The organism is Sulfurovum aggregans, from assembly GCF_055385215.1.
Window position 1 is genome coordinate 1,150,006 of the sequence record NZ_AP042387.1, and the last position, 55,739, is coordinate 1,205,744.

A 55,739-nucleotide genomic window follows, 5' to 3' on the forward strand; every position below is an offset into this window, starting at 1 on the left:
AACCCAATTGAAGGTTAAGTACTTTACCGTTTACAGCTGCTCTGTAACCAACACCGTTGATCTCTAAAGATTTACTAAAACCTTTATCAAGTCCGATGATAATGTTATTGAAAAGTGCTCTGTATGTTCCCCAGAACGCTGCATCCTGCTTTTCATCACCTTTTCTTAAAAAAGTAACTTCGTTTCCATCAATAGTAACATCCACTCTTCCGTGAGTTTCAAGTCTTTTTTCAAGATTGCCTTTTTTAGCCACGAGAGTCGTACCGTCGAGTGATACATCAATACCACTTGCCACAGTTACTGGTCTTTTTCCTATTCTTGACATCTTTATTCCTTACCAAATACTACAGATTACTTCACCGCCGATTCCACGTTTAAACGCTTCGTCATTAGCAAGAACACCCTGGCTAGTTGAAACTACCAAAGTACCGTAACCGTTTTTAAATGTTCTGATCTCATCTTTACCTTTGTGAACACGTCTGCCAGGCTTAGAGATCTTTTTAAGTTCATTGATCACGCTTTTTTCATTATCGTCATACTTAAGAACCACTTTAATCGTTTTTTTATTTCCGTCTTCTTTGATCTTGAAACTCTCAAGGTAACCTTTATCTACCAAAATAGATACAGTCGCTTCAATCGTTTTAGAGTGAAGAAGTGTCGTAACGTCTAGTTTTCTTTGCGCAGCATTTCTTATACGAGTAAGAGAGTCTGCAATTATATCTGTCATCATCTTTTTCTTCTCCTTACCAGCTTGCTTTACGCATACCAGGGATGAGGCCTTCATTGGCCATTTTTCTTAAACACACACGACAAAGACCAAAATCTCTGTATACTGAGTGAGGTCTACCACAAATGTTACATCTTGTATATGCTTGCGTAGAGAATTTTGCTTTTCTCTTCTGCTTAGCTATCATTGATTTCTTAGCCATTAGTTTCTCCCTTTAGCAAAAGGCATACCAAGCTTTTCTAAAAGCGTGAATGCTTGTTTGTCATCTTCAGTGCTTGTCACAATAGTAATATTCATACCATGTGTTTTGATCACTTTATCAAACTCAACCTCTGGGAACATCAATTGCTCTTGAAGACCGAAGTTATAGTTACCTCTACCGTCAAAACCTTTTCTTGGTGTACCTCTAAAGTCTTTTACTCTTGGAAGTGCAATAGATACGAGTTTATCAAAGAAGTTATACATGTTGTCACCTCTAAGTGTTACTCTGATACCACTTGGTGCACCTTCTCTAGCCTTAAAACCTGCAACAGATTTCTTAGCCATAACTACCACTGCTTTTTGTCCAGCGATAAGAGAAATAGTATCTGTCATGTTTGCGATAAGTTTAGAGTCTTTACCCTCTTCACCGGCACCAACAGAAATAACTATTTTTTCAAGCTTAGGTGTCTGCATCGGATTAGCAACCCCACACTCTTCTCTGAGTGCAGGAACGATGTCATTGTACTTTTGCTTCATTCTACTCATAGGATTAGCCCTCTACTTTTTTTACGTTTGAGATATGGATTGGCATCTCTTTGTTGTCAAATCCACCCTCTTTGTTCTGCTCGCTTGGTTTTACAGCTTTTTTAGCCATTTTACAACCTGCAACGATTACTGCATCTTTCTTTGTTAAAACCTGAAGAACCTCTCCCGTTTTACCTTTGTCATCACCAGCGATAACCAATACCTGGTCACCCTTTTTGATCTTGAACTTCTTCGCCATTACCATACCTCCGGTGCAAGTGATACAATTTTCATGAATCCTGCATATCTTGTTTCACGACTTACAGGGCCGAAGATACGTGTACCGATCGGCTCTCTTTTGTCATCGATGATTACTGCGGCATTGTCGTCAAATCTGATAAGTGAACCGTTTTCTCTCTGGATCTCTTTTTTTGTTCTAACAACAACAGCCTTGACAACCTTACCTTTTTTTACTTTTCCTGTTGGAAGTGCTTTCTTTACAGAAGCAACGATAACATCGCCTACAGATGCATATCTTCTTTTAGATCCGCCGAGAACCTTGATACACATGATCTCTTTGGCACCAGAGTTATCTGCTACATTTAATCTAGTAAAACCTTGGATCATTACACTTCTCCTCTCTTCACGATTTCAAGAAGTCTGAAACTTTTTGTTTTGGAAAGTGGTCTACATTCAATTGCAGTCACTGTATCTCCAACATTTATGTCGTTCTTCTCATCATGAATAAGATATTTTTTAAATCTTTTTACTGTTTTGTGATATCTTGGGTGAAGTACTCTTCTCTCAACCAATACAGTTGCAGTTTTGTCTCCAGCCTTTTTAATCACAGTACCTGTTATTTGTCTTTTTGGCATAAATGACCCCTTACTTCGATCTAGCAGCAGTTAATGCTGTCTGGATTCTTGCGATATCTTTTTTCGCTACTCTTAACTCAGCAGTGTTCGTTAACTGCATAGTCTTCTGCTTTGCATTCAATGTGAACAATTCAAGCTTTTTCTCTTTAAGCATCGCTACAAGGTCTGCTTCACTTTTGTCTTTCAAATCAATATAATTCATTACTATCCTTTGCAGTGATAATTTTACACTTAAATGGCATTTTATGAATTGCTAATGTTAATGCTTCTCTTGCAAGAGTCTCTTCAACACCTGCCATTTCAAAGATAATTCTACCTGGCTTGATATTCATAACCCATTTATCAACACCACCTTTACCTTTACCCATTCTTGTTTCAAGCGGCTTTGCTGTAAGTGGTTTATCCGGGAATACTCTGATCCAGGTCTTACCGGTTCTGCTGATTTTTCTTGTCATAGTAATACGCGCAGCTTCGATCTGTCTGGAATCAATTCTACCAGCCTCAGTTGCTTTGATCGCGATATCACCGAACTCAATCTTGTTACCTCTGAAAGACTTACCGCGATTACGGCCTTTTTGTTGCTTTCTCCATTTGGTTCTTTTAGGCATTAACATGATTATTCACCTCTTTTTCTAGATGGTCTTCTACCACCTTTTTTCTCTTCTTTTGGTTCCGCTTGGATACCTTTTGCAAGTACTTCACCTTTGAAGATCCATACTTTAATACCAATGATTCCATAAGTAGTATGTGCTTCTGCAAAACCATAATCGATCTTCGCTCTAAGTGTATGAAGAGGAACTCTACCTTCTAAGTACCACTCAGTTCTTGCCATCTCAGCACCGCCAAGACGTCCGGATACAGAAATTTTGATCCCTTTAGCACCTGATTTAAGGGCTCCCTGGATCACTTTTTTCATTGCTCTTCTGAAAGCAACTCTTCTTTCAAGTTGTGTTGCAACGTTTTCTGCTGCCAATTGACCTGAAGCTTGAGGACGTTTCTCTTCTTTGATGTTGATCGCTACATCTTTACCAAGCATTTTGATAAGTGTTGCTTTCAATTTTTCGATATCCGCACCTTTTTTCCCGATGATGATACCAGGACGCGCTGTAACAATGTTGATTCTCAACTTCTTTACTGTTCTTTCGATGATGATGTTGGAAACACCTGCATAGAAAAGTTCTTTTTTAAGGAATTTTCTGATCTTGTAATCTTCTGCGATAAAATCAGCTGTTCTTCCTTTTGCCGGGAACCATCTTGATTCCCAGTTTCTGTTGATTCCAAGTCTAAGACCTATTGGATTGACTTTTTGACCCATATTATGCGTCCTCCCCAGTTTTTTCAGCTACACCAACTTCAACCAAGATGTGTGCTGTTGGTTTAATAATTCTAGATGCTGTACCTCTAGCTCTTGGTCTCCATCTTTTCATAACCGCTGCTTTATCCACTCTGCAAGAAGTAATTGTTACTTCTTCAGGTTCAAAGTCACCGTTGGCAACTGCTGATGCAATCACTTTAGAGATGATTCCGGCTGCTTTGTTAGGCATAAATTCAAGGGAAGCCAAAGCTAACTCTGCATTCATACCCTGTATTTCTCTAGCGATCAGTCTAGCTTTTGTAGGAGAAACTCTTACGAATTTTAATAATGCTCTACTCATAATTAACCTACCTTCTTCTGAACAGAACCTTTATGGCCCTTAAATGTTCTTGTTGGTGCAAATTCACCAAGTTTATAACCTACATGGTTCTCAGTGATGAACACAGGTACGAATTGTCTACCGTTGTGTACATTGATCGTTAAACCGATAAACTCAGGGAAGATCACAGATCTTCTTGACCAAGTTTTAATAGGTTTATTAGAACCTTCTTCTTTTGCTTTAAGCACTTTTTTCATTAGGTGACCATCGATGAATGGACCTTTTTTTGTCGATCTTGCCATATCTCAGCCCCTTACTTTTTTCTCTTAGAGATAATTAACTTATCACTAGCTTTTTTCTTACGAGTCTTGTAACCCTTAGTTGGCATACCCCAAGGAGATACCGGGTGACGACCTGAATTCGTTTTACCTTCACCACCACCATGTGGGTGATCGATAGGGTTCATTGCAGAACCACGTGTTTGTGGTCTGATACCAAGGTGTCTGCTTCTACCAGCTTTACCGATAACGATGTTAGAAAAGTCTTCGTTTCCAACAGCACCGATAGTCGCCAAACATTCACCAAGAACGTATCTCATCTCACCTGACGGAAGTCTGAGAGAAACGTATTTACCGTCTCTACCCATGATCTGCGCATAACCGCCTGCTGAACGTGCGATCTGACCGCCGTGACCAGGGCTTAACTCAATGTTGTGCACCAATGTACCTACAGGGATGTTCATCAGTTTCATTGCATTACCGGTCTTGATATCAAGTCCTGACTCTGCTGACATGATTTTGTCACCTACATTCAGGCCTTTTGGCTGAAGTACATATCTTCTGTCACCGTCAACATATTTGACAAGACAGATTCTACAGTTTCTGTACGGATCGTACTCAACAGTTGCTACTGTACCTTCGATACCGAATTTGTTTCTTTTAAAATCAATGATTCTATAAAGTTTTTTAGCACCTGCTTCTCTGTGACGAGAAGTGATTCTACCGTTACTGTTTCTACCTGCAGATCTTGGAAGATTTTTAAGTAGTGCTCTAACACTTGCTTTAGCAGTGATATCACCACTGTCAAGGTTTGTCATGTAACGACGTGAAGGTGTGGTTGGTTTATATGTTTTAATTGCCATCTACTATCCTTATACCGCTAAGCTTTCGATTTTTGCATCTTCAGGAAGCTTGACATAGAACTTTTTAAGATCTGGTCTTTTCCCTTCAATACCTTTAAATCTTTTCACTTTACCGTTTACTCTCATTGAGTTCACTCTAAGTGGATTGATCCCGAAGAACTCTTTAAATACTTCTTTAAGACCGTTTTTAGTCATTCTTGGAGTTGTCTGAACTACGATGACACCATCTTCCTGAAGAGCCAAACTCTTCTCTGTATACATAATTGATTTAATATCTGTAATATCTGCCATCTTAAGCCTCTTTAGTCAATTTTTCAAATACAGCTTTTTCGATCACGATAGAGTGATATGCCGCTGCAAGATATGCATTAAGCTCATTTGGTTCAATAAGGTATGCGTTCTGGAGATTTCTGAATGCAAGGAAAGTCTTGTCATCGATCATCTCTTTTACTACAAGTACATCTCTCTGCTCAAGGCTGTTCACAAATGCCAATGCATCTTTTGTTTTACCAGACTCAATTGCGATGTTATCCACAACAAAAAGTTTTTCGTTCGCTGCCATCTCTGCGATTGCATGATAGAGAGCAAGCTTCTTTTGCTTTTTGTTTACTTTTTGATCATAGTTCTTGTTCGTGCTTGGTCCGAATGCAACACCACCGCCAACGAAGATCGGTGATCTCAATGAACCTGCTCTTGCACGTCCGCCACCTTTTTGCGCCCATGGTTTCTTACCACCACCGCTCACTGCTGATCTGTTCTTGGTTTGAGCAGTATTTGCTCTAAGTCCAGCCGCATACGCTTTACAGTAAAGGTAAAGGTTGTGTGGGTGAACTTCCAGGAATGATGCCGGAAGGTCTGTTGTTTTGATTACTGTTGTTTTCATTATTTAACTATCCTTACCAATCCTCTGGCACCGTTATGACCAGGAATTGAACCTTTTAATACTAGGATGCCGTTCTCAGCATCAAATGACACAACGTCATTTTTTACAGTTACTTTAGTGTTACCGTATTGTCCAGGCATTTTCTTACCTTTCTGAACACGTCCAGGCCACTCGGCATTACCGATAGAACCGATACGTCTACCGAATCTGTGTCCGTGTGAACCAGGTCCGCCGCCGAATCCGTGACGCTTCATACCACCTTGGAAACCTCTACCCTTAGTGTTAAGGGAAGTTTTCACTACAGCCGCTTCAGCCAGTGCTGCCGGGTTAAGATCACCCGCTTCAGTACCTTCAGCTACTTCAATCGTCATAAATTTGTTGAACTCTTTGGATACACCGAATTTAGTCTGCTGACCTTCAATGCTCTTATTGAGTTTTTTGCTTGAGTTATATGCAACAAGTGCTTTTCCGTCTTCTCTCACTTCACAAACTTTCGCTTCAACGACTTTAAGAAGTGTAACTGGAACACTTGGTACATCAACAGTTCTGCTCATACCAATTTTTTCTACAATAAATTCCATTCTCTACTCCTACTTGTCCATTGATCTGATCTCAACTTCGATCTCAGGCGCAAGATCCAGCTTCATAAGTGAATCGATTGTGTCTGAAGTAGCCGAAACGATGTCGATCATTCTTCCGTGAATTCTGATCTCAAACTGCTCACGTGAATCTTTGTTTACGTGCGGTGATTTAAGAACAGTGTAACGCTTCAATTTAGTTGGCATTGGAATTGGCCCTCTAATCTCTGCACCTGTACGTTTAACTGCGTCTACGATAGCAGCAACTGATCTGTCTAGTACTCTGTGATCATAAGCTTTAAGCTTTAATCTAATTTTTTCCATATTTACCCTTTAAAGAACTCGTTAGCAAGGCAAAGCCTGGGTGCCTAAACACAGGGGTTCAACCCTCTAACATAAATTTAGGAACGCGAATTATACCCAAAGTTTTTGAAAGGTGCAATACAATTCAGGCTAAAAACGCTACAATATGAAAAAATATTTCCTTTTAAAAAGGAAGGATATGCATGAATTTACTTGAATATTATCAAAATCAGCATCCGGTCAGTGACAATTATGTCACCAGAAAATGTCACCTTCCGTCCAAAGGCGACATCAACCTCTACGGGGTACGTGGAGCAGGTAAGACCAGTATGGTACTCGATCTGCTCTCAGAAGAAGATGATGAGACTTCACTCTATATAGATATGGAAGATCCCAACCTAATCTTCAACCCTCTTTCATCCCTTACCCTGCAACAGTTCATTGACCGTACAGGTATCACACTGCTTATTCTGGACCACTATGAGGAAGAGGTGCTTCCCTCTTTCCCGAGCGTGGAGAGGCTCATTGTTCTCTCACGTATCAGACTCTGGGACAGTACACTGACTCCTGTTGAACTCTTCCCCCTGGACTATGAGGAGTTCCTTGCTTTTGAGACCGGCTCGGCACAGAGCAGAGGCTTCAACCACTTTTTGCGTTCCGGTACACTGCCCGGTCTTGCACGTACCCAAAAGACATACACCCAGGCTATGAAAACCTTTTTTCAGAGCTCTTTTGACACGAATGAACAGAAACTGCTCCTTATTCTGGCGCAGCACCATACCAAGCATCTCACCATCCATCAGATCTATACCTTTGCCAAGGAGAAGTTCAAGGTCTCCAAAGACTGGCTCTACAGAACGATGAAGCTTTTTACTCAAGAGAAACTGGTATTCTTTATAGATGACCGCTACCAGAAGTCAGGAAAGAAGATGCTGCTCTTTGACTTTGCCTTTGCAAAATATCTCACTGTAGGACAGCCTTTCATCATGCAGTTCGACACCATGATAGCCCTTGCCCTCATGAAACACCATATTGATGTACAGACACTGGGCATCCACGGGTATGTCACCAAAGAGAATGAGCTGATCATCCCTGCACCCTTTGAGAGCGAGGAGAGTCTCTGGGTAAAGTCACAGAACAAGTTCTCACTCTACAAGAAATACGGCATTAAAAAAGTCACCATCGTAACAGTGGCCAACTCTTACGAATACGATATAGAAAAACTGCATTTTGAAGCACTGCCATTCAATGAGTGGAGTATTCTGAATGACGAAGAGGATTAAAAGTGTTAAGTGTAGTTTGCGGGTTTTACTCTTGCATAATTCTTAAAATACTATTTATATTCCGCATCCACATCGTAACGCGTAATACATAGCACGTAACACGCCTTCTTCAAACTCCTATAAGCTATCTTTCGCTAAAATTCGCTTGCCTCTTTTCAGACCTGTGCAATGGTACTGAGGGACAACGGGTCAGGATGGGAACATAGCAGCCCACCTCTCTTTACTGTGTGCCGCAGTAATCTGGGAAGGGGTACTTCACAACTTTAAGCGAAACATCCACTCATGTTTTTAAAGTATGTATCATAGAGAGGTGGCCGAGTGGTCGAAGGCGCACGACTGGAACTCGTGTATGGGGCAACTCATCGAGGGTTCGAATCCCTTCCTCTCTGCCAGTTAATTACTCCCACAACAATTATCCACTACTTTTACATTTATATTCCTCCTATAAAGATCTTCCAATAAACTTTTAATAAGAGAATTCACTATTAAACGATATGGGCTTAACCTTTAATAAGGACTTGTTTCAGTCAGCAGATGAAGTTGGTTTATTTTTCAGTACCAGACTCTATATTTTTTATGTTGCTATCTGCCGAACAGACGTATTAGAAGCGAGACAATGATGGAGATCAGTATCATGGAGGTGAGCGGAAAGAAAAAAGAGGTATGTTCACCCTGATAGCTGAAATCCCCCGGTAAATGACCGAACCACCCTAAAAGACCAAGCTTGTACACTATACCAGCCACCACAAGCCCAACCCCGATCATGATCAGAATATCTCCCATTGTTGTTCCTTTTTGCTGCTTCATTTTATGATTATAGCATAGCCGGTGTGTTTGGGATGAAGTTTATTTTTAGATGAAAAGCAGCCTGTCCCCCTTTTTTCGTCCCCCTTTTTTTATCTTCTGTCTTTCCCCTCTCATTGTGTTTTCTCTGTCTTGAAATAAGTAAAAGACATTTAAAAGTATTATAGATATTCTTGTTTAGTATTTTAAAATTTACATCAATATAATATTTATTTTAGATTATACTATTAAAAATAATTTACAAAGGGGAGAAGAATATGAAAATATTAATATCTATATTATTTAGTTTCATTTTAATAGGATGTGGGGCAAGTGGTCCGCTTTATGCAGTTAAGCCACCTAAAACAGGAAAGGCACGTTTAGTTATTTGTAGAGCACCAGGTGCAGGTAGTGCTATCGATATATCACATGTTTTGGTTGACAAAAAAATGGTAGGAGGATTATGGAGAAAATCTTATATTGAAATAGATGTTAAGCCGGGAAGGCATAGTGTCATAGTCTATTTTCATCAAAACCAAAAACCACCAATTAATATTCCACAACCTGTTCGTATTGATGTTACACTAAAAGCAAATGAAACAAAATATATCAAATACAATGTTTATGTTGCTCATGCATATAGTATGTATACATTTAAGATGGTTGCAGACCTTGAAACTATCAAAAAAGAAAAAGCGATAAAAGAGTTATCACAAGGATATAAAGAAAGTGAGTATTTTGACGAAAATATAAACTTACCAAATAATAAATGGCTTGATGATTATATCTCAAAACTTTAATATAAAATAGAAAAAAAGGGAAAGCTAAATGATATCTAAAAATAAGAATATAAAATGGATGATGTTATCTGTCATTTTTTTATTTACAGGATGTATGGGTTTTTATAATCAACCTAAGGTATCAGAAGCACATGCATATATAGAATGTATAGCAGATAAAGAACATACTGCCACTATTTTTGGTGACTCATCTATCTCAATGCTTCAAATAAATGGTTTACCAATGGATAATGGTATGATAAGCAGAATACACCCTGGTAAAACAACTCTTGTAGTTAGTGAATGGTATGATTCTATTTTTGGACTTTTTAAATTTAATGCTAAAGCAGGTGAAAAATATTTGATTACATCCAAAATCAAACGAATTAATAACAAAATAGTTGGTGGAGAATTCATACTGATGAATAGAGGAAAAGTAATTCGTAGATTTACAGGTGTACAATATATTAAAAATGTGGAAGAAGAAAAGTTCATACCTATGCCAGCCATCAAAGAAGTAAACAAGATTTAATCTGATTAATATTTACTGTTAACTATTTAAAAATGGGTGTATAAAATCAAAAAAGAGGGGGCAAACTACCTTTTCCCTATTCCCCCCTCTCAACCATATCCCTCCTCATAGCTTGAGACAATCCATATTTCCTTTACCGGATTTGTCTTATGTGCTATAATTTTGTATAGACAATCCAGTATAAAGGATATAAGATGAATGACAAGCCTTCAAATGGAACTGAAACAGATGAATACATTTGGACATACGGGAAATCAGCATCACATCTTCCTGCCTCAGAGAAAAGTATGAGTCATGAGCGAAAAGAGATCATTCGGAAGGCACTTGAATTTGATATTATAGATATCCGGACCTATACAGGGTACAAAGGGGATCTGCTGATCGAGATCACTACAATGGACCCCCATGTGATCCGATCGATTAAAAACATTGCAGAGACTCTGGGGCTGAAGACGGTTACCAAAAAGGATATTTTGGAAATCAACAAGATATATTGTATCTCTGCCTCTTACGATGCATATGAATTAAAGGAAGATTTTTAACCTGTTGCAGCACAGAACAGTATTGCAGGAGATGTTTCGTTTTCAATATTGTTCTTCCCGGTCTTTTGCTGCTTTCCGATCATTGAAAGGCAACACTCATTTTTCCAAATACCATCGCAACAGGGAGAATCCCGATCACTCCGTCATCTATGCTATACTAACCTATAAAACACAAAAGGCACCCTCATGAGAAATAGCCACCCCCTCATACTCTGCACACTAGGCTTCCTTATTTTCACTGCCTGCGAAGAGACTCCGAAAGAAGGCTGTCCCGAAACAGTGAAGAATCCGGCAGATACTTATCTTGACAGTCGTGTTGATGCCATCGATATGGCTAAAAAGTCTCTCAGAGAGAGTAACAAACGGGTAGAAGAACAAAATAAGGCCATGGAAGCTTTTAACAAATAAGAGTTTCAGATACATAAAGCTCTGCCAAATCCCTGTCAAGCATTACCTGCAAGCCTCTTAGACTATATATTCTGCCTGTAAAGGCAAACTATAAAATATGTCAGATTTTTAATATTTGACCTTTGGAATCAAATATCAACCGGCTACATTTCATTCACTAGAGTTGTACTCTCAACAAAACTACCCATGAGGCAATAACGATTTTGCAAGGTCACGCTATTTTCAATAGTGATAGTTTCCAGATCTATTTTGTACAGTGTACTGGTTTGATCGGTATTGAACATAAAATAGAGCTTTTGATCTACTATATGCGAAGTATGTGACTGCATCGTGATGCCAGAATAGATTTGATCAGAGAATGTCAACTCTTTGATGAGCTTGTGCGATGTTGGATCAGTTGCATCATAAAATGATTTAAAACTATCATAATGGTTGGTTGTGATCAGCATAGTATCATAAAAGCTAAAATGCCCTACCCCTTTTCCCGATCTGAATGTATCTGCCAACTCCAATTGCAGAAGATCCAATACAAATACATTGCCCTCAGCTGAACCGATATAGATATAACCCGCGGTAGGATGCAGCACCCCATGATGGGCTCCCCAGGAAGCACTGTTGAAATCATCCGGAAGGTTACTGAATGAACTGAGTAACCGCTCTGTTTCTAGTGTGATTTTTCCCTCTGCCACAGAGAATTTAACTACCCCCGGAGAGCTTGCATTCTGTTCTCCCTCGCAGATACCATAATAGTATCCATCTCTATACATCACATGATGTACACTGCTTTGTGTTGTTATTTTAGAGACAGGCGTATATCCGTCTTTAAGATAAAGCTCTATACTGTTTTCTGTTCTGTCCAAGAGTAAAAAATAGTCATTATCCACCCAGATCGGATGTCCTGTCGCATTCTCTCCTCCATAAGAGATGGGTGTTACATAAGGGGAGTCAGAGTAAGAGGGGGAGGCTACATTTGATGTAATGACCGCAGCGGCCGGCTCATTGGTACTTGTTAACAAAATATCACTGCCCTGAATACTGATCGAACGCGGATAAAAACTTAAATCTATTTCATAGCCAATGGTATTGGTGCTGCTGTCCAAGATACCTATGGTATAGTCAGCTCTATTGAGAACATAAAGCTCTTCATCAAGCGCCTGGGCTATTTCATAAGGATACATTCCGTTACTGCTGATCGTCTCTTTAAGTTGCATTTCTGCCGTATCGAGAGCGACAACATCATTGTTCGTTATATCACCATAATAGAGTATGGTGCTTGTCGTTGTTACCTCTGTAGCGGCATCATCCATGTGCTTGCCGCAACCAAGAAACAAAAAAGTAGAGATCATTAAAAGACAGTAACGCATGATAATTCCTTTTGTTTGGAGTCAATATGATAAGAGAACCCTCTCAATGCTTAGGGTTACACCGAGGGTTTGAGTAGTAAAGTATAGAAGTTCCACCTCTGCACTGTAGGGACCATTCTACCGTCGCAATATGAATGCAATATGAATACAAAGTCCCTTAACTTTAAGCAGATCATGGCTGTATTGCTTTGATAATTCAACTGGTGTGTATAGTTGACATTCGGGAGGGATCAAGAGCATGGTGCAGTGAGCAGATTTGACTCCGGAACAGGTCAGGATCTTCTACATCTGTGAAGAAGAGAGAAAATAGCATATGCATTGAGCATATCTATATAGATATTTGTTTCATCACTGTGGATCTTAATTAAAAATGATTCACTGTAGTCTTTTTGATCTTCTTTTAGATCGAAACTTTTTATTGCAAGTAATCCACCCATCTTCCATTTCATTAGGCTAAGGATTTTTGTTCTTACCCCACAGATACTCCGCCCATTTGCGTATCTCTATCATGCCGAATACCCACAGTGTCATCAGACCGATCATCGTAAGTGACTCTGCATTCAGCGGAAGGGTATGAAAAACGTCTGAAAGTACATAGATGGCAAACAGCTGAAATATCAGACCGATACCAATACCGTAAAAGATATATGGATTGATATGCAATGATTTTTTTATGTTCTTCAAAAAGGGTTCATGCTCTTTGAGTGACTGCAGACCGTTGACCCATGTAGCAATGACAAAGGCTGTAAAGAGTGTGGATATCGCACTCTCTTGGCTATAATGATCCAGCATCCAGATATATAAAAAGAGTGCCCCCATACTGATCACCAGAGCGGCATAAAGTACCCGCAAAAGCTGTGTTTTATCTAAAAATTGTTCATGCAGTCTGGTTGGTGCTCTGCGCATGACATCCTCTTCATCTTTTAAAAATGGAAAGGTTTTATCCAGTGCACTGTCTGCAACGAGATTGATCCATAAGATCTGTACCGGATAGAGCGGCAGCGGCAGTGCCATGAAGATCGCACCGGTGATAAGTATCACTTCATCCAAACTTGTAGAGACGAGAAAATAGATCGCTTTTCGTATATTTCTGGCAATAGTCCGCCCCTGCCTGATCGCATCGACGATGACAGAGAGGTTGTTGTCGGCAAGCACCATGTTCGCAGCAGATTTTGCCGCATCGGTGCCGCCTCCCATACCGATCCCCAGATCTGCAGCTTTGAGCGCCGGTACATCATTGGCCCCGTCACCCGTCACGGCAACGATCTCTCCTTGTTTTTGCAATGCTTTAACGATACGGTATTTGTGTTCAGGAAGCACTCTTGCCCAAACAGTGACTTTGGGTAAAATCTCTTCGAGTGCTTCATCATCCATATCGTTAAGTTCTTTTCCACCGACAACCAGGTCCCCCTCTTTGTAGATATCTACCGACTTTGCAACTGCAGCAGCAGTAAGGGGGTTGTCCCCTGTGATCATCATCACTTTCACACCTGCTTTTTGTGCCGTCTTTACTGCCTCTAAAACCCCCTCTTTGGGAGGGTCCAAAAAGCCTACCAATCCCACTATCTCGATCTGCCATCTGTCGATATCATCTGTCGTGTACTCTCCTGTACCCAATGCAATGACCCTTAACCCGTTGGAAGCCAGTTTGTCATGCTCTTTTTCAAGGGTCTCAAAATCTTTCTTGTTCGTGGCAAATCCTTTGAGTGATTCAAAAGCACCTTTGACAAAGATCCTATGCTCTTTTTGAACCATATTGGAACTTGCCATCAGTCTGTATTTGGTATCGAAAGGGTAAAGGTTGACACGGGGGTATTTTTGTCTGATGCTCTCATACTCTTTGCCGACCCAAAATGCAAGGGCAGTATCTACCGGATCTCCTTTCCCTTCTATCGATTCATTGGCAAGGGCTGAAACGGTATACGAGAAGCTCTCTTGAAGAGAAAAGACCTCTTCTACCTTGAGTTTTCCCTGAGTGATGGTACCGGTCTTATCTGAAGCGATAACCGTAGCGCTTCCCAGGGTTTCAACAGAAGGCAGATGACGGATGTAGATCTTTTGGACACTGAGCGTCATCGCACCGATCGTGAGTACCAGTGTCACGACGATCGGCAGGCCTTCCGGTACGGCAGAAACCAGTTCAGCAATGACCAGATAGATGACCTCTATCATCTCTCTGCCTTGCCAAAGGGCAAGGATAGCAGTAAAGGCGATGATCACAAGCAGGATAAACATATGTTTTTTGATAAAGACTTCCAGTGCTTTGGTCAGAGGGGTCACAGGAGACTCCTCTTTTGCTTTACCGGCGATAGACGCAAGATACGTCTGTTCTGCTGTAAATACCACAAACCCTTCCGCATTACCTTTGGTTACGGTAGTCCCGGAGAGTGCCATATTGTCCAGTTCATAGGGAAGGGTTTCCCTCGGCAAGGTAAGCTCTGCCTCTTTTTGTACCGGTACAGACTCTCCTGTAAGAATCGATTCATCGATCACCAGTCCCTCTGTATCAAAAAGGCGTATATCGGCAGGTACAATATCTCCTTCATTTAAGATGATGACATCTCCGGGTACAAGCTCTGCAGAAGGGATGGCAAATACCTGGTTTTCACGTTTGACTTCGGTTTTGCTTTCAGTCAGTTTTCTAAGTGCTTTGATAGAGGAGAATGCTTTGACCTCCTGCCAAAATCCGATAAATGCATTGATAAGGATGATAAGCACTATCAGCAAACCTTCATGCATCTTTCCCAAAAAGAAAGAAAGCGTGGCAGCTATTACCAGCACATAGACCAAAGGACTTTTAAACTGTGCAAAAAAGAGTCTGTAAAGATTGTGTTTTTTCTCCCGGATCTCATTTGGACCGTAGATAGAGAAGTTTTTTTCTGCAGCGGCATGACTTAATCCCTCTTTTGAGGTCTCTAACTGTTCTGCCAACGATTCAACCGTTTCGACATGAGGATGTTTTGGAATAGTCATGGTTTGCCCCTCTTACGCAGAAAACTTCTGCATATCATTAGACTTCTTACAAAACTTATAAAATGAAAGATGATGTGCTATAAGCTGTTTACCTTTTTATTCAATTTTGCAAGAAGTCTATTAGTCTGGAGGTCAAAAAAGATGATGATCAGAGATCTGCTATTCAGGTCTCTCTTCTTTGATCTCTGCCCATTGGCCTAGATTTGTCGGAAAGTTTTCACATTCGTTCTTAAATCTGTCCCATTCGACATAGTCGGTGTTGAAGTTTGCAACATCCTGTGCTGCACGCTCAGCACTGTCATAAGAGCCGAGCATCTCCTCATTTATCCAAAGTTCGTATCTTTTATGTCCGATCATTCTTATTTCAAATCTTCCGACATCTGAATTATAAACATACATTTTCATTTACATCTCCTTCTTTGACTTCAGAGTTGACCTTCACTGCCATTCAGCTAAGGTTTTTGTTCTGGAAGGTGATACTTTAGCTTCACCTGAACAGCCACCGAAGCTAAAGTATCGGTTCCAAAAATATTCATATAGTCTCTTAGCTTAATGGTAGCGTACTCTTTATAACTATCTTATCATATTACAGATAAAAGCATCCAACCAGTACTATAATTGAAACCTCTTAATATACAAATGGAGGATGGTATGGGGTGCAGTGTTCGGATACATAGAGGCTGCAGAGCCGGATCGCGGCTTTTATCATACTGTTTGGTATATGGGATTTCTTCTACTACATCTTTTTGAAACTGCTTCCGGACTGGCCGGAAAGCCTGGTTACATGGGACAGACATCTTCTTTCTCCTCCCTCTGCCGTAGTACCTGTTCCTCATAGGATTCTTCACAGGGATAGGCATTTTTCTTTACCATGTTTACCGTTCTGAGAATATCAAATAAGAATTATTGTAAAATATGTATTGACTCCCACATATATAAATCAGATCTCTTCATACTCCAGATCATAGTGATACTCCGAAAAATTTCTCTCAAGCATCTTCTCTATCTTCTCACGGTACTGCGCAGCTCCAAGGGGGTTTGGAGAGAGAAAAACAAAAGCAATGTCAGCTTCTTTGGCGTATTCGCCACTGACATCAAGCACAGAGAGGTTAAAGGCTTTGAGCTTCTCTTTCATGCTGTTGGTGACACTCCTGCGTCCTTTGAGTGATTGGACATACGGTAGGTCTATGTGAAGTATGCAGTTACAGATAATCATGGGTATATTGTATCTGATTTTTGTTTTATGGGGAAATGAGGGTCTGTCATTGAATCCGGCAAAGGGCAAAGCAATTTTCTCTGATCGATCTTCAGTAATATTCAGGTGAGGAAAGTAAACCTTGGCCCATCCCAAAAATAGGCTATACTATTACATTACAAAAACCGCTATAATAAAAACCATAGAGGTACAAAATGTTAAAAAGAAAAATGAGACTCTTCAAACTGCTTGGTTTTACCGTATCGATCGATGCGAGTTGGGGGATCATCCTTTTTTTGGTGGTCTGGTCGCTTGCTGAGGGACTTTTCCCCAATTATTTCCCGGATCTTAACATACGAACCTATTGGCTGATGGGACTGTTCGGGGCGATAGGGCTCTTTGTCTCCATCATCATCCATGAGTTCTCCCACTCACTCATAGCCCGCAAGTACGGACTTCAAATAAAAGGTATCACACTCTTTATCTTCGGCGGTGTAGCCGAAATGAAAGATGAACCTGACAGCCCAAAAACCGAATTTCTCATGGCCATCGCAGGCCCCATAGCCAGCTTCATACTTTCCCTTCTCTTCGCTGCCTTATATCAAGTCACTACCATCATCGAAGCACCCGTACCACTCATAGGGATACTAGGGTATCTCAGTGCCATTAATATGCTGCTTGCAATATTCAACATGATACCGGCATTTCCTACGGACGGCGGACGGATACTACGTTCCGCTCTATGGTGGATAAAAGGCGACATCCGCTGGGCGACGAGGATGGCTTCACGTATCAGTCTGATATTTGCCATAGCCATCATCTTCGTAGGATTTATGAATCTGATCGGAGGTAATTTCATAGGGGGATTGTGGTGGATACTCATCGGGTCTTTTCTCTTTAATGCTGCCAACGCTTCATATCAAAATCTGCTGGTAAAACAATCCTTTGAAGGAAAGACCGTACGTGATTTCATGACCCCGGACCCCGTGACTGTGCCTTCAAAAACAACACTGCAGGAATTTCTTGATGCCTATCTCTACCGCTACCATTACAAGATGTTTCCTGTCACTGAGGGAAATGACATTTCTGGGATTATCACACTCCAGGCACTCAAAGCAGTTCCGCGCGAAGAGTGGCAGCACCTTCCGGTCAGCAGCGCGATGCAGCCGATCGGTCCGGAGAATTCCATATCCCCAGACACCCCTATCAAAGATGCACTCACCCAAATGAACGAAACCGGACTCAGCCGTCTGCTGGTCAGGGAACATGAAAAGATGACAGGGATCGTTACCCTTAAGGACCTGCTCGAATTTCTGACACTGAAGATGGAGCTGGAAGAGTAGAACAATCCCTCGCCGAACTCCTTGTTCTTAGCTTTGTGGACTATCGGTCCTGGTCTACTTCCAGTCTCGGAACAGCCATACCAGAAGCAGTACTCCTATCCCGAGGTTGACCCAGCTTCCACCTTCTTCAAAAAGCTTTTCAAGTACCCAGTAGAGCTGTCTTTCCGTCTCTGTCGGTTCGGTCAGAGTATGGACATGCGCCCAGGCAGTGATCTCCTCTCCCCAGATGAACCCTGCGATCTCCGGCACGATAAAGAAAAGTACTACACCCAATACCCCCCAGATACTCTGGCTCGGCTTCAGCGACCGGGCACTTTTTTGCAATACAGGATTTTTTGCAGCACGCTCTGCTGCGGACTTGATACGTTTTTTCATGTTGGCTCTTATACTGTCTTTCTATAAAAGTTCGGCAAAGATGGGTTCTCCCTCTGCTTCCGAAATATTTGTACAGCATTGTATGCCTTCCCATCTTAATACTCTATTAAATGGCAGACCGGCATATGCTGTGTCCGGTCATCATGCTATAATAGGCCAAAGAGGAATAAGGAAATGGAGGAAGATCATGAACAAGCATCTGTTCCGGCTGATGGTATGGGGGATCCTGTTCGGCTACATGGAAGCGGCGGTCGTCGTCTATCTGAGAGAGATCTATTATCCTGAAGGATTCACCCTTTCTCTTGTCATTATGGAAAAGCATATTATGCTGACTGAAGTGATGCGTGAAGCAGTGACACTGCTCATCCTATGGGCAACCGTATGCCTGGCCTATAGGAGACTGCAAAGCAGAATGGCAGCTTTTATCGTACTGTTCGGGATATGGGACATCTTCTACTATGTTTTTCTGAAACTGCTTCTCGGCTGGCCGGCAAGCCTGGAGACATGGGATATACTTTTTCTGATCCCTGTACCGTGGGTCGGGCCGGTCTGGGCACCTCTCCTTGTCTCCATCGGACTTGTATCTGTCGGTACCACCATACTGGTATATAACCATCAGAACCGTTTTTTGCATTTTGGCAGGAAGATGATACTGCTTGAACTTCTTGCAACACTTCTTATCATCATTTCATTCATCATCCCCGGTCCCTCCGTAACGGAACAGGGACTCCCTGCCCCCTTCCCGTATGGTCTGTTCCTGACAGGCTTTCTTCTGGGGACAGGCGCTTTTCTTTATATCTTTTATTCAGAGTATATCAAAGGGAAGAATCTTTAAACCATTTTCTCTCTTCCGCCTGATTCATCCTCCTTCAACAGACAGGAGGTTCAACAGGGCATTGACATCTTCAAGGATATAGTCAGGCTCTATCCCTCTGTGAAGATCACTCTCCCGGAACTTTCCGGTTTTGACAAGTACCGCTTTAAGCCCGGCATTCTGCGCGCCCAGGATATCTGATTCTATATCATCTCCTATCATAAGAACTTCATGAGGTTGGAGTCCCATCGATTCTACGGCAAGATGAAAAAAGGTTTGACTGGGTTTACCTATGATCCTGGCTTCTTTGTCTGATGCGAACTCCAATGCGGAGATGAAACCGCCGGCATCCATGGACAGTACCCCGTCATCATCTTTAAAATATCTGTTTTTTGCTGCTGCAATAAGTGAAGCACCATTTGTAAGTGCTCTGAATGCCCTGTTCATATGTGCATAATCAAAATTGGTATAGGCATCCCCTACTACTACAAAATCCGGATGGTCTGATTTGAGGGAGTCAAAATACCGGTCGGCCTCATCTGTCAGCACGGTCTGTACAGTAGCATGATTTGATAAAACATAATTTTTTGTAGCATCCAGTGCCGTAAAAAGTTCTTCTTTGTTGATATTGAACCCGAAATTCGAGAGTTTTTCAATGATGGTTGAAGGTACACGTCTGGTTGTATTGGTTACAAAACGAAGGGGATAATGCTGCTGCAGACAGGAAATAGTATCGGCAGCACCGCTGATCACACGGTTTCCCACATACAGTACTCCGCCAATATCAAAGACCAGACCTTTTATCTTTTTCATGAATGACTCCTTTCTGAACGGTTTCTCGATACATTATTATACTATATCATTATTTTTGACTATAATAACAGAAGCACTGTAGTTATCTACTTCATAAAGAGGAGGCAGGGTCATGCATCATCCGATACAGCTGAAACTCATACGTATGTATTTTGCCGTTGTCAGCCGCCTGTTCCCTTCTCTGGCCGTAGTTTCGGCATACAGACTTTTTCATCACCCGGTCAACAGCAAAAGAAAGAACCGTTATGAAAAGGGCCTGCCCGAAGCAGTGAAATTTTCTGTCCCGCTTTACGGAAAAGCAACACTGCAGGGATACCGCTGGGGAAGAGAGGAACATCCGGCTGTACTCCTGGTACACGGCTGGTCAACCACTTCAAGAAGTATGAGCCATTTTACGGAAATACTACTCAGGAACAACTACCGGGTCATCTCTTATGATGCATTGCACCACGGAGAGAGTAAAGGTGCATTCTCGGACCTGGCGAACTGGGCGGACAGTGTACGGGCGGTGTTGAAGCATACTGGGGCGGTAGAATGTATCATTGCCCACTCTTTCGGAGGCGCAGCTGTGACCGTCGCTTCGAAACTGGGTTTAGCCACCGAAAAACTGGTCCTTGTCGCACCGATCCATGATGTGATCTCTGTCTCTGATAATTTTGCAAAACACCTGGGTATCCCTCCTGATATCACAGAAAAAATGCGTGATTATACATGGAAACACAATCAAAAGGGATTTCAGAAGTACGGAAAGGACTGGGAGGAGCTCTTCGACTCCGGATTTCATGTTCCCACACTGATATTCCACGACAAAGGGGACAGGGAGATCGGCATAGAACACTCTCAGGCTTTATGCCGGAAATGGCCATGGGCAGTACTTGAAGAGACCCGGGGACTGGGACACAGAAGCATCCTGGATGATGAAACTGTGGTCAAAAAAACTTTGGCATTTATTCAAAACATAACATGATGGAAGCATCAGCAAGAGATCCGATATGAAGAGTGCCGGACCGTTTTGAAAGACAAAGTAATTTATAGTATACTAATGTCCATACTATAAACAAAATATGAAGGTACATCTATGAAAAAAACATCTTTATTTCTTCTTCTCTTCTCTTTTCTTTTCTTTACTGCCTGTGAGGGGCCCGGTCTGGGAGGAAAGGTTAAAAAAGAGTATTTCACGGGAGGAAAGCTCCGTTCCGAATTTTTCATGACCGACTCGACCGGACAGAATGGTCTGCTGAAAAAATACGGCTATGACGGGAAACTGACCTCCACTGTCAACATCAGAAACGGGGTGAAGAACGGTACCGAGACATGGTTCGATTCAAAAGGCCGCAGGATCAGGACCGTACCCTACGTGAACGGGGAGAAACATGGCGTTGAAAAAGCCTACTATCCGAATGGCGATGTGATGATCTCCATCACTTACGTCAATAATGTAAAAGAGGGTAAAGCAGCGACCTACAACCAGGACGGTACCATCAATAAGCAGGTCATATTCAAAAACGGAAGAATTATAAACTGATCCCTGATGTTGGCCCTTCTACCGCAATACACACATATCGTCAATCCTAAATTAAAACATACCTATCTTTCTTTTGACGACGGGGGGAACCTCGTCATCAAGTCTCCGGAAGTCTCCCCTCACTACATCGAACAGCTTCTGCTGAAAAAAGCCGGGTGGATCAGCCACTCCAGAGAAAAACTTTTGCAGAAGAAAGGAAGGCTTTCGGATTTTTCCGAAAAGACAACACTCTATTATCAAGGCCGTGCCTACCCGCTTCAGCTGCGGGAACATGCAAAAAAAAGAACCCGGCTTATCTTTGACCGGGAAGTATTTTTACTCTATTACCACACTTACAATGAAAAGGTCTTTCAAAAACATATCGATGACTTTTACAGGAAAGAGGCAGAGCTGTGCGTCCCTCCTCTTGTCGAAAAATGGTCCCGCCACATGTCTCTTATACCGGAAAGTGTACGTTTTCGAAAAACAAAACGGCAATGGGGCAGCTGCTCAGGGAAGAATGTGCTGAGTTTCAACACCATGCTTATGAAGCTTCCGTTATCTGTGATACAATACATCATCGTTCATGAACTGGCCCATATCAGGCACAAACACCATCAAAAGAGTTTTTGGCATTGCATTGAAGAGCATTTGCCTGATTACAGGGAACGCATTGCCGAACTGAAAAACTATACCACCTGAGGAGTCTCCTATCGATTTTTATCTTTTAGCCTTCATGCTTATCATCCTTGTAGGATCGGTAAGTGTCTATATCTATTATCTTAAAGAGAAGAAAGAACAGCTTGACAGTATAAAACGGGGCTTTTGTCCTAAATGTCACCAGAGATCCATTGAACTTTCCGACCAGAGATCAGGCGGATGTTCCGGTCCGAAGATCCTCTCTTTCGAATGTGCGGAATGCGGATATACGAACAGTTTTGCCGTAGAAGGAGGAGGAAGCTGCGGTACAGGCGGATGTCACTAGTTGACAGCTGGATCTTTTCATGTTATAACCTTTAGAAAAAAGGTATTTTATGCACTTTTCTGCAAATTCACTCAACTTTTCTATACTCCCTTATCAGGAAGGGTATAACCCTCCGGTCACCAAACCAAACCCGGCATTTTTAACAGAAATAGGCGAAGAGGGGATGCGGGCACTGCTCGACAGATTCTATATGGGACTCTTTGAAAGCCCTATCAGCCACCTTTTCCCCAAAAACAGAGAAGAGATGAAACAGGCAGGACAGACCTCTGCGGATTTTTTCATACAGATCTGTGGAGGCACACCCTACTTCAACCAGAACCGCGGAGCACCCCAAATGGGAAGAAGACATGCGCCCTTTGCCATCACCCCTGATGCAAGACTGCACTGGCTTGTGACCTTTGAAGAGGCTTTGCAGCCGCTCAAAGGAAAAGCCAGCGATGAGAACCTGCAAAGTTTTTGGGACTATATCAATGTATTTTCTATCTGGATGATAAATACCAGGGTGTAGGTTTTGCTCTACTTTCCGCATGAATGTAGTTTTAATCTGCATTGATATGTTTATGTTTTGTTGGATTTCCTCTTATTTGAATCGTGGTGTTGTTTCTCTCGTCATTTTTTTTAGAAAAAAATGAAGCAAAAAAAGCATCGTGGCTCTCGAATCGCTATCGCTTTCAAGGGCGTTCGCCACGACAATGTTTTTATAATATGCCTAGGCTATCGCCATTTCTGTGATTTATCTCACAACAACTACTCAACGTAATGGCAATAGCTACAGCCTATAAAAATTGTATCTACTTACATGGTACTAAAACACGCCAGAGACTTGCGTTTTTTTCTTTTTTGGTTACTTTTTTCTCTTTTGTCGCAGTATAAAAAAGAAAAAAGTAACAAGGAAAAACAACATCTCAATCCTGAATGACAGGAAATCTAAAATCATAAAAAATCATAAGAAGTTTTCCAATAAAGAAAACTTCTCAAAAATTTCAGTCAAATCTTTTCACACGTCGATGACAGTAAGGCTTCCCTCCTTTACGGACATAATGGTTCTGATGATACTCTTCAGCAGAGTAAAAAGGCGCTTTTGGCAACACTTTGGTTGCTATCTTCAACCCCTTACTTTCTAAAATTCCAATAAGCTTCTTAATCATCTTCTTCTCTTGGGGAGTACTGACAAATACAGCAGACAGGTATTGGCTTCCTATATCGGGCCCCTGCCCGTCCGTCTGTGTAGGATCATGTATCTCAAAAAAAGTCTTTGCCAGCGTTTCATAGCTTACTTTTGAAGGGTCATAAAGTACCTCGACCGTCTCCAGGTGCCCTGTATTTTTACGGACAACATCATAATAGCCCGGATCTTTCACATGACCGCCCATAAAACCGGAGGTGACCTCTTTGACCCCGTGTATCTTTTCAAGATAATACTCCACACCCCAGAAACAACCCCCTGCAAAGTATGCTTTTTTCAGGAGATCCGCCTTGGCAGGCGTCTGTTCTGCCGTTTTCTCCCCGTTCTTGGGGGATTTCATCTTTTTATCAAACTGTAAAGAGACAGAGTTGACACAATGGCGTACATTTTTCTTTGTGAGTCCCTCACCTTTAAAGACATGTCCCAGGTGCGCCCCGCAATTTGCACAGACGATCTCCGTACGCCTGCCGTCCGCATCCGGTATTTCTCTAATGGCTCCGGGGATGGCATCATCAAAACTCGGCCATCCACAATGGGAGTTGAATTTGTCATCAGACCTGTAAAGGGGCATGTCACATACTTTACATCTGTAAACCCCCTTTTCTGACGTATTGACATATTTGCCGGAAAAAGGACGTTCTGTACCCCTGTCAACAATCACATGCTTTTCAAGCGTATTGAGATTCTTCAGTTTTGTTGTCCATGGTCTGGTATCCTCTGCCACGATAAATGTGACAGACAGTGCCAGTAAGACCCATAATACTCTTTGCATCAGTCTACCTTTTTTCACGTACTATACACAGATACTGTGCAATTTCAATGTACTAGTCCCTCATGATCGCATATTTTCCCGATCCTAGGAATACAATGGCCAATGCACCTAAAAGATAGAGCATCGGAAGTTCCGGTGCCCAGGCACCGTGTGCTCCCAATTTCAAAAGGACTCCTGCTTTCGTCAGATAGATAGCCATTGCCATATTGACCACGATCACAGCTGCCCAGAATCTGCTTTTCCATCCGAGTATTAGAAAAAGTGGTGCAAGTATCTCTCCCATATAGACACCGTAAGCCAGTATTTCGGGGAGATGATGCGACTTCAGCATTCCTTTGACAGGTGCTATACCATGCAGTGCCTTGTCTATACCATGAAACAGTAACAGCCCGCCGACCATGATCCTCAAGATCAGTTTTCCTATATTATCACTCATTAAAACTCCTTTTTTTGACATAATATCATGCATTTCCCATATCTGTAAGCAATACTCTCCTGCCACCCAAAGTAGGCCGGAAATCTGTCGGACCACTAGCAGTATTTTGTTTTACAGACAACCAGTTCCGGCAGGATGGGAGGCTCTTTCTGCAGTGTTTTGATACAGCACTGCAGAAACGGATCCGGTTCCGGGACCAGAAAATAGGTCACCCACTTCCCTGCCTGCTTGGAATCAAGCACCTTTGCTTCTCTCATATGTTTCAGATGACGTGATACTAAAGGCTGTGAAAGATCCAGGGTATCACATATTTCGCATACACAGATCTCTTCATCTCTCAATATAAGTTCCAGTATCTTTACTCTGTTCATATCACTGAATATTTTGGCTAATTGTACTAATCTTTTCATTTAACCTCTTTTGAAGTTATTATATATAACAATTAGGTTATATAACATTTTGGTTATATGATTATAACATAAGCCGGAATGACAAACCGCATAAAATATGGAATAGGTTTTAAATATGAATGGAGATACTTATAATGGAATACTTTTTTCTTTTCTTTGAAGCATTGATCGACTTAAGTAATGCAATGGCACCCTACATTCTTTTCGGTCTTCTTTTTGCCGGTATTTTACATGAATTGGTCCCTGACAGCCTGGTCACAAGACATTTGGGGAAAGAAAACATCGGTTCCGTTATCAAGGCTACCCTGTTCGGGATCCCTCTTCCTGTCTGCTCCTGCGGTGTCATTCCCCTGGCAAGCAGTATAAAAAAAAGCGGTGCAAGTAAAGGCTCAGTCCTCTCTTTTCTTATTTCAACACCTATTACAGGGGTAGATTCCATTTTGGCTACCTATGGTATGTTCGGGGCTGTCTTTACCCTCTATCGTGTTGTCACCTCCATGATCATTGCCATATTCGCAGGAATAGCCGCCAACCTTTTTGACAAAGAAGTAGAGACAGGAACGCCACGCTTCTCAGCCGTGTCACCAACTGACGGGATCCCCACGATAAATACTTCTTTTTCAACAGTATCCGGGAAAGAGGAAGGCTGCTGTACATCCGATTCATGCATCACAGATAAAGAAAACGGCACAGAGGGATTCTCTCTGACAAAAGCATTGAAATATGCCTTTGTCACCCTTCTGGGGGATATTGCCAAGCCTCTGTTCTGGGGACTTGTCATTGGTGCCCTCATCAGCATAGCGATCCCGCAGAACCTCAGTGATATTCTGACAGCCCATTCCTGGTTCTCCTACCTTGTTGTGATCGCTATTGCGGTTCCAATGTATGTCTGTGCTACGGCATCACTTCCTATTGCTGCGGCATTGATGCTCTCCGGTGTAAGTGCGGGGGCCGCCTTTGTCTTTTTAAGTGCCGGTCCCGCCACGAATACTGTCACGATCGGTGTGGTGAAAAAAATGCTGGGATCACGTTCACTCTATATCTATCTGGGAACGATCATTGCAGGAAGTATACTGTTCGGTCTCGGACTGGATTATGTTTTCAGTATTTCAGATATTGATCCCGGGTCTCTGGTGCATATGGAAGAGCATGCCTCCGACACTGCCATAGTAAGCAGTGTAGTATTGTGGAGTCTTGTACTCTATTTCATAGTATCACCCTATTTCAGAAAAGAAAAGACAGACTGCTGTTCAGGCTAGACAGACTTTTGTCTGATGCATGCTCCTGATCCCCCGAGTGAGTCTCTCAAAAACAGATATTATATCAATATATCTTGATATATAAACTACTATATGATACAATCATGAAACTAAACTACAATGGCGGTACAGATATGGATATTTTTCTTAAAACCATCGGTGCAGTGAATGATGAAACAAGACTGCGGATACTAAGGTTCATTGATCTCAACAAAGAAGTATGTGTATGCGATATTGAACATGCCTTTGAGATGATCCAGTCACGGATCTCAAGACATCTGAAGATCCTGAAAGATGCCGGCTTCCTTGCTGTCAACAGAAAAGGAAGATGGGCATACTACAGTATACGGACCCCTATGGACAAATTCCGCCGAAATATTTTGGAAGAGATCAGCTTTTTGGAACTCGAGATACCGGAATTCAAACAAGGATGCAAAAATGGATAAGAAAAAAGTATTAGTGATGTGTACAGGGAACAGCTGCAGGAGTATTATCGGGGAAGCACTCATCAATACATGCCTGCAAAACGTAAAAGCATACAGCTGCGGTGTAGCTCCTACAGGGAAGGTCAACCCCAATGCAAAGAAAGTATTGGAGGCACATGGTGCCTGGAATGACGGATATCACTCAAAACATCTTGATGAAGTGATCGATATTGACTTTGACCTGGTCGTTACGGTCTGCGACCATGCAAAGGAGACCTGTCCGATATTCCCCAAACCGGTAACTAAAATACATGTAGGTTTCGAAGACCCTGACGGCAAAGGCTATGATGCCTTTGAAGAGACCTATGCAGAGATCAAAAAAATACTTCTGCCACAAGTAAAAGAAGCGTTGTAATGTTACCTGCAATTACTATTTTTCTCATTACCCTTCTCTTTGTCATATGGCAGCCTCGCGGACTTCAGATAGGAACAACCGCAGTGATCGGAGCGGTCGTTGCCTATCTGTTCGGTGTAGTAAGCTATAATGACCTCTTCATCGTCTGGGACATTGTATGGGATGCCACACTAGCCTTTATCGGGATCATCCTCCTCTCTCTTGTACTGGATGAGATAGGCTTTTTTGAATGGTGTGCGTTAAAAATGGCCAAATTTTCCCACGGGAACGGCAGAAAGATGTTCATTTACTCTATTCTTCTGGGTGCCCTGGTCTCTGCACTGTTTGCAAATGACGGAGCAGCACTTATCCTGACACCTATCCTGCTGGCAAAAATGAGAATACTCAAACTCAATGCCCGAACGATCCTGGCATTCCTGCTTGCCGGAGGATTCATAAGCGACAGTGCATCCCTTCCTTTTGTCTTTTCAAACCTGACCAATATCGTGACTGCGAACTATTTCAGTATCGGATTTCTGGAATACCTGACACATATGTTCCTGCCGTTCATTGCAAGTGTTGCCGCCACCACTGCTGTTCTGTTCCTGGTACTCAGGAAGGATATCCCCGAAACTGTGGATATCGATCTGCTTAAGCCGCCGGAGAGTGTACTGAAGAACAGAACACTCTTTTATTTTTCCTGGGCTTTCCTTGCCATGTTGCTGGCCGGATACTTTATAGGTGATGCGTATGATATACCTGTATCGGTCTTTGCTCTGGGCGGGGGATTGATCTTTTTATCTGTTTCGGCCCTCTCCGGAACAGTGGAACCCGTACATATTGTCAAAAATGCACCCTGGCAGGTCGTCTGGTTCTCTCTTGGACTCTATATCGTTGTCTATGGTCTGAAAAATGCCGGACTGACAGACCATCTGACACTGATCCTGCAGAACCTGAATACACAGGGAGATCTGATAGCCGTGGTGGGTACCGGTTTCATAAGTGCCATATTGAGTGCCTTCATGAACAATATGCCGACCATTATGGTCATGGATATCGCCCTGCACGATATAGGGAACCAGGCGATGATCTATGCCAATATAGTCGGATGCAACCTGGGACCGAAAATGACACCGTTCGGGAGTCTGGCAACACTGCTCTGGCTCCATACCCTCAATCAGAAAGGGGTGCATATAGGCTTTTGGCAATACAGTAAATTCGGGCTGATCGTGACACCGCCTGTTTTACTGTTCGTCCTGCTGACATTGGTATAATACTCCAAAGCATACAGATCATCCTTCCGGTACAGGATGGCAGGATGCTTCCTTATTGTGATAAAATAACGGGAACAGAAAACAAAGTGGTCATTTCTAACAGGATCCGACAACAGGAGCGGCTATGGTTTCAAGGCTGAAAAATGCATTCAAAGATACATTCATATCACTCAAGACAATTGCACCCATGCTTTTGGGTGTCATAGCCCTGGTCGGACTTTTCAAAGCATACATCACACCGGAAATGCTTCACTCTCTCTTCAACGGTTCCATCCTTCATGATATCCTGGTCGGAACAGCCGCAGGCGGTGTTTCGGTGGGGCAGCCGTTCTTAAGTTACATTATTGGCAGTGAGCTTTTGGAAGAAGGGGTCTCGCTTTATGCGGTTACTGCCTTTATCCTCTCTTTTGTGACACTGGGCATTGTCCAGCTTCCGCTTGAATTCTCTCTCTTTGGTGCCAGGTTCACTGTAATGAGGAATATACTGAGTCTCATTTTTGCCGTGATCATCTCTTTTGCCACTGCTGCCACATTGGAATTCATAGGATGAGAAGGGAAAAGAGAAAACCCGGGAAAAGCGGGTGGATCATCGCAGGCAGTGTCGGAATGATCTATGGCATACTGGCTTTTTTCGATCCGCACAATACCTTTGCAGCACTTCAGGAGAGCCTGGAACTTTTAAAAATGATCCTGCCTATACTGATTATAGTATTTTTTCTGATGATACTTTTGAACAGCTTTATCGATCCGAAAGCTGTTGCAGCACATTTGGGTGAGGAGAGTGGAGCGAAAGGCTACTTCATTGCTTTAGTCGGAGGTATTTTAAGCCACGGACCCGGTTATGTCTGGTATCCCATGCTTCAAAGTTTCCGCGAAAAGGGTGCCAAAGACGGCTTGATCGTTGCATTTATCTATGCACGTTCGATCAAGATCCCCTGGCTGCCGCTTATGATCAGTTATTTCGGCCTCGCATTCACCCTGATGCTAAGTCTGTACATCATCCTGGGTGCCCTGCTCCAGGGAATCATCACAGGAAGGCTGAAACGCAGGACCGACTCCGATCTGCCATAGATCACGGCTCCTCCAACCGTAAGTAACACATGTTAAAATACAGTATGTATTTTCCCAAAGGCAGCAAATGAGAGATCCAAAGAATCTGGGCTTTAAAGAACTTCTTGCTATTGCGATCGGCGGTATGGTCGGAGGAGGGATCTTTACGATCCTGGGTATTTCCGTTTCCATGGTCGGCACCATAGCACCTTTTGCTATTGCTTTGGGCGGGGTGGTAGCCTGGTTCGCTGCCTACTCCTATGTAAAACTGGGGCTTTACTATAAAGATGAGGGAGCTACTTATGCTTTTTTCAAACGTACCTATCCAAGCTCCCATATGGCAGCATCCTTCATAGGCTGGTACACTATTTTCGGCTACATCAGTACCCTGGCTCTCTATGCCTACACCTTCTCCTCCTACGGCATCAGTGATTTTTCTTTTGGTAACAATGAAGCCGTGCGGAAACTGGTTGCCATTGGCGTTATCTGGCTCTTTGCCTGGATCAATCTCTGGAGTGTGAAAGGGATGGGAAGAATTGAGGATGTAATGGTCTATGCAAAACTTCTGATCCTCTTTGTTATCTCTGCAGCGCTTATCTATTTTGCTGAAACCGATATGCATACATTCGGAACTATGATGATCAGTGATTACGAAACAACCACCCTGATGAGCATCCTGATCGTCTCCTCGGTCACTTTCGTAGCCTATGAAGGCTTTCAGCTGGTGATCAATGCTGTCAATGAAATGGATGATCCTGACATAAACATTCCAAAAGCTATTTTTTCGGCTATCGTACTGGTGGCACTTATCTATTTTATTATTGCACTGGGTGCAGTCCTGTCCATCCCTGCCGAAGATCTGATCAGAAACAAAGAGTATGCACTGGCATCCGGGGCAAAAGATATCATGGGCCCTATGGGAGCTACTCTGGTGGTTTTTGGAGCGATACTGGCAACAAGCAGTGCCATTAACGGCACCCTCTTCGGCTCCTCAAGACAGATGGCACGGATCGCCGATGACGGGTATCTGCCTCCGATCATTTCACAGCGCAAAGGAGGTATTCCCAGAACAGCCATTACCTTCATGGCAGCGATCGCTTCACTGCTGATCGCGATGGGAGGGCTGCGTCTTATTCTGGAATTCGGGAGTATTACCTTTTTATTGGTTTCACTGCTTATGGCAATTGCCAACTTCAAAATACGGCATAAGACACATTCTTCTACTTTTATAACGGTGATCGCAATTTTGGGACTTCTAATGGGTACGGTTCTGATCTTGTATTATGAATTCCTGTCCAATCCGGAGCAGCTACTTTTCATCCTCATACTCTATATGATCCTCAGTCTGGGTGCATGGGGCTATGCACGGATAAAACATTGAGAACGGTAAAACGTATTTCTGATCCCGTGCATGAATACAAACTGTACTTTTCCTGATTCTGTGCGTGATCTGCTAAACCAATTAATGGTTAATTTTTTATAGTTTTAAACAGTTTAGCCATAGATAATACAATTTTTTTGTATTATCTATCCATAATTAGTTATTTATGCTATAATCTCTCCATGGATATACTTCAACTAAGCAAAAAAATACCGGTACCAGTCTTTACACATGATCTCTTGGAAAATATTTTAAGCCCTTATGTAAGCAATGTCAATGCAAAGATATCTTACATGGTAAAAAAAGGTGGTCTTCTGCGTCTTAAAAAAGGGGTTTATACTTTGGGGGAAGATTACCGATCCACCCCTATAGATATGATCAGTGTAGCCAATATACTTTATGCTCCCTCTTATGTCTCTTTTGAGTATGCTTTATCCTATTACGGATTGATCCCGGAAAGGGTCTATGAGGTTACCTCTGCAACGATGCATATGAAGAAAGAGTTTGATACCCCTATAGGACGCTTTACCTACAAAAGTATTCCTCTGCAAGCATATGCCATAGGTATTGACTGGATTTATGATGACATAAATGGAGGAAAGCTCATTGCTACAGCAGAAAAAGCTCTCTGTGATAAGATAAGATCGGATAGAGGCATAGGAAGGTTGTCTCAATCCAAACTGGAAACCTATCTGGCATATGACCTTCGTATCGATATGGATATGCTTTATGATTTAGATACAGAACTTATTTCTGCTATTGCAACAGCTTACAGTTCATCCAATTTACAAAACCTGGCTAAACTCATAAATAAAAGGAAACAAAGTGCCTAATATCCACCCTGCCATTGCAAAGATGTTGGAGAAGTATGACCTCTCTACAGCAGATGCAACCTATGAAGCTCTGCGTGAGATACTCCAAGAGATAGTTCTACTTGGACTTTCACGTGCAGGTTTTTTTGATCATGCTCTTTTTTATGGTGGTACTGCACTGCGTATCTTGCATGGCTTAGATAGATTTTCTGAAGATCTTGACTTCTCTCTCATAGTTCCAGATAATAACTTTGATCTATCTCAGTATGAAGATGCTGTCATAGAAGCCCTGCACTCTTTTGGATTTGAAGTCACTATTCAAATGAAAAATAGTGCGGGGAACATAAAGTCAGCTTTCCTCAAAGGCAATACAAGCCAACATCTACTCAACATAGAAGCCCCAGATGATATAGTAAAAACCTTTGGTCAAGGCAGACTTGTCAAAATAAAATTTGAAGTAGATACCCAACCACCACTTGACTTTAAGAGTGAAAAAAAGACCCTGCTTGTGCCTTCACCATTTACTGTCCATACGATGACCCTACCTTCACTCTTTGCAGGAAAGATGCACGCCATTTTATGTAGAAACTGGTCGAGTCGTCCAAAAGGGAGAGATTGGTACGATTTGATTTGGTATATTTCTCACGGAGTTGAACTTGATCTAAAACATCTCAATGCTAGACTGCAACAAAACTGTACCTGGTTAGATAATCAACATATTGACATAAACAAAGAAATCGACAAGGACTCTCTCTTGGAGTTATTGAAAAAACGTATTGAAGCTCTAGATATTGCAGCAGGGAAAAGAGATGTGGAAGTATTTATTGCAGATAAAAGAGTTTTAGATGTATGGAGTAGAGAATTTTTTATAGATGTGATCGAACGGATAAAAATATAACTTATGTTCAATAGTTTTTCATTCCAAGTATAAATAATTTAGCAAAAAACAATTTTGTATTTGGAATCATATTTTTCCTTATCGTTTATAGAAGTCTGTCATAACCTTACACTTTTTTATTTTAGTCCAAAATAACAAGGTTTTACCCATGTTTTCACTTGGTTTTATCATTGGAGTTAAAAGGCAGGATAGGCATATATCCGACAAAAAATAAATTTTAGCCTGAGCTCTGCGTCCTGAGATTTATTCGCATCCGGAGGATTCTCAACAAAAGGTAACATACTATGAAATATGTAGATTTCAAAGAAACATTAAGAACATCCGGATTATCCAAAGAAGTAATGTAGTCAATAAACAATTTTAGGCTAGAATATAGTACTATAAAATCAAAAATTAAATAAAGTTATTTTTTATGCATAAAACCCTAGCCTACTATGAAGATAATGCCAAGTATCTATCCCAACGATATGAGTCTGCAAAAGTAGATCATATTCATGCTTTACTCGTGAATACATTTACCACTAAATCGTATCTATTAGAAATTGGATGTGGTTCAGGTAGGGATGCCAGCTTCATGTATCAAAATGGTTATGATATTCTTGCAATTGATGGTTCGGGAAGGATGATAGCTGAAGCAAAGCGATGCCACCCTGAATTGACAGATAGACTAGATGTAATACAAATTCCAGATGGACTTAATGTTGAACCATCTTCTTTTGATGGTGTTTATAGCATAGCCACTCTAATGCATTTGAAAAAAGAGTCGATAGATCAAATATTCAAGAAAATTGCTACGATCTTGAAACCCAATGGTAAATTTCTTTTTTCTGTGTCAATTCAGAGAGATGATATTGATGATAAGGGCAAAGATGAAAAAGGTCGACATTTTACTACCATGTCAGAAAATAAGTGGATTGGCTATGGTAAGAAGTATGGATTGCAGCTTGAATACTTAGAAACTACTGGTGATGGCTTGGATCGTGTTGGTATAGTTTGGTTGACTTGTGTCGTTAGAAAAGAGGAGTAATTTTTGGAACATGCATTTATTGAAATTGTAGCAAAAGGGGCAAAAAGCAATACCTATAAATTTGCTTTAGCAAAATTTCTTTTGGATTACTCAAGAAGTAAAAAAGTGATTACCGACTATCAAATAACGTACAGAGAGATTGCTACCAAGTTTTTGGAATATTATTGGTTTCAAGAGTGCAAATACAAGTTCAAACAAGATTTTAATAAAGATAAAATGCCTGTTGTCATTCGGCTTATTCAAAAATATTGCGGCACCGAGTATATCCCTGAGAGTTATGAAAAGTATTTTAAAAATAAAAAAGATATTCAAGAGAAATTAATATCAGAAATAGAGATGCAATGTTTTAGAGATGTGATACCAAGATTTCAACCTAGTGGAAAAGAACCATTTTATATACATTCTCATCAAGCCTCTACAAATGGACGGAAGTATGATCCTCCTACTTCAGATAAAAGATATATTACTCTGAAGGATAAAGCTCTATCTTTTTTCAAAGAAGAATATGAAGTATTATCCAAAGTGTTAATTTTGGAATGGGCGAAGTTTCTTGAAAAGACAAATTTCACACCTAGATTGATATCTAAAATTGAATTAATGAAAGACCCTAAGCGAAATTCTTTAAATAAATATAGAAAAGTTCTCTTGGAAATGGAAAGCAAGTGTTTTTATTGTGGTACTTCTTTAGAAAATACGCAAGTCCATATAGATCATTTTATACCTTGGTCATATATTTATGAAGATGAAATATGGAATCTAGTGCAGGCTTGTTCAAGTTGTAATCTAATAAAAAGTGATTCTTTAGCTCCTAAACAATGTATTCAAAAAATTATTGATAGGAATGAAAATCATGGATTATTAAAATGGAATCGTGATATCTATGAATACTATGAAAGTTGCTATAAGGCTGGATTTAAAATTATCAATGGTGAAAAATTGCAATGTCTGGTGGCAATTTAGTTTTTAAAGTAATACAAAACTCTATGTTCCTTTACGCTAAAATAAATAACTTTGGAAAAGGGGATTGGGGATGACAAGATTAGAAACAATAAGTTACTTCTTGAGGTAATCCTCCCAAAAACCCAATCTTCCCAAAAGTAGAAAATTCCAGTAAAATATTATAAGGAGATTTTCTATGAAGAAGTCACGATTTAGTGATACACAGATACTATCAATTTTAAAACAGGCAGAAAGCGGAATACCGGTTCCTGAAATTTGTAGAGAGCATGGTATAAGTAGTGCGACCTTTTATAACTGGCGATCTAAGTATGGAGGTATGGATGCTTCCTTGATGAAGCGGCTCAAAGAGCTTGAAGAGGAAAACCGTCGTCTAAAAAAGATGTATGCAGAAGAGCGTTTAAAAGCAGAGATCGTACAGGAGGCTTTGGAAAAAAAGTGGTAAAGCCATCTTCACGTAAGAGGATGGCTATGAGGGCTGTTCAAGAAAAACAAGTAACTGTCCGTTTCGCCTGTAAAGCCTTTAGAATCAGTGAATACTGTTACAGGTATGAAGCTAAACTCAATGAGGAAAATGAGATGATAGCCGATTGGCTGATACGCTTAACACATAACCAGCGAAACTGGGGCTTTGGATTGTGTTTTTTATATTTGAGAAATGTCGAAGGGTATAAATGGAACCATAAGCGGGTTTACCGCATCTACAAAGAACTGGAGCTCAATCTCAGGATCAAGCCTAAAAAACGTATCAAAAGGGAAGCACCAGAGCCTCTGAGTGTACCAACTGCACCCAATGAAGTATGGTCAATGGATTTCATGCATGATAATCTCAGTGACGGTAGAAGCTTCAGGCTCTTTAATGTGATTGATGACTATAATCGTGAAGGATTGGAAATTGAAGCAGACTTCTCATTGCCTTCACAAAGAGTTATAAGATCTTTGGAGAGAATTATTGAATGGAGAGGTAAGCCTAAGATCATACGGTGTGATAATGGTCCGGAATATATCTCTACAGCATTACAAAATTGGGCTAAAAAGAAAAAGATCAAGCTGGAGTATATCCAACCAGGCAAACCGCAACAGAATGCCTATATCGAACGGTACAACCGTACTGTTCGATATGATTGGCTTAATCAATACATCTTTAACACAATCGAGGAGGTAAGAGAATTTGCAACCAAATGGCTTTGGGTATATAATAACGAACGCCCTAACATGGCAATAGGCGGGATCACTCCCAAACAGAAGTTGGCTCTTGCAGCTTAGCCTCTACTTTTGGAGGGGTTGGGAAATGGGAGGATTACCACTGGAGCAAAGAGGAGATGGAACACTCTCTAAACTGCAAGTGGAAAGAGATGCTGTGCATATCAAGATAGAAACTTCTCCGGTGATGAGAGGTACCGTGAAGGAACCAACGATAAAAATGGTCAATCCCAAAGTGGAAGAGGTATTTGGGTTTGGGGAAACAGTTGTTGTGCATCACGACGATCTCTATGCAGGAAAAATATGTGCAGCACTTGACCGTCAGCATCCAAGAGACTTTTTTGATGTTAGAGGCTTGCTTGACAATGAAGGTATCAGTGATTCACTTATGAATGTATTTATCGTGTATCTCATCAGCTCCAGCCAACCTATATCCAAACTACTACAACCCAACCTTATTGACATCAGCCATACCTTTGAAGAACAGTTTGTAGGTATGACGACTGAACCCATAGAGCTAAAGCTTTTGACAGATACAAGAGAGGAACTGATCAGGCTTCTGCACCAGAAGTTGACGCAGAAGCATAAGGCATTCTTACTTGGGTTCAAAAAAGGAGATCCTGACTGGAGTCTGCTACCGTTCGAGAACATCAATGCACTTCCCTCGGTCAAATGGAAAATGCTGAATCTTGAGAAGATGGACAAAGCAAAGCATGCTGAGGCTCTTAAAAAGCTGGAGAGAAGTTTGGGCAATGTAAAAGAGAAATCCATCTAAAAAAATATCTAAGGTGGTACATAGGAGATATTTACAAAAAAGTTAGGGTCTAGACTAGTTCAGGGGTTCTTTTCTGAAGATTTTCAACAAAATTTTGTATAAATCTTCACCTCTATGATTGAACCTAAACTCACACTCTTTGAGATGCGTATTAAAGTGTTCTTTGTCCAGTCCTCTGAATTTGACTAATCTAATTTTAGCATAACTCCAGAAGGATTCAATACCATTGATATGGCAATGGCCTCTAGCAAATTCATTTTTGCCATGATGGACTCTGAAATGTTTGTCATATCCAATATCAACCAACCCATCATAGCCTTTCCAACCATCTGTATGGATTTCACTTTGAATATCTATCTTACCCCGTATGATAGCCTGCAGTGTGGCTTTCTTGGCATCTGGTATAATTTGCGTATAGACCTTATCATTACGTTTCAACAAACCAAATACAATAGTTTTCCCTGATGCACCTCTACCTCTTTTGCCTCTGACTCTTCTTGCCCCAAAGTAACTCTCATCCATCTCTATCTCTCCTGAGAGAGGAGATTCCTTTTCTTGAATCTTAACAATTCTATCTCTGAATAATGAATAGTATCGGTTAATAGTATTACGATTAATGCCTGTAAGATTAGCTGTCTGAGTAGCTGAAAGATCATTAGCAAAGCACTTTACAATGAGCCTAAATTTACTCTCTGAAATCTTCGCAACTTTTATATACTTGTTTTTCATCGGTATAATGGTACTTTCTTTGCACTTTATACCCTCTGTTCTAGTCTAGACCCAAAGTTATTATTGTCTAATTGTTGATTTTGCCCGGTGTAAGTGTTGTTTGCGCGGATTGTAAAAAAGGGATGGCCGGGAGAGGGGGACTTGACTGAGCCACTTTTCTCAATTGTCATCAAATTTCCTCAATTCTCATCAAATGCCCATTGTACCGTGCTTTCATTAAAACTTCACTTCCTCATCTTTCTTATAGTATAATCAAGTTTCATCAAATAAGGTGGTACATAGGTGGTATTTGAATGAGTGAAAATAAGTGGATGGCTTCTAAAAAATATACAGGTGTCAGATATAAAATTCTGGAAGGCAATGACAGAAGCTACCAAATACGATATAAGATCAATGGTCGGCTTAAAGAAGAAATTATTGGTAAAAAGTCTGAAGGGATCAATGAGGCATATTGCCATCAAAAAAGAAATGAAGCGATCAATCGATCAAAGTTCGGGGACAATGCTCCTATTGTCAAACACAAAGCCAAAAACTTTACATCTATCCAAATGTTAGCCGATAGATATTTTAGTGATACTGTTGAAAACAAAACCAACAAACAGATGCGGGGGAAATATAACTATAAGATAAAACCGTACTTTGGCAAACTCGATGCACAAACGGTTGAACAGTCCGACATCATAAAATGGAAGCGAGAATTGGCAAAAGAACTTGCTCCCAAAACTGTCAATAGCTATATTGAGCTTCTTAGCACCATTTACAATCACTCCATCAAAAAAGGCAAAAAACTGGTTAATCCTTGTACAGGTGTAGAAAAATACAAAGTCAACAATCATCGTCAGCGCTACCTTGATAGCCATGAAGTAGAACAGCTAAAAGAGGCTTGCCAACATGATCAACGTTTATTGAGCTTTGTTCTTCTCTCGCTAAGTACCGGAGGTCGTAGAGACACCATACTCTCCATTCAAAAAAAAGATATTAATCTCAAAAGAAGAACTGTGGAACTTACAGACTTTAAAAATAATGGCGAGGTCTATACCGGTTTTCTTGAACAGGAAACACTCAATTACCTGCAATCCATCAACTTTGAAAACCTGTCTCCCAATCACTATATTGTAGGACTGACCTTAATAAAGGTTCCCGGGAAAACTATGTCGAACAACCTTAAACCTGTTATGGATAAGCTGTTTAATCAAGGATTGGACAGAAAAGACACAACCAATAGAGCCGTGATTCATACACTTCGCCATACGTTTGCCTCGCATCTTGCAATCAATGGATCTCCTATTTTAACCATCAAAAAGTTGATGAACCATCACGATATCGAACAAACCATGCGTTATGCAAAACTCGCTCCAGATAGCGGGAAAGAGGATGTTTTCAAGCTTTATACGATTTAAGAGACGACTATACAGCTTCTCTTTGTGCCTCAAACAGATCCAGCAGCAGTTCCGCAAAGTTTTTCATCGTTCTCTCATCACTAAGTATGCGTGTCGCCATGCTCTCATGTGCCCCCAGACTCTCTGCAACCGCATCGGTAACAGCGGAGGGGAAATCACCTATCATGACCTGTTTGCGTGAATTATTCTCGATCTGCTCTTTGATCGCACCGTTGGAAATGGTCTTGTCAAGTATCCATCTTGCATAGTGAAGCGTATCCTCATCGGTAATGTCGCCGGCAAAGAGCTCATTGATGCGCTCGATGATCTCTCCAAGTCTGTCAACCTTGGGTTCTCGCACCATACCGGCACCCGGCTCAATGCTGTCAAGATACCCGCCCTTCAGATCGATACGGTGCTCTTTTTTGTTTTTGATGCTGTAGTGTGTCATCTCAACAGAAGAGATATCAATGGGTGGTTCCGTATCGACCGTCTTGAGGTTGGGCAGCAGTCCTCTGGCAAAGACACTGAGCTTTTCAAGGTCACTATCTTCATAATCCACGATCTGAGAGAGGAACTCATACATTCGCACAAAAGTACCAAGATCTTTTTTGAAAAGCTCCAATGCTGCTTTGTCTTCTTTATACTCTTTGAGTATGCGCTCTGCATTATGGATAGCAGACTCATCCCCGCTCTCCTTTGCTTTCTCCAGCTCCTCTTTGGCATGAGCGATCTGAGTCAAGATCTCTTTGTATCGGTTCTTAAACCTGTCTGCTGCAGGCTTGATCGCTGCACTCATCGCTGCCTGTGTCCCTTTCGGGTCAAAGTAGGCGGAAGCGAACTGCTCCATCTCCTGAGGGGTATAGAGTCCGTACGCCTCAAGTTTGAGTTGCAGATCGAAAATGATATTGGGATCGGTCACATCGGTGAGTGCCGCTGTTTTGTAGTAGGGTTCAAATGCCTCCTTGATCTCTTCGGCTTTGTTTCGGAAATCAAGGATAAAGACACTCTCTTTGCCCGGATAGGTACGGTTGAGCCTTGAGAGTGTCTGTACCGCATCCACACCGCTGAGCTTCTTGTCCACATACATTGCACAGAGCTTAGGCTGGTCAAATCCTGTCTGAAACTTGTTTGCTACGATCATCACCTGATACTCCTCCGTATCAAACGCTTTACGCATATCCCGCCCTTTAAGTCCGGGGTTCATGCTCTTTTCGGTGTACTCTTTCTCCATGCCTTCGACATCATCCATCACACTGCCGGAGAACGCCACCATCGCTGCAATGGAGCTGTATCCATTCTCCTTGATGTACTTGTCAAAGGCGAGTTTGTAACGTACTGCCTCTTTACGGGAACTGGTGACAACCATCGCTTTGGCTTTGCCGTCAAGCTGATGGGCAATGTGTTCATGGAAATGCTCGATGATAATACCGATCTTTTGAGAGATGTTGTATGGATGCAGCCGTACCCACTTACCCAGTGCTTTACTCGCTTTTTTCACATCGACTTCTCGGTCTCCCTCTACGGTGGCAAGGCGGTATGCCATGTCGTAGGTGGTATAGCTCTTGAGCACATCGATGATGAAGCCCTCTTCAATCGCCTGCTGCATCGTATAGGTATGAAAAGGCTGTGGCAGGTTCTCTGCTGAGGGCGGACTCTCTGAATCAGGCAACGTACCGAACATCTCCAGTGTCTTGGCTTTAGGAGTGGCAGTAAAGGCAAAGTAGCTGAGATTCTTTCCTGAACCCCGCGCCTCCAGCGTTAGTGCCAACACCTCTTCGGCAGAGAGCTCCACCCCCTCTTCGATCTGCTCGGCTGAGAGCACCTCCTTGAGTTCTTTGGCTGTTTTGCCTGTCTGTGAAGAGTGTGCCTCATCGGCGATGATAGCATAGCTTTTGTCCTTGAGTGTGGTGCGTTCACGGATCAGGTCAAGTACGAACGGGAAGGTCTGAATGGTCACGATGATGATCGCCGCACTCCGCTCCAGTGCATCGGCAAGCTGCTCGGACTTACTCTTCTCTCGCTCCTCTTCACGATTGACCCTGACGATCACCCCCTTTTTGTGTTCAAACTGCGAGATAGTCTCCTGCAGCTGCGAATCAAGCACCATTCTGTCTGTGATGACAATGACTGAGTCAAAAACCTGCCGGTTTTCCGCATCATGCAGCGATGAGAGCTGATGTGCCAGCCATGCGATGGAGTTGGATTTACCGCTTCCCGCGCTGTGCTGGATCAGGTAGTGTTCTCCGCTCCCTTTGGCTTTGGCATCTTTGACTAATTTGGTGACGGCATCGAGTTGATGGTAGCGTGGGAAGATGAGTGTCTCACTCTTGTACTTCCTGCCTCTGGCATCCTCTTTCTCCTTGACTTCAAGGTGGATGTAGCGCCCAATGATCTTCAGCCAGGTCTCTTTGGAGAGGATCTCTTTGTAGAGATAGTCCGTGGCATACCCCTCTGGGTTTGGTGGATTACCTGCACCACCGTCATGCCCTTTGTTAAACGGCAGGAAATAGGTATCTTTACCCTTCAGTTGCGTGGTCATGTAGACTTCGTCCGTACTCATTGCAAAGTGCACCAGTGCCCTACGTTTAAATGCCAGTAGCGGCTCCTCTTTACGGGTGCGTTTGTCTTTAGGCAGCCTGTCGTACTTATACTGATTAATGGCATCCTGTACATTCTGGGTAAAGTCTGTCTTGAGTTCTATGGTCGCCAGGGGAATACCGTTGAGAAAAAGCACAAGATCGATGCTGTTCTTATTGTGTTCGGAGTAGTAGACCTGTCGCACGACACGCAAGATGTTCTTGTCGTACTTCTCCATAAGTTCGGGAGAATGAAGGTCAGGCTTGAACTGGCAGAGTTTGATGCGTGCATTGACATCTTTAAGTTCATGTCGCAGACAGTAGAGCGAACCATGCTTGTCCATCTGCTTGGCGACGAATTTGCACAATGCCGCTTCGGTCTCTTTGGGATGACGCTTGGCGAACTTCTCGTAAGCTTTGGGCTGAGTACTTTTCACATAGGCTATGAGGTCTTCAGAGTAGAGTGCCAGTGTCTGGTCATACCCTTCTGAAGCACCTTCTGCCCAGTCATATCGGCTCAGGTACTCGACAATCTCCGTTTCAAATGTGATCTCTTTATGTTTGCTCATTACTGTACCTTTTCTGTTACAAACACCTGTTCAATGGAGCGTATAACGGTATCTTTGTCAACCACTACACTTTTACCAACAATCTGTTTTATCATTTTAGGTGTCAATTCTTCTACCAGTTCTTTGAAAAAATTGACATCGTCTATCATTCTCCCCTTTAAAACAAGCTGCTCTTCACCTGTCAATAGAAGTGTCAGTTTCAATATATCTCGGCGATGTTTTTTCCATTTGTCATCACCTCTATGATGCAAATCATATACTGCTGACATTTTCAGCAGCATCGTTGCCAGCGTATTGCTGTAGGGAATACCATCTATCTCTTCTATATTGCTTTTGATCATATCAAAGTATTCACGATCCAGCATAATGGCAGATAATGAATAGAGCCCTTCTTCCGGATCGATAGGAATAATGCGCTGTCCCTCATCCAACTCTATACCATACTCTTCAGAAGCAAATAACTCAATCTCTTTAGCATATCCCTCTGCCTGGGGCTCAACAAACCTGTAATATTGGTATCTGTCCTGTTGACCTTTCTGAATAGTGTAACCACCTTCTTTGATATATGTTTTGATCTTAGCTGCCATCTCTACCGATGTTGATGTCAATAACACCAAATCTATATCATGGGTTGCCTTACCATGATTCGGGAGTTCCCTCTCTAAAAGCATAAGGGTAGCAAAACCTCCGACGATTACATACTGATCTTTGAGTTCTCTAAAATGCACTTCAAAATGGCTTAAGCCCGCAAGGTCTGTCATTTTCATCTGTTATCCCCACGTCTGTCTTATTTTTTCTTTCATTTCTTTGATCTCCTGGTTACTGAACAAGTTGAAGTCCCACGTCTGTTTTATTTTTTCTTCTATTTCTTTGAGAGCATACTGTACACGCTCATCGTCATCATCTTTAAATTGCCGTAACACATAAAGTGGATTGACGACATTACGCTGTGCAAATGTATGAGGATCACGATCCCAAACCTCTACTCTATAAAGCGCTTCATCTTCTTCACAGGTATCTAAATCCAAGAGGAGATTTTTTGCTTTCTTACTGATGGCTACTGTAGTGATACCTGTATCCATAAGTGCAGAGTAGTGTGCCAAAGCACTATAGCCGCTTTTCACTGCTTTATTCCCAAATATTTCCGAAGAGGTAAAGAAGCTCTTTTTCAATGGGGACAAGCCTTCTCTCAATAACCTTTCATACACCTCTGACTTTGTTTCAAAGTGTACTTTTTTGCTTCTTCCCTCTTTTTTTATACTGGCATACTCAAGCTCATCCAATAAGCTCAGTGCTTCTGATGTAGATCGTATTTCTCTTTCAATCGCTGCGGCTACCTCTTTTACCATCATACCATTGCGAATACGACCGTCAAGATAACCTATCAGTATCAAGTCAGCATCAGGAGTTAATCGTTCATTTTTATAAAGCTGATTCTTGCTTTGCTTCGTAGTTCCAATCTGCATTAGAGCAAAAGGAAGATACAGATATTTTTCCAGTACGACAAAAGGAATATGTTTTTGAATCAAACTGTTTATCTGACGTGTATCGAGGTAGTCAAACACAAACACTATCTGGGAATCAAGCTTCTCTCTCAATATTTTATATGCCTGTGCATAGCGACGCATATCATGAGTATCCTCTTTTGTATAAGCAAAAACAAGATCCATATTGGCAATAGTTACATACCAGAATGTATAGCCTGTCCGTAAGTACAGAGGAAGGGGAGCTTCTTTGTTTTTTACTTCAACTTTCCAGTCAGTTACTCTTTTTATATAAGTAAATAAGGTCTGTTTTTTATCCATAATTACCATTGTAGCATATTAATTACGTTAATTACATTAATATGTAACTAATGTAGTATTAATGTAAATTTAAGTTTTATGTTAATTTATCGATACTACGTTTATTGGGAGAGCAGAGAGGGTAATCTCGAACACCTATTACACAGGAGTTTTTGGCTTTAAACACAAAAAAAGGTTTTCAAAATAATTGAAAATCTTCCTTAAATCACAAATGGTCGGACACGGATAAAAGTTACCAAACACTAAAAGAATGGATTGTCAACTTAATAGATAAAATTGATAAGTGGCAGTATATTATTGACAAGTTCAATTTATAATCTTGAATTAACGTTCTTTTTAAGTATAATTTAAAATATTGTACTTTTGGAGAAAATAAAAATTATGAAAAAAATTGATACTGCTATTCTTGAAATTGATAGAGTTATTTGTAAAAATATAAGTGTTTTTGACAACTCTGAAAGAGGTTTATTATCACAGAATATTTTAGGACAACTTAGGAATTTTATTGAACATATTGCATTAAAAGCATATAGTATACACACTAATAACCCAGATATAGAAATCTCATATCCAAATATCGAACAAGCTAAAAAGTATATAAAACCAAAAGCAGATTTTAAATTTTTAAATAAGTTTCAAAACTTATTGCAAATATCTGCATCACACTATACCCTTGATGCAGAAAATTCTGAAAGACTGATGTTAAAATACTATGAATATTTATTAAAAATAAAGTCACATCTAAAGCATACCTATAATTTGGATGTTCTAAACAATATAGATGACTTTCCTATTGATACTGACTCTACTACCAAAGAATATCATGAAAAAATAGCTCAAAAAATCATTCAAACAAGAAACAAAAAGCCACAAAGCGACAGATATTATATTCAAAAAGTAAAACCATTTTTCGTTAATTACGAAGTATATTATGAAGTAACTTTTACAAGTGCTACTGATTATACTAGTAAATTTGATAGGATTATTGCATTTACAAAATTTGATATATCTACCAATTATGCTGTAAAGCTTTTTATAAGTAGTGAACATATACAAGTTTTAGGTAAGGATATGCCTATTGATATTATTGATGGTTGGGAAGTTTCAATCCGTCAGTGTGAATTTAATAATTTCGCTGATATTTTTGGTGATCATCCAAATATACAAAGTGGTAGTAAAGAATATAAAGAAATGATGAAATTTTTAACTATTACAGGTTTACATTTAGTTGAATTAGTTACATCAACAGAGACTTATTATCAGAAAATAAAAAGTGTAGTAACTAAAAAAGCCAAAGTTACACATATTTTTAATATTTTAGACCAATGTCGTGAAATAGTTATGAGCAACTCATCAGGCTTTAATGTTATAAAATATTTGTTGTATAGATTAAACAATAAGATTATAAAGCAACAATATATGTTTGGAAGACGTGGAAAATACTTATCAGGCTTATATTTACAATGGGGATGCATTCCTTTTGATGAAATGCCTTTTTGTACTTCATTGTTAGGGCATAACCCAAAACTTTCCGATTTATTTGATTGTATTGGTTCGGACGATAGAGAGTGTGAGTTACTTGCAAGACTTATAAAAAACAATACTGAGACTAAAGGACAGCTATATACTTCTAAAAAAGAGATTACTGGTTTTGAAAACATTGATAGTCTCATAGAACTATATAATAGCAATCTATATTATAAACATACTGCTAGAAAGATAGACAGCTACAAAAACTTTTTGTATATAAGGGAATATGAAAGAGATACTATACAGATTATTGAGAAGCTAAAAGAGTTATCTTCTTCTGGTGTTGATGGATATTCAAATACGATTAAGACTTGGCTTAAGTCATCTGATTACTCAACTGAGCATATTGACTGCGAGGATAAGAAGTCTTCATTAAAACATATGTTTAAAAAATCACATGTAGCTTTAATATATGGTTCGGCTGGAACTGGAAAATCTACAATGATAAATCATATATCAAATTTTTTTAATGATTCAGAAAAGCTTTATTTGGCTAATACCAATCCTGCAATAGATAATTTAAAAAGAAAAGTTCATTCTGAACATTGCGACTTTAAAACAATTCGCAAATTTTTATTAGAGAGACACTCTAATACTGAATTTGACTTGTTGATAATTGATGAGTGTAGTACTGTTAGTAATTCTGATATGCTTCAAGTTCTGAATAAAGCTTCATTTAAATTATTAGTTTTAGTAGGAGATGTTTTTCAAATAGAATCTATACTTTTTGGGAATTGGTTTGATATCTCTCAAAGCTTTATCCCTGATACTTCTAGATATGAGCTGACAATACCATATCGTACTCGTAATCCTAAACTAATTGATTTATGGAATAAAGTTAGAGGTATGGAAGATGATATTCTAGAGCACATAACAAGAAACGATTACTCAGTTAGACTAGATGATTCAATTTTTGAACATTCTGGAGAGGATGAAATTATTTTATGCTTAAATTATGATGGTCTCTATGGGATTAATAACATCAATAAATTTTTACAAAGTAGTAATAAAAATGCTCCAATTAAATGGGGTGTTCAAACCTATAAAATTGATGACCCAGTATTATTTAATGAGACAAAAAGATTTGGATCAAGTATTTATAATAATCTAAAAGGGAAGATAGTAGGTATAGCAGTTTTTGAAGACAAAATACAGTTTGATATTGAAATTGATAAAGCAATAGAAGAAAGAGATACAATTTTACATGATTTTATACTACTAGATACCAATGGTGATGATAAATCAATAATTCGTTTCTTTGTAAATAGGTATAAAAGTACCGATGAAGATGATGATTCATCTGAGGCTATTGTTCCTTTTCAAATTGCCTATGCTGTTTCAATACATAAAGCACAAGGTCTAGAATATAATTCAGTTAAAGTAGTTATTACAGATGAAGTCGAAGAAATGATAACTCACAATATTTTTTACACAGCCATTACAAGAGCAAAAGAAAAATTAAAAATATATTGGTCACCTGAAACTGAGAAAAAAATACTTGAGAATTTAGAAAAAAGAGATAATAAACGGGATGTTGGGTTATTAAAGTCAAAGATGTAAATAACTTTTAAAAAGCATATTGGTGCGGGGAGAGAGAATCGAACTCTCTTGTGTCTCGGATCAGGGCAAAACCCAGTAATAGACTGTTGAAGGAGATTTATTCAGTAAGGATTGATACCAATCCCCACTCCAAAAGACACCACACTGAAAAATAGATTCATATTCACCTCCATATTTAGATGTAGAATAATTTGTAAATTAATCTCAAAGAAGAGACAATAACATATTTGAATCAAAATCTCATACACAACTATTACCAAGTAATCCCAAGAGATATACTTGTAAAACCATTATATCATAAAAAAGAATGGCATTTTATAGTAAGATACTAATATATTCTAAAAATATTGAAAACTATAAAATTAAATGTATTATTTTTTATAGTTTCTCTATTAATACAGAGGAATAATGTCGAAAATTAATCAAATAGAAAAATCATTACAAGAAATTGATGCTACAAAGTTTCATAAACTTGTAGATGCTTATTTATCAAAAGCTTATTCATACCATATTGTTTCAAATGGTACAAAACTAGCAGAAGACAAGCCTACAAAAGGCACACCTGATAGTTTAGCAGTTTTAGAAAATGGGAATTATATATTTATAGAGTATACAACTCAAAAAACAAATATAGTAAGTAAGTTTTTAGATGATATAGCTAAGTGTTTTGATGAAGATAAAACAGGTATTCCAATAGTTAATATTGAAAAAATAATACTTGCATGTAACTCAGATTTAAATCCTGAAGAAATAAAAAATCTAAAAAATGCGTGTGCAGCAAAAAGTGTTGAGTGTATTGTTCTTGGTAACTCAACAATAGCAAATGAATTATTTAGTAGATATCCAAGTATTACACAAGAGTTTCTTGGCATATCAATAGATAGTGGACAAATTTTAGATTATGATGATTTTATAAAAAACTATGACTCAAATAAATATTCTACTCCTTTAAAAACTTCTTTGCAATGTAGAGAAGAAGAATCTAAAAACTTATATGCTCTTATTGATAGTTCTGCTATTGTTTTGGTGACAGGTGCACCAGGAGTTGGAAAAACAAAACTAACACTTGAAATTTGTCATAGCTATGCAGAAAAAAATGGTTATGAGTTAAAGGCTATATTAAATAGAGGAGTAGACATTTTCGATGACATTAAGTCATATTTTGGTGATGAAAGTAAACGTTATCTTGTTTTCATAGACGATGTTAACAGAATTCATACAGCTTTAGAATATCTTCAAGGGTATTATGGAGATCAATTGCAAAATGGTGATATCAAAATTATAGCTACAGTTAGAGACTATGCTAAGGAAAAAATATTTCAACTTTTACCAACCAAACTACAGACATCAGAGTTTGAACTAAATGTTTTGAATGATGCCTCTATTAAGTTGATAGTAGAAAATGAATACCATATTACAAATCCATTATATCTTGAAAGAATTATAGATATTGCAAAAGGGAACCCTCGTTTAGCTTTAATGGCTGCTTCTGTAGTTAAAGAAAATGAAAATTTAGAATCAATATATGATGTGACATCATTATATGACGAATATTTTTCACATATCAAAGATGATTTAGAAGTTTTTAATCAAGATGGTTTTCTTTTAGCTATTACTATTGTTTCTTTTTTTAGAACTGTAGATAAAAGCAATACTGACCAAGTTGAACTTTTGGAAAAAGTATTTGGTATTTCAATTAATGATTTATGGAAATATATTGAAGAACTACATCATCTAGAAATATTTGATTTGTATGAAAATGAAGTCGTGAAAGTATCTGATCAAATATTATCTACTTACTTATTTTATAAAATAGTTTTTGTAGATCAAAAAATTAAAATTGATATTTTTATAGAACATTTTTTTCCAAGGTATAAAGCAAGGTTTGTTGAAGTACTTAATCCACTTTTAAGCACTTTTGATACACAACATATCATCAATTTATTAAAAGAACCAGTAAATATAACTTGGGAAAAGTACCTAAGTAGTGAAGATGACATATATGAAGTAATGAGTATATTTTGGTTTTTGAAACAAACTGATATCTTGGCTTATTTTAATGAAAAAATCAATAATTTAGAGACAGAAATAGTTGATATTAATACTCTTGATTTTTGGGATAGACCAAATAATAGTCAATCAAATGATGATACTTTAGAAAGACTTGCTATTTTCAAGAATGATAATCTTCAATCAATGCAAATAGCTATTGAATTGATTTTAGCTTATTTTCAAAAAAGACCATCAAAATTATTGCAAGTCATAAATACTTTACTAGAGGGTTATGGTTTTCAATATGAAAGCTATCGTATTGGCTATAAAAAAGAATCTTTATTGCTTGATATTCTTTGGAAACATTGTGATAGTGGTAAAAATAAACTGATTACAAAATTATATATTCAAATCTGTCACGGACTTCTTAAAACCGAGTTTGAAGATAATAAGTGGAAAAATAATCAGTTTATACTTCAAAGTTTTAAGTTAGCGGAAACAAGTGAATTAGAAGCGTTAAGAGACAAAATATTCAATACTTTATCTTCTTTATTTACAGATGAAGAATATCAAAAAGATATTTTGAAATTAATTAGTGAGTATCCGTCTGGAATGGGATTTAGATATGGAGTTTCTGAAATAGAACAATGGGATAGTAAAAATATCATTCAATTTATAAAAAATAATTTCGACCCAAGTTCTTATGAACATACAAAAGTGGTGCATGAGTGTTTAGATGCTTTTGATAAACGTGATATAGGTTATGAAGTTGAGATTCGTGATAAGTTTACGCATCCAATATATGTATTAGAAAAAGCCTTGATGCTTGATGCAGTTGAAATATCTTTAGAAAAGCCTAGAGTTGAAGATGAAAAAACTGATTGGAATGAAATTGATAAAATCAAACAAAGTAGGTTATCTACTTTAATTAAAGAATATAATTTATCTGACTGGGAAGAATTATTTGAAAAATGTAAACTATTTTTTAGTTTTGAAGGAAGAGATCATTATACACTTGATAATAACTTAAGGGAACTATTCCATATATTAGCAGAAAAAGATCCTTCACTGTATGTTCAAGTACTTAAAAAATACCTAGAGCTGGGTAATCCATTTAACCTTAACCTAAACCTTATTAATTTAATTAATATCCTTGGGAAAGAAGAATCTTATAAACTTTTACAGCTGTATGAATACAACTTAAAAGAATCATGGTTATTTAGTTTTTTTCAAGCTTTAGCATTAGAATTAACTAGTAAAGATGATATTCAAGAATTATTAAATCTATATAAAAAAGCTGAAATAAGATCAATCCCATATCATTTAGACTATCTAAGAAAATATTTATCTATTGAACCAGATATTTTTATTCAAGTAACTCAAGTTTTAGTGGAGAGAGGGGTTAATGAAGATAGAAATTTTAAACGAGGTTTTGAAATGGTATTTAGTTCACATACAGATATATTTAAAAATTTGGAAGAATATTTTAAAAATGATTTAGAGCTATTAAAGCAAGCTTATTTACTTAGTATGAGTGATAAAAGTCATTTTGATCATGATTGTGAGTCCTTAAATAAGTTGATTAGTTTTGATCCATCTTTTTTAAAAGTATATGTCAATAAGTTATTTAATGATAAAGACTATATTAGTTCTCATGATATTACTGGTGATTTTACAGCTATTTGGTCTAGAGCAGACTTTGAAAATATATTTTTTGATCTTATAGAATTAATCTTTACCATATCTAAAGAAAAACCAATATGGAGAGGTGGAGAAATATTAAAAGGTTTTTTCTCTTATTCAAAAAATAATAAAGAAGTTAAAGAAAAAATTGATTATGTAATAAAAAAATATATTGAAACATTTTCTAAAGATGAGGAACGTATGATATTTATTTTTGAGCATATTAGTGAACTTTCATATGAAGATAGAAAAGAATTTATTTCATACTTTTTACAACAAAATATTTCGTATGATATATTCAAGAAATTATCTTTTGAACCAAGTTCATTTGGTTGGTCAGGGAGTAGAGTGCCTTCCTTACAAAAAGATAAAGATTATTATATGTCACTACTTGACGATATGAATGGCATACCACTCCTTAAACATAGACAATATATAGAAAAAAAGATTTCATATATTGATCAAGAAATTAAAAATGAAAAAAAGAAAGATTTTATGAGTGATTACTAGCATAATGTTTTTATAAAGTAACTCCCGAAAGGATTATCATCGTCTTGTCATTCAACCACTTCTTACACCCTACAATAAACAATTTTAAGGGTGTTTTTTGTTATCTCGAAAATCACCTCTAAAAAACTAATAGCTATCAAATGTTTTTTAAAAATATCTCTTTCATAATTGTAGCTATAGCGCCACTTCTCTATGATCAACATGACTCTCAGCAAGGATACGGTTTGAGATATACGAGCAAATACTGCAAGCATTATAATGAAGCTCCTTTTCACGCAAAACTATTTTTTCCTGTTCACCTCATGGAGATATATCATAGCCTATATCACTAAAAGCAATTTTGAGTTCTTTAATCTTATTTTCATTAATAATTATGACAATTTCTGCCTTATCGATTTTGAATTCATACTTTGATACTTCAGTATTTTTAACTGTAGCTTCTTGTTTTGGTATTAGGGTATACTCAACTCCTATTGTGATTATTCCCTCTCACATCGATCTTCCCCGTCACTGCTGTGCTGATGAGTACCGTGCGGCGTTCTTTGAGGAGGGCGATGGCTTGTTTGGCTTTCTCGGTGAGGGTGTCGATCTTGTGGGTTTGAGCATCGAGATAATCGGCTATTTGTTTTTGTTCTTCTTCGGGAACTATCACCAAGTCTACCAAAGAAAAATTTTCAAATCTCAAAGCTTGACCATCCCGCACTAAGTTAGATGTACTTTGTAATGCCTGTATATACGGTTTCGATTTAAATAGATAAGTAAAAAAACTTGCATACACATGCTTAAGCGGTATTAATGCTATATACGCAGAGCTCACACAGCCAGATATATTACAGTATTCTAATCCACCCTGAAAGCTCCTCATACTAATCACAAAATCGTTTGGTTCTACATGTTTAAGTATTTCACTGCCTGTCAATACTTGTGTTACTCTTCTTCCTTCAATCTCCATAAATTTTTTTTGGGAGATAATTCCGTGTTTTTGAGATGCTGTTAATTGTTCATCACCTTCCCTTGCTCTTTCTTTACGCTGGGCAAAGAGTCTTCGGCTTTGCACAACCTCCCAATGCTCCGGCACCTCCCCCAGCCATGCCACGCCGCTGTCCTTCATCTGCACCTTCGGGTCGAGCCCTTTGGTGACGGCGTGGGAGATGAGTGCCTGTCGCTTCTCTGATAGAAGATCTATGAGCTTCTCCTGCTTCTCGATGAGGGTGTCAATCTTAGCGGTTTCACGGTCGAGGAAATTAACAATACTATCTTGTTCATCAATAGGAGGCAATAAAAACTTAAGTTTCTTAAGTTCGTCAAAGTTCAATCCTTGCCTAACACCTGCCCCCATGCCGTAAAAACCTTTATGAATGTCAAACGAATGTAGATATAAATGGAAGTATTTTTCGTTTCCTATAGACTTAGACTTTTTAGCAAGACCAACATAGGCAGATGTGATTATCCCCGTTTCAGTTACCAACCCGGTACGAAGACTCTTCTTATCATTTTGTAAATCTGTAAGTCGCAAAATAATATAGCCAGGGTGAACTATCTGATATGACTCAAAACTATCTGGCAATAATCCTTTTGTGGTATCAATATTCTTTTTTATAATTCGCCCATAGCTCAATGAGAGTAAGTTGGAGTTTCTTAGCCCAGTATTTTTTTCTTTGTTATTTACAAACAATGAAGATAGTAAGCCTACCTTCCAATGCTCCGGCACTTTACCCAGCCATGCAACTCCACTCTTCTTATACTTCGGATACGGCTTATATCTGCTCACGCCTTGATCTCCTGCAAGAGTGTGATGATCTCCTCCGTTACTGCATCAAGCTCGGCATCGATCTCCTCCAACGGTCGTGGCGGCACATACTCGTAAAAATGACGGTTGAACGGAATCTCGTAACCGACGATGCCCACCTTGCCATCTTTCTCATCGACCTTCTTTTCATCGATCCACGCCAGCGGCACATGAGGCTTGACCTCACGCTCGAAGTAGTCGTAAATGTCCTCCTTGAGCGGGACATTTTCATAATCCCGTAGGTCGGGGTTGGGTTCGAGATTGCCTTTTTTGTCTCGACAGAGTCCGGCTTCGTCGTCATGCTCTCCGAGATGCTTTTGCAGCAGCTTAAGCTGTGAAGCGGTGAGCTTAACACCCAGTAGCTCCATGAAGCGTTCCCGATCAGTGATCTTCTCTTCGTCTATTTTGGAAAGTGCTGCCAATATTTCCTCTTGCAGTGCTTCACTCCACTTGCCAAAGGCTTTGTCCGCTTTGAGTGCCTCGATGCGCAATGCATCATGCGGATAGAAACTCAGCTGCAACGGTCGTTCTACCGTAATGCGGCGGTAGCCAAAGTCGGTGATATCGAAGATCTTACTGATCTTGCTCGCCTCGAAACTGCCATAGATACGGGTGATCTCATCGATGCTCGTTTCACTCAGCTGCTTTCGTTTGCTTCCCAGCGACTTGCGCATCGGCTCACCGAAGTCGGCAGCGTTGATTAGCTGCACCTTGCCTTTGCGCTCTGTGCTCTTGTGGTTGGAGAGTATCCAGATGTAGGTGGCGATGCCCGTGTTGAAGAACATATCGGTCGGCATAGCAATGATCGCTTCGAGTAGATCGTTTTCGAGGATATAGCGGCGTATTTCACTCTCACCACTGCCAACTCCTCCTGTAAAGAGTGGCGATCCGTTGAGAATGATACCGATACGTGAGCCGCCTTCGTTCACAGGTCTCATTTTGGAAATGAGATGCAACAGGAAAAGCAGCGACCCGTCACTCACACGTGGTAGCCCCGGACCGAAGCGCCCGTTGTAACCCTTGAGCTTATGCTCGTCCGTCACCTCTTTCTGTACTTTTTTCCACTCCACACCAAAAGGCGGATTGGAGAGCATGTAGTCAAACTGCTTGTCGTAGAGTTGGTCATCGCTGAGGGTATTGCCCAGCTTGATGTTGGAGACATCTTCACCCTTGATGAGCATATCGGCTTTACAGATGGCATACGACTCCGGGTTGAGCTCCTGCCCGAAGGTGACAAGCTTTGCTTTGGGGTTGAGCTCATGCACATACTCACTGCCTGAAGTGAGGAAGCCACCCGTACCTGCCGTGGGATCGTAGAGCGAACGGACGATGCCGGGCTTTGTCAACACATCGTCATCGGTAGAAAAGAGCAGCGCAGTTGTCAACCTGACAATGTCACGGGGTGTAAAGTGCTCTCCGGCTGTCTCGTTGGAGGCTTCTGCAAAGCGGCGTATGAGCTCCTCGAACATCAATCCCATCTGATGGTTGCTGACATGTTCGGGAGAGAGGTCAACGGTGGTGAACTTCTCGACGATCTGGTAGAGCAGGTTCGCTTCATCGAGTGTCTCTATCTGTTCGTTGAACTTGTACTTCTCGAAGATATCACGGGCATTCTCCGAAAAGTCGGCGATGTAGTTCTCAAGATTTTCTTTGAGGTTGGCTGGATCGGCAAGCAGCTTTTTGAGTGTGAACTTGGAAGTGTTGTAGAAACTGTGCCCTGACTTTTTCGTCAAGAAGATGTCAAGGGAGATCTCGAGACCTTTACGCTTCTCATACTCCTCCAGTACCGCTTCTCTTGTGGGTTCAAGGACACATTCAAGTCTTCTTAGCAGAGTAAAAGGCAGGATTACTTTTCCATAATCAGACTGTTTATAATCTCCTCTTAACAGGTCTGCCACAGACCAGATGAATGCTGCCGTATTTGTCTTGCCCATATTCTTCCTTCATGCTATTGTTTCTATTAACGATATTATAGTGGTTTTTAATTCTCAATCAAAGTTTTGAGAGCCGAACAAATGATTCTTATATAAACCAATGCAATCATCACTACAATAGGGGGTTACAATTTTTAAACAAATAGCATATTTTACTCATAATTTGTCATCATATAAAGGCATATATGATACAATTCTCTATATCTATTTTTTCTCTGATTTCACTGAGAACACCCTCTACCCATAGTGATAGGGGAGGACAAAACGCAGCACCTTGGCTGATAGGTGTGTCCCTATAAACAGCGTCTTCTATTGAGGAAATTTTCCTCAACTCCAGGCAGTTAAACTGCCAAAAAACAGGATAGTACTGTCCTAAATTTCACATACTTCTTCAATCAAAAGTCTTAAAAATACAATCAATCGTATTTTTTCACATCTGCGTGTTTTCCTTTGATTTTATCAGCCTTTTTTCGCATATATCAGGAGAAATGCCATGAAAAAAAGTGAACTAACAAAGCTACTCTTCAATCAATATGGGAAATTGCTATTAACCCGCACAGAAACGGCACAAGTCCTGGGAATATCTGCTTGTACCTTAGACAGAATGCGCACAAAAGGGCTAGGTCCAAAATGGCAAAAAGAAAATGAGAAAGCAAAGAACAGCAAAGTTTCTTACACAATATCGGATGTTGCCGAGTATGTTGCAAGTAGACCATCTAACCTTACCTACCAAGGAGGTCATTGTGAAATTGGCCGATAAACTCAACCGCTATACAGGGCTCTCGCATGAAATACGAACCAAGTCACTTCGGTGGCTTGCTCGCCAACCTGAACCCATGATTCTTGAAGCGTTTATCAAAC

65 protein-coding genes, 1 tRNA gene and 1 other RNA gene (2 of these 67 only partly in view) are annotated in these 55,739 nt (G+C 40.0%); 33 read left to right on the top strand and 34 right to left on the bottom strand.

Translation table 11 applies throughout. From position 1 onward, the window contains the following. The 17 genes in view from rplF to rpsJ are tightly spaced (at most 13 nt apart) and all read right to left on the bottom strand, a layout consistent with a single transcriptional unit that may run on beyond the window. Window positions 1-325, bottom strand: the 5' portion of a protein-coding gene (gene rplF, locus ACZ48W_RS05770) for a 50S ribosomal protein L6 (protein ID WP_464830421.1). 212 nt of this gene lie to the left of the window's left edge; 325 of the gene's 537 nt are visible here — the first part of the coding sequence; the start codon lies at window positions 323-325; the stop codon falls past the left edge of the window. A 9-nt stretch (window positions 326-334) separates the two neighbouring features. Then, a complete protein-coding gene (gene rpsH, locus ACZ48W_RS05775) occupies window positions 335-730 on the bottom strand; it encodes a 30S ribosomal protein S8 (protein WP_464830422.1) in 396 nt (131 codons plus the stop codon). Window positions 731-743: 13 nt separating this feature from the next. Next, window positions 744-929 carry a type Z 30S ribosomal protein S14 gene (locus tag ACZ48W_RS05780; protein WP_046551842.1) on the bottom strand — a complete coding sequence of 62 codons (186 nt, stop codon included), beginning with the start codon at window positions 927-929 and terminating at the stop codon, window positions 744-746. After that, entirely contained in the window at window positions 929-1,474 is a 546-nt protein-coding gene (gene rplE / locus ACZ48W_RS05785; protein WP_464830424.1) for a 50S ribosomal protein L5, read from the bottom strand. Before rplE ends, ACZ48W_RS05780 begins: the two co-directional genes overlap by 1 nt. A 4-nt stretch (window positions 1,475-1,478) precedes the next feature. After that, the gene (gene rplX / locus ACZ48W_RS05790; RefSeq protein WP_464830425.1) at window positions 1,479-1,712 is read right to left on the bottom strand and encodes a 50S ribosomal protein L24; all 234 of its coding nucleotides are present in this window, start codon (window positions 1,710-1,712) and stop codon (window positions 1,479-1,481) included. Then, window positions 1,712-2,080, bottom strand: coding sequence for a 50S ribosomal protein L14 (gene rplN, locus ACZ48W_RS05795; protein ID WP_008244848.1), 369 nt, complete (start codon window positions 2,078-2,080; stop codon window positions 1,712-1,714). Before rplN ends, rplX begins: the two co-directional genes overlap by 1 nt. Continuing rightward, entirely contained in the window at window positions 2,080-2,328 is a 249-nt protein-coding gene (gene rpsQ / locus ACZ48W_RS05800; protein WP_067332469.1) for a 30S ribosomal protein S17, read from the bottom strand. Before rpsQ ends, rplN begins: the two co-directional genes overlap by 1 nt. Before the next feature lie 10 nt (window positions 2,329-2,338). Beyond that, window positions 2,339-2,530 carry a 50S ribosomal protein L29 gene (gene rpmC / locus ACZ48W_RS05805; protein WP_295421095.1) on the bottom strand — a complete coding sequence of 64 codons (192 nt, stop codon included), beginning with the start codon at window positions 2,528-2,530 and terminating at the stop codon, window positions 2,339-2,341. Beyond that, entirely contained in the window at window positions 2,517-2,942 is a 426-nt protein-coding gene (gene rplP, locus ACZ48W_RS05810; protein WP_464830426.1) for a 50S ribosomal protein L16, read from the bottom strand. The genes rpmC and rplP overlap by 14 nt, the downstream gene beginning before the upstream one ends. Window positions 2,943-2,944: 2 nt before the next feature. Further along, the gene (gene rpsC / locus ACZ48W_RS05815) at window positions 2,945-3,643 is read right to left on the bottom strand and encodes a 30S ribosomal protein S3 (protein WP_464830427.1); all 699 of its coding nucleotides are present in this window, start codon (window positions 3,641-3,643) and stop codon (window positions 2,945-2,947) included. A gap of 1 nt (window position 3,644) precedes the next feature. Then, window positions 3,645-3,983 carry a 50S ribosomal protein L22 gene (gene rplV, locus ACZ48W_RS05820; protein WP_464830428.1) on the bottom strand — a complete coding sequence of 113 codons (339 nt, stop codon included), beginning with the start codon at window positions 3,981-3,983 and terminating at the stop codon, window positions 3,645-3,647. Between the two features lie 2 nt (window positions 3,984-3,985). Beyond that, window positions 3,986-4,264, bottom strand: coding sequence for a 30S ribosomal protein S19 (rpsS, locus tag ACZ48W_RS05825; RefSeq protein ID WP_331862595.1), 279 nt, complete (start codon window positions 4,262-4,264; stop codon window positions 3,986-3,988). A gap of 11 nt (window positions 4,265-4,275) precedes the next feature. Next, the gene (gene rplB, locus ACZ48W_RS05830; RefSeq protein WP_464830429.1) at window positions 4,276-5,103 is read right to left on the bottom strand and encodes a 50S ribosomal protein L2; all 828 of its coding nucleotides are present in this window, start codon (window positions 5,101-5,103) and stop codon (window positions 4,276-4,278) included. 9 nt (window positions 5,104-5,112) lie between these two features. After that, window positions 5,113-5,394: a 50S ribosomal protein L23 gene (locus ACZ48W_RS05835; protein WP_464830430.1), complete on the bottom strand. Its 282-nt coding sequence runs from the start codon at window positions 5,392-5,394 to the stop codon at window positions 5,113-5,115. Window position 5,395: 1 nt separating this feature from the next. Beyond that, a complete protein-coding gene (gene rplD, locus ACZ48W_RS05840; RefSeq protein ID WP_464830431.1) occupies window positions 5,396-5,986 on the bottom strand; it encodes a 50S ribosomal protein L4 in 591 nt (196 codons plus the stop codon). Next, window positions 5,986-6,567, bottom strand: a complete 582-nt coding sequence (rplC, locus tag ACZ48W_RS05845) for a 50S ribosomal protein L3 (RefSeq protein WP_464830432.1) — start codon at window positions 6,565-6,567, stop codon at window positions 5,986-5,988. The genes rplD and rplC overlap by 1 nt, the downstream gene beginning before the upstream one ends. 9 nt (window positions 6,568-6,576) lie before the next feature. After that, the gene (rpsJ, locus tag ACZ48W_RS05850) at window positions 6,577-6,888 is read right to left on the bottom strand and encodes a 30S ribosomal protein S10 (RefSeq protein WP_294957971.1); all 312 of its coding nucleotides are present in this window, start codon (window positions 6,886-6,888) and stop codon (window positions 6,577-6,579) included. A 182-nt stretch (window positions 6,889-7,070) separates the two neighbouring features. Between rpsJ and ACZ48W_RS05855 the strand changes: the two genes are divergently transcribed. The 3 genes from ACZ48W_RS05855 to ACZ48W_RS05865 all read left to right on the top strand — a co-directional run bounded on the left by ACZ48W_RS05855 (window position 7,071) and on the right by ACZ48W_RS05865 (window position 8,542). Further along, a complete protein-coding gene (locus tag ACZ48W_RS05855; protein ID WP_464830434.1) occupies window positions 7,071-8,150 on the top strand; it encodes an ATP-binding protein in 1,080 nt (359 codons plus the stop codon). Between the two features lie 152 nt (window positions 8,151-8,302). Beyond that, window positions 8,303-8,400, top strand: an RNA gene (gene ffs, locus ACZ48W_RS05860) — signal recognition particle sRNA small type. Window positions 8,401-8,454: 54 nt separating this feature from the next. Beyond that, a tRNA-Ser gene (locus ACZ48W_RS05865) sits at window positions 8,455-8,542 on the top strand. Between the two features lie 190 nt (window positions 8,543-8,732). On the opposite strand, the gene ACZ48W_RS05870 is transcribed toward ACZ48W_RS05865, so the two are convergent. Then, a complete protein-coding gene (locus ACZ48W_RS05870) occupies window positions 8,733-8,957 on the bottom strand; it encodes a DUF2905 domain-containing protein (RefSeq protein ID WP_464830435.1) in 225 nt (74 codons plus the stop codon). Between the two features lie 254 nt (window positions 8,958-9,211). On the opposite strand from ACZ48W_RS05870, the gene ACZ48W_RS05875 reads away from it, so the two are divergent. The 4 genes from ACZ48W_RS05875 (at window position 9,212) to ACZ48W_RS05890 (ending at window position 11,194) form a co-directional block, all read left to right on the top strand. Next, window positions 9,212-9,733: a hypothetical protein gene (locus tag ACZ48W_RS05875; protein WP_464830436.1), complete on the top strand. Its 522-nt coding sequence runs from the start codon at window positions 9,212-9,214 to the stop codon at window positions 9,731-9,733. A 28-nt stretch (window positions 9,734-9,761) separates the two neighbouring features. Next, a complete protein-coding gene (locus ACZ48W_RS05880; RefSeq protein WP_464830438.1) occupies window positions 9,762-10,244 on the top strand; it encodes a hypothetical protein in 483 nt (160 codons plus the stop codon). A gap of 194 nt (window positions 10,245-10,438) precedes the next feature. Beyond that, entirely contained in the window at window positions 10,439-10,786 is a 348-nt protein-coding gene (locus tag ACZ48W_RS05885) for a hypothetical protein (protein ID WP_464830439.1), read from the top strand. A 186-nt stretch (window positions 10,787-10,972) separates the two neighbouring features. After that, a complete protein-coding gene (locus tag ACZ48W_RS05890) occupies window positions 10,973-11,194 on the top strand; it encodes a hypothetical protein (RefSeq protein WP_464830441.1) in 222 nt (73 codons plus the stop codon). A gap of 143 nt (window positions 11,195-11,337) precedes the next feature. Here ACZ48W_RS05890 and ACZ48W_RS05895 read toward each other — a convergent pair whose 3' ends face one another. The 4 genes from ACZ48W_RS05895 to ACZ48W_RS05910 form a co-directional block, all read right to left on the bottom strand. Further along, complete coding sequence (locus ACZ48W_RS05895) at window positions 11,338-12,558, bottom strand: YncE family protein (RefSeq protein ID WP_464830442.1); 1,221 nt, start codon at window positions 12,556-12,558, stop codon at window positions 11,338-11,340. Window positions 12,559-12,830: 272 nt separating this feature from the next. Beyond that, on the bottom strand, window positions 12,831-13,007 hold the full coding sequence (locus tag ACZ48W_RS05900) for a hypothetical protein (RefSeq protein ID WP_464830443.1): 177 nt from the start codon (window positions 13,005-13,007) through the stop codon (window positions 12,831-12,833). Window positions 13,008-13,011: 4 nt separating this feature from the next. Further along, on the bottom strand, window positions 13,012-15,531 hold the full coding sequence (locus ACZ48W_RS05905; protein WP_464830444.1) for a cation-translocating P-type ATPase: 2,520 nt from the start codon (window positions 15,529-15,531) through the stop codon (window positions 13,012-13,014). A gap of 159 nt (window positions 15,532-15,690) precedes the next feature. Further along, window positions 15,691-15,936: a hypothetical protein gene (locus ACZ48W_RS05910; RefSeq protein ID WP_464830445.1), complete on the bottom strand. Its 246-nt coding sequence runs from the start codon at window positions 15,934-15,936 to the stop codon at window positions 15,691-15,693. A gap of 241 nt (window positions 15,937-16,177) precedes the next feature. Between ACZ48W_RS05910 and ACZ48W_RS05915 the strand changes: the two genes are divergently transcribed. Then, window positions 16,178-16,369, top strand: coding sequence for a hypothetical protein (locus ACZ48W_RS05915; protein WP_464830446.1), 192 nt, complete (start codon window positions 16,178-16,180; stop codon window positions 16,367-16,369). A 102-nt stretch (window positions 16,370-16,471) separates the two neighbouring features. Here ACZ48W_RS05915 and ACZ48W_RS05920 read toward each other — a convergent pair whose 3' ends face one another. Beyond that, a complete protein-coding gene (locus ACZ48W_RS05920) occupies window positions 16,472-16,747 on the bottom strand; it encodes a DUF503 family protein (protein ID WP_464830447.1) in 276 nt (91 codons plus the stop codon). A gap of 194 nt (window positions 16,748-16,941) precedes the next feature. On the opposite strand from ACZ48W_RS05920, the gene ACZ48W_RS05925 reads away from it, so the two are divergent. Next, window positions 16,942-18,069, top strand: a complete 1,128-nt coding sequence (locus tag ACZ48W_RS05925) for a M50 family metallopeptidase (RefSeq protein WP_464830448.1) — start codon at window positions 16,942-16,944, stop codon at window positions 18,067-18,069. 54 nt (window positions 18,070-18,123) lie between these two features. Here ACZ48W_RS05925 and ACZ48W_RS05930 read toward each other — a convergent pair whose 3' ends face one another. Further along, window positions 18,124-18,444 carry a hypothetical protein gene (locus tag ACZ48W_RS05930; RefSeq protein ID WP_464830449.1) on the bottom strand — a complete coding sequence of 107 codons (321 nt, stop codon included), beginning with the start codon at window positions 18,442-18,444 and terminating at the stop codon, window positions 18,124-18,126. A 187-nt stretch (window positions 18,445-18,631) separates the two neighbouring features. Here ACZ48W_RS05930 and ACZ48W_RS05935 point away from each other — a divergent pair, with 187 nt between their 5' ends. Continuing rightward, complete coding sequence (locus tag ACZ48W_RS05935) at window positions 18,632-19,279, top strand: hypothetical protein (protein ID WP_464827389.1); 648 nt, start codon at window positions 18,632-18,634, stop codon at window positions 19,277-19,279. A gap of 24 nt (window positions 19,280-19,303) precedes the next feature. On the opposite strand, the gene ACZ48W_RS05940 is transcribed toward ACZ48W_RS05935, so the two are convergent. Further along, on the bottom strand, window positions 19,304-20,071 hold the full coding sequence (locus tag ACZ48W_RS05940; RefSeq protein WP_464827391.1) for a TIGR01458 family HAD-type hydrolase: 768 nt from the start codon (window positions 20,069-20,071) through the stop codon (window positions 19,304-19,306). A gap of 112 nt (window positions 20,072-20,183) precedes the next feature. Between ACZ48W_RS05940 and ACZ48W_RS05945 the strand changes: the two genes are divergently transcribed. The 5 genes from ACZ48W_RS05945 to ACZ48W_RS05965 all read left to right on the top strand — a co-directional run bounded on the left by ACZ48W_RS05945 (window position 20,184) and on the right by ACZ48W_RS05965 (window position 23,068). Beyond that, complete coding sequence (locus ACZ48W_RS05945; RefSeq protein ID WP_464827393.1) at window positions 20,184-21,038, top strand: alpha/beta hydrolase; 855 nt, start codon at window positions 20,184-20,186, stop codon at window positions 21,036-21,038. Between the two features lie 111 nt (window positions 21,039-21,149). After that, a complete protein-coding gene (locus ACZ48W_RS05950; RefSeq protein WP_464827395.1) occupies window positions 21,150-21,596 on the top strand; it encodes a toxin-antitoxin system YwqK family antitoxin in 447 nt (148 codons plus the stop codon). Window positions 21,597-21,602: 6 nt separating this feature from the next. After that, entirely contained in the window at window positions 21,603-22,277 is a 675-nt protein-coding gene (locus ACZ48W_RS05955) for a M48 family metallopeptidase (protein ID WP_464827397.1), read from the top strand. Window positions 22,278-22,311: 34 nt separating this feature from the next. Beyond that, window positions 22,312-22,560, top strand: a complete 249-nt coding sequence (locus tag ACZ48W_RS05960; RefSeq protein WP_464827399.1) for a hypothetical protein — start codon at window positions 22,312-22,314, stop codon at window positions 22,558-22,560. A gap of 49 nt (window positions 22,561-22,609) precedes the next feature. Continuing rightward, window positions 22,610-23,068 (top strand): globin domain-containing protein, encoded by a 459-nt coding sequence (locus ACZ48W_RS05965; RefSeq protein WP_464827401.1) that lies wholly within the window; start codon window positions 22,610-22,612, stop codon window positions 23,066-23,068. Between the two features lie 475 nt (window positions 23,069-23,543). On the opposite strand, the gene ACZ48W_RS05970 is transcribed toward ACZ48W_RS05965, so the two are convergent. From ACZ48W_RS05970 to ACZ48W_RS05980, 3 genes are all read right to left on the bottom strand, one after another. Continuing rightward, window positions 23,544-24,437: a bifunctional methionine sulfoxide reductase B/A protein gene (locus tag ACZ48W_RS05970; RefSeq protein ID WP_464830473.1), complete on the bottom strand. Its 894-nt coding sequence runs from the start codon at window positions 24,435-24,437 to the stop codon at window positions 23,544-23,546. A gap of 133 nt (window positions 24,438-24,570) precedes the next feature. Then, entirely contained in the window at window positions 24,571-24,954 is a 384-nt protein-coding gene (locus ACZ48W_RS05975) for a DoxX family protein (RefSeq protein WP_464827403.1), read from the bottom strand. Between the two features lie 95 nt (window positions 24,955-25,049). Then, on the bottom strand, window positions 25,050-25,364 hold the full coding sequence (locus ACZ48W_RS05980; protein ID WP_464827405.1) for an ArsR/SmtB family transcription factor: 315 nt from the start codon (window positions 25,362-25,364) through the stop codon (window positions 25,050-25,052). Between the two features lie 134 nt (window positions 25,365-25,498). Between ACZ48W_RS05980 and ACZ48W_RS05985 the strand changes: the two genes are divergently transcribed. The 13 genes from ACZ48W_RS05985 (at window position 25,499) to ACZ48W_RS06045 (ending at window position 36,819) form a co-directional block, all read left to right on the top strand. Then, a complete protein-coding gene (locus ACZ48W_RS05985) occupies window positions 25,499-26,623 on the top strand; it encodes an SO_0444 family Cu/Zn efflux transporter (protein WP_464827407.1) in 1,125 nt (374 codons plus the stop codon). Between the two features lie 134 nt (window positions 26,624-26,757). Further along, window positions 26,758-27,069 carry an ArsR/SmtB family transcription factor gene (locus tag ACZ48W_RS05990; protein WP_464830474.1) on the top strand — a complete coding sequence of 104 codons (312 nt, stop codon included), beginning with the start codon at window positions 26,758-26,760 and terminating at the stop codon, window positions 27,067-27,069. Beyond that, window positions 27,062-27,463: an arsenate reductase ArsC gene (locus ACZ48W_RS05995; RefSeq protein WP_464827409.1), complete on the top strand. Its 402-nt coding sequence runs from the start codon at window positions 27,062-27,064 to the stop codon at window positions 27,461-27,463. The genes ACZ48W_RS05990 and ACZ48W_RS05995 overlap by 8 nt, the downstream gene beginning before the upstream one ends. After that, the gene (locus tag ACZ48W_RS06000; RefSeq protein ID WP_464827411.1) at window positions 27,463-28,716 is read left to right on the top strand and encodes an arsenic transporter; all 1,254 of its coding nucleotides are present in this window, start codon (window positions 27,463-27,465) and stop codon (window positions 28,714-28,716) included. Before ACZ48W_RS05995 ends, ACZ48W_RS06000 begins: the two co-directional genes overlap by 1 nt. A 124-nt stretch (window positions 28,717-28,840) precedes the next feature. Next, window positions 28,841-29,266, top strand: coding sequence for a permease (locus tag ACZ48W_RS06005; RefSeq protein ID WP_464827413.1), 426 nt, complete (start codon window positions 28,841-28,843; stop codon window positions 29,264-29,266). After that, the gene (locus ACZ48W_RS06010) at window positions 29,263-29,787 is read left to right on the top strand and encodes a permease (RefSeq protein ID WP_464827415.1); all 525 of its coding nucleotides are present in this window, start codon (window positions 29,263-29,265) and stop codon (window positions 29,785-29,787) included. The genes ACZ48W_RS06005 and ACZ48W_RS06010 overlap by 4 nt, the downstream gene beginning before the upstream one ends. Window positions 29,788-29,854: 67 nt before the next feature. Continuing rightward, window positions 29,855-31,147 (top strand): APC family permease, encoded by a 1,293-nt coding sequence (locus ACZ48W_RS06015; protein ID WP_464827417.1) that lies wholly within the window; start codon window positions 29,855-29,857, stop codon window positions 31,145-31,147. Between the two features lie 182 nt (window positions 31,148-31,329). Then, window positions 31,330-31,980, top strand: a complete 651-nt coding sequence (locus ACZ48W_RS06020) for a type IV toxin-antitoxin system AbiEi family antitoxin domain-containing protein (protein WP_464827419.1) — start codon at window positions 31,330-31,332, stop codon at window positions 31,978-31,980. Continuing rightward, window positions 31,973-32,857 (top strand): nucleotidyl transferase AbiEii/AbiGii toxin family protein, encoded by an 885-nt coding sequence (locus ACZ48W_RS06025; RefSeq protein WP_464827421.1) that lies wholly within the window; start codon window positions 31,973-31,975, stop codon window positions 32,855-32,857. Before ACZ48W_RS06020 ends, ACZ48W_RS06025 begins: the two co-directional genes overlap by 8 nt. 412 nt (window positions 32,858-33,269) lie before the next feature. After that, a complete protein-coding gene (locus ACZ48W_RS06030) occupies window positions 33,270-33,884 on the top strand; it encodes a class I SAM-dependent methyltransferase (protein ID WP_464827423.1) in 615 nt (204 codons plus the stop codon). A 3-nt stretch (window positions 33,885-33,887) separates the two neighbouring features. Then, complete coding sequence (locus ACZ48W_RS06035; RefSeq protein ID WP_464827425.1) at window positions 33,888-34,844, top strand: HNH endonuclease; 957 nt, start codon at window positions 33,888-33,890, stop codon at window positions 34,842-34,844. Window positions 34,845-35,019: 175 nt separating this feature from the next. Next, a protein-coding gene (locus ACZ48W_RS06040) for an IS3 family transposase (protein WP_464827426.1) occupies window positions 35,020-36,107 on the top strand; the annotation gives its coding sequence in 2 pieces (ribosomal slippage) (window positions 35,020-35,272 and window positions 35,272-36,107; 1,089 coding nt in all). A 25-nt stretch (window positions 36,108-36,132) separates the two neighbouring features. After that, window positions 36,133-36,819, top strand: a complete 687-nt coding sequence (locus tag ACZ48W_RS06045) for a nucleotidyl transferase AbiEii/AbiGii toxin family protein (protein WP_464827427.1) — start codon at window positions 36,133-36,135, stop codon at window positions 36,817-36,819. A 54-nt stretch (window positions 36,820-36,873) separates the two neighbouring features. Here ACZ48W_RS06045 and ACZ48W_RS06050 read toward each other — a convergent pair whose 3' ends face one another. Then, entirely contained in the window at window positions 36,874-37,554 is a 681-nt protein-coding gene (locus tag ACZ48W_RS06050; protein ID WP_464830475.1) for an IS1595 family transposase, read from the bottom strand. Window positions 37,555-37,841: 287 nt separating this feature from the next. Between ACZ48W_RS06050 and ACZ48W_RS06055 the strand changes: the two genes are divergently transcribed. After that, complete coding sequence (locus ACZ48W_RS06055) at window positions 37,842-38,948, top strand: tyrosine-type recombinase/integrase (RefSeq protein WP_464827429.1); 1,107 nt, start codon at window positions 37,842-37,844, stop codon at window positions 38,946-38,948. Between the two features lie 7 nt (window positions 38,949-38,955). Here the strand turns inward: ACZ48W_RS06055 and ACZ48W_RS06060 are convergent, their stop codons facing one another. From ACZ48W_RS06060 to ACZ48W_RS06070, 3 genes are read right to left on the bottom strand one after another with little or no spacing between them, the layout of a single operon-like run. Then, entirely contained in the window at window positions 38,956-42,075 is a 3,120-nt protein-coding gene (locus tag ACZ48W_RS06060) for a type I restriction endonuclease subunit R (protein WP_464827430.1), read from the bottom strand. Beyond that, window positions 42,075-42,842, bottom strand: coding sequence for a V-type ATP synthase subunit E family protein (locus ACZ48W_RS06065; RefSeq protein ID WP_464827431.1), 768 nt, complete (start codon window positions 42,840-42,842; stop codon window positions 42,075-42,077). The genes ACZ48W_RS06060 and ACZ48W_RS06065 overlap by 1 nt, the downstream gene beginning before the upstream one ends. Before the next feature lie 3 nt (window positions 42,843-42,845). Next, on the bottom strand, window positions 42,846-43,880 hold the full coding sequence (locus ACZ48W_RS06070; RefSeq protein ID WP_464827432.1) for a hypothetical protein: 1,035 nt from the start codon (window positions 43,878-43,880) through the stop codon (window positions 42,846-42,848). A gap of 381 nt (window positions 43,881-44,261) precedes the next feature. On the opposite strand from ACZ48W_RS06070, the gene ACZ48W_RS06075 reads away from it, so the two are divergent. Together ACZ48W_RS06075 and ACZ48W_RS06080 are read left to right on the top strand one after the other, a co-directional pair. Next, on the top strand, window positions 44,262-46,970 hold the full coding sequence (locus ACZ48W_RS06075; protein WP_464827433.1) for an ATP-dependent DNA helicase: 2,709 nt from the start codon (window positions 44,262-44,264) through the stop codon (window positions 46,968-46,970). Between the two features lie 408 nt (window positions 46,971-47,378). Next, on the top strand, window positions 47,379-51,155 hold the full coding sequence (locus tag ACZ48W_RS06080; protein WP_464827434.1) for an nSTAND3 domain-containing NTPase: 3,777 nt from the start codon (window positions 47,379-47,381) through the stop codon (window positions 51,153-51,155). A 463-nt stretch (window positions 51,156-51,618) separates the two neighbouring features. Here ACZ48W_RS06080 and ACZ48W_RS06085 read toward each other — a convergent pair whose 3' ends face one another. Both ACZ48W_RS06085 and ACZ48W_RS06090 read right to left on the bottom strand, forming a co-directional pair. Beyond that, window positions 51,619-52,926, bottom strand: a complete 1,308-nt coding sequence (locus ACZ48W_RS06085; protein ID WP_464827435.1) for a restriction endonuclease subunit S — start codon at window positions 52,924-52,926, stop codon at window positions 51,619-51,621. Continuing rightward, entirely contained in the window at window positions 52,923-54,878 is a 1,956-nt protein-coding gene (locus ACZ48W_RS06090) for a type I restriction-modification system subunit M (protein WP_464827436.1), read from the bottom strand. Before ACZ48W_RS06090 ends, ACZ48W_RS06085 begins: the two co-directional genes overlap by 4 nt. Before the next feature lie 493 nt (window positions 54,879-55,371). Here ACZ48W_RS06090 and ACZ48W_RS06095 point away from each other — a divergent pair, with 493 nt between their 5' ends. Both ACZ48W_RS06095 and ACZ48W_RS06100 read left to right on the top strand, forming a co-directional pair. Then, window positions 55,372-55,638: a helix-turn-helix transcriptional regulator gene (locus ACZ48W_RS06095; protein ID WP_464827438.1), complete on the top strand. Its 267-nt coding sequence runs from the start codon at window positions 55,372-55,374 to the stop codon at window positions 55,636-55,638. Further along, a protein-coding gene (locus ACZ48W_RS06100; protein WP_464827439.1) for a hypothetical protein crosses the window boundary here: on the top strand, window positions 55,622-55,739 show its beginning. The gene runs 398 nt beyond the window's last position; the window shows 118 of its 516 coding nt (coding positions 1-118); its start codon is at window positions 55,622-55,624; the stop codon falls past the right edge of the window. The genes ACZ48W_RS06095 and ACZ48W_RS06100 overlap by 17 nt, the downstream gene beginning before the upstream one ends.

What these genes read in the sequence shown, in the direction of transcription:
- ACZ48W_RS05880 (WP_464830438.1), top strand. Translation starts at nt 9,762, where the DNA reads ATGATATCTAAAAATAAGAATATAAAATGGATGATGTTATCTGTCATT.
- rplP (WP_464830426.1), bottom strand. Translation starts at nt 2,942, where the DNA reads ATGTTAATGCCTAAAAGAACCAAATGGAGAAAGCAACAAAAAGGCCGT.
- ACZ48W_RS05955 (WP_464827397.1), top strand. Translation starts at nt 21,603, where the DNA reads ATGTTGGCCCTTCTACCGCAATACACACATATCGTCAATCCTAAATTA.
- ACZ48W_RS06065 (WP_464827431.1), bottom strand. Translation starts at nt 42,842, where the DNA reads ATGAAAATGACAGACCTTGCGGGCTTAAGCCATTTTGAAGTGCATTTT.
- ACZ48W_RS05855 (WP_464830434.1), top strand. Translation starts at nt 7,071, where the DNA reads ATGAATTTACTTGAATATTATCAAAATCAGCATCCGGTCAGTGACAAT.
- ACZ48W_RS05900 (WP_464830443.1), bottom strand. Translation starts at nt 13,007, where the DNA reads ATGAAATGGAAGATGGGTGGATTACTTGCAATAAAAAGTTTCGATCTA.
- ACZ48W_RS05905 (WP_464830444.1), bottom strand. Translation starts at nt 15,531, where the DNA reads ATGACTATTCCAAAACATCCTCATGTCGAAACGGTTGAATCGTTGGCA.
- rpsS (WP_331862595.1), bottom strand. Translation starts at nt 4,264, where the DNA reads ATGGCAAGATCGACAAAAAAAGGTCCATTCATCGATGGTCACCTAATG.
- ACZ48W_RS05930 (WP_464830449.1), bottom strand. Translation starts at nt 18,444, where the DNA reads ATGAAAAAACGTATCAAGTCCGCAGCAGAGCGTGCTGCAAAAAATCCT.
- rplE (WP_464830424.1), bottom strand. Translation starts at nt 1,474, where the DNA reads ATGAGTAGAATGAAGCAAAAGTACAATGACATCGTTCCTGCACTCAGA.
- ACZ48W_RS06070 (WP_464827432.1), bottom strand. Translation starts at nt 43,880, where the DNA reads ATGGATAAAAAACAGACCTTATTTACTTATATAAAAAGAGTAACTGAC.
- rpmC (WP_295421095.1), bottom strand. Translation starts at nt 2,530, where the DNA reads ATGAATTATATTGATTTGAAAGACAAAAGTGAAGCAGACCTTGTAGCG.
- ACZ48W_RS05940 (WP_464827391.1), bottom strand. Translation starts at nt 20,071, where the DNA reads ATGAAAAAGATAAAAGGTCTGGTCTTTGATATTGGCGGAGTACTGTAT.
- ACZ48W_RS06045 (WP_464827427.1), top strand. Translation starts at nt 36,133, where the DNA reads ATGGGAGGATTACCACTGGAGCAAAGAGGAGATGGAACACTCTCTAAA.
- rplV (WP_464830428.1), bottom strand. Translation starts at nt 3,983, where the DNA reads ATGAGTAGAGCATTATTAAAATTCGTAAGAGTTTCTCCTACAAAAGCT.
- ACZ48W_RS06000 (WP_464827411.1), top strand. Translation starts at nt 27,463, where the DNA reads ATGTTACCTGCAATTACTATTTTTCTCATTACCCTTCTCTTTGTCATA.
- ACZ48W_RS06020 (WP_464827419.1), top strand. Translation starts at nt 31,330, where the DNA reads ATGGATATACTTCAACTAAGCAAAAAAATACCGGTACCAGTCTTTACA.
- ACZ48W_RS05965 (WP_464827401.1), top strand. Translation starts at nt 22,610, where the DNA reads ATGCACTTTTCTGCAAATTCACTCAACTTTTCTATACTCCCTTATCAG.
- ACZ48W_RS06030 (WP_464827423.1), top strand. Translation starts at nt 33,270, where the DNA reads ATGCATAAAACCCTAGCCTACTATGAAGATAATGCCAAGTATCTATCC.
- ACZ48W_RS05960 (WP_464827399.1), top strand. Translation starts at nt 22,312, where the DNA reads ATGCTTATCATCCTTGTAGGATCGGTAAGTGTCTATATCTATTATCTT.
- ACZ48W_RS06090 (WP_464827436.1), bottom strand. Translation starts at nt 54,878, where the DNA reads ATGGGCAAGACAAATACGGCAGCATTCATCTGGTCTGTGGCAGACCTG.
- ACZ48W_RS05945 (WP_464827393.1), top strand. Translation starts at nt 20,184, where the DNA reads ATGCATCATCCGATACAGCTGAAACTCATACGTATGTATTTTGCCGTT.
- ACZ48W_RS06005 (WP_464827413.1), top strand. Translation starts at nt 28,841, where the DNA reads ATGGTTTCAAGGCTGAAAAATGCATTCAAAGATACATTCATATCACTC.
- rplX (WP_464830425.1), bottom strand. Translation starts at nt 1,712, where the DNA reads ATGGCGAAGAAGTTCAAGATCAAAAAGGGTGACCAGGTATTGGTTATC.
- rplB (WP_464830429.1), bottom strand. Translation starts at nt 5,103, where the DNA reads ATGGCAATTAAAACATATAAACCAACCACACCTTCACGTCGTTACATG.
- rpsC (WP_464830427.1), bottom strand. Translation starts at nt 3,643, where the DNA reads ATGGGTCAAAAAGTCAATCCAATAGGTCTTAGACTTGGAATCAACAGA.
- ACZ48W_RS05910 (WP_464830445.1), bottom strand. Translation starts at nt 15,936, where the DNA reads ATGAAAATGTATGTTTATAATTCAGATGTCGGAAGATTTGAAATAAGA.
- ACZ48W_RS05780 (WP_046551842.1), bottom strand. Translation starts at nt 929, where the DNA reads ATGGCTAAGAAATCAATGATAGCTAAGCAGAAGAGAAAAGCAAAATTC.
- rpsH (WP_464830422.1), bottom strand. Translation starts at nt 730, where the DNA reads ATGATGACAGATATAATTGCAGACTCTCTTACTCGTATAAGAAATGCT.
- ACZ48W_RS05975 (WP_464827403.1), bottom strand. Translation starts at nt 24,954, where the DNA reads ATGAGTGATAATATAGGAAAACTGATCTTGAGGATCATGGTCGGCGGG.
- ACZ48W_RS06095 (WP_464827438.1), top strand. Translation starts at nt 55,372, where the DNA reads ATGAAAAAAAGTGAACTAACAAAGCTACTCTTCAATCAATATGGGAAA.
- rplC (WP_464830432.1), bottom strand. Translation starts at nt 6,567, where the DNA reads ATGGAATTTATTGTAGAAAAAATTGGTATGAGCAGAACTGTTGATGTA.
- ACZ48W_RS05985 (WP_464827407.1), top strand. Translation starts at nt 25,499, where the DNA reads ATGGAATACTTTTTTCTTTTCTTTGAAGCATTGATCGACTTAAGTAAT.
- ACZ48W_RS05875 (WP_464830436.1), top strand. Translation starts at nt 9,212, where the DNA reads ATGAAAATATTAATATCTATATTATTTAGTTTCATTTTAATAGGATGT.
- ACZ48W_RS05980 (WP_464827405.1), bottom strand. Translation starts at nt 25,364, where the DNA reads ATGAAAAGATTAGTACAATTAGCCAAAATATTCAGTGATATGAACAGA.
- ACZ48W_RS05950 (WP_464827395.1), top strand. Translation starts at nt 21,150, where the DNA reads ATGAAAAAAACATCTTTATTTCTTCTTCTCTTCTCTTTTCTTTTCTTT.
- rplD (WP_464830431.1), bottom strand. Translation starts at nt 5,986, where the DNA reads ATGAAAACAACAGTAATCAAAACAACAGACCTTCCGGCATCATTCCTG.
- ACZ48W_RS05990 (WP_464830474.1), top strand. Translation starts at nt 26,758, where the DNA reads ATGGATATTTTTCTTAAAACCATCGGTGCAGTGAATGATGAAACAAGA.
- ACZ48W_RS06010 (WP_464827415.1), top strand. Translation starts at nt 29,263, where the DNA reads ATGAGAAGGGAAAAGAGAAAACCCGGGAAAAGCGGGTGGATCATCGCA.
- ACZ48W_RS05870 (WP_464830435.1), bottom strand. Translation starts at nt 8,957, where the DNA reads ATGAAGCAGCAAAAAGGAACAACAATGGGAGATATTCTGATCATGATC.
- ACZ48W_RS06055 (WP_464827429.1), top strand. Translation starts at nt 37,842, where the DNA reads ATGAGTGAAAATAAGTGGATGGCTTCTAAAAAATATACAGGTGTCAGA.
- ACZ48W_RS05915 (WP_464830446.1), top strand. Translation starts at nt 16,178, where the DNA reads ATGGTATGGGGTGCAGTGTTCGGATACATAGAGGCTGCAGAGCCGGAT.
- ACZ48W_RS06060 (WP_464827430.1), bottom strand. Translation starts at nt 42,075, where the DNA reads ATGAGCAAACATAAAGAGATCACATTTGAAACGGAGATTGTCGAGTAC.
- rplN (WP_008244848.1), bottom strand. Translation starts at nt 2,080, where the DNA reads ATGATCCAAGGTTTTACTAGATTAAATGTAGCAGATAACTCTGGTGCC.
- rpsQ (WP_067332469.1), bottom strand. Translation starts at nt 2,328, where the DNA reads ATGCCAAAAAGACAAATAACAGGTACTGTGATTAAAAAGGCTGGAGAC.
- ACZ48W_RS05935 (WP_464827389.1), top strand. Translation starts at nt 18,632, where the DNA reads ATGAACAAGCATCTGTTCCGGCTGATGGTATGGGGGATCCTGTTCGGC.
- ACZ48W_RS06080 (WP_464827434.1), top strand. Translation starts at nt 47,379, where the DNA reads ATGTCGAAAATTAATCAAATAGAAAAATCATTACAAGAAATTGATGCT.
- ACZ48W_RS05995 (WP_464827409.1), top strand. Translation starts at nt 27,062, where the DNA reads ATGGATAAGAAAAAAGTATTAGTGATGTGTACAGGGAACAGCTGCAGG.
- rpsJ (WP_294957971.1), bottom strand. Translation starts at nt 6,888, where the DNA reads ATGGAAAAAATTAGATTAAAGCTTAAAGCTTATGATCACAGAGTACTA.
- ACZ48W_RS05890 (WP_464830441.1), top strand. Translation starts at nt 10,973, where the DNA reads ATGAGAAATAGCCACCCCCTCATACTCTGCACACTAGGCTTCCTTATT.
- ACZ48W_RS05885 (WP_464830439.1), top strand. Translation starts at nt 10,439, where the DNA reads ATGAATGACAAGCCTTCAAATGGAACTGAAACAGATGAATACATTTGG.
- ACZ48W_RS05920 (WP_464830447.1), bottom strand. Translation starts at nt 16,747, where the DNA reads ATGATTATCTGTAACTGCATACTTCACATAGACCTACCGTATGTCCAA.
- ACZ48W_RS06015 (WP_464827417.1), top strand. Translation starts at nt 29,855, where the DNA reads ATGAGAGATCCAAAGAATCTGGGCTTTAAAGAACTTCTTGCTATTGCG.
- ACZ48W_RS05925 (WP_464830448.1), top strand. Translation starts at nt 16,942, where the DNA reads ATGTTAAAAAGAAAAATGAGACTCTTCAAACTGCTTGGTTTTACCGTA.
- ACZ48W_RS05835 (WP_464830430.1), bottom strand. Translation starts at nt 5,394, where the DNA reads ATGGCAGATATTACAGATATTAAATCAATTATGTATACAGAGAAGAGT.
- ACZ48W_RS05895 (WP_464830442.1), bottom strand. Translation starts at nt 12,558, where the DNA reads ATGCGTTACTGTCTTTTAATGATCTCTACTTTTTTGTTTCTTGGTTGC.
- ACZ48W_RS06075 (WP_464827433.1), top strand. Translation starts at nt 44,262, where the DNA reads ATGAAAAAAATTGATACTGCTATTCTTGAAATTGATAGAGTTATTTGT.